Raw genomic sequence first — 40773 nt, forward strand, 5'->3', positions numbered from 1 at the left:
CACTCAACGCCTTCGACATCACCTTCGACGGCCGCCTCTCAGCAGCCCGGCAGTAACTCCAACAACCCCAGTTACACCGCTCGTTTGACAGACCCGACCCGCCTGTGCCGCTGCCGTGGACGCCAGCCGAAGCGCCGAACCGGCTGAGAGGTGAACACCGGTACGGATTCCAGGTCCCGTACCGGCCAAACAACCTAATCTCCGCCGAATAGCCAAGTGGTCGACCACCTGCGTGGCCAGCGCCCATCGAGGACCAACTGCGGGCGGAAGGCCACGTCACCCGTGAACGAGTTCATCAGCGTGCCGAGTTGGCACGTATCCGACCGAATCGCTGGGTCGGTACGCGTGCTCATACGGCAACGACACCAGCTCCGGTTGTGGCATCTCCTGTCCCGGAGCGAATCCCACCCGTTCGAGTGACAGGTGACAGGTGACAGATCGACCGCCCGCCCGGTCTCGACTTCGGTGGCGCCGATGCCCAGGGCGGAGCTCATGGCGTGGATCGCGTCGCCCATGATGGTCACGTTGGAGGGTTCCCAGGCGCCGAGGGCACGCAGCTGCGGCACTTGAGAGCCTGGACGGTGGTGGTGTCCCACAGGCGGACCGTTTCGACCAGGGCGGGGTGCCAGGTGTCGACGCGCTGCAGGGCATGCGCCTTGAGTTTGTCGGGACTGGCAGTGAACAGCTCGTCGTCGGGGAGCATTTGGTCGGCGAGGGAGTTGAAGATGCTCAGCGCCTAGTCAGCGGTGGCCTCACGCCGGAAGTCGGGCTCCTGCTCCGCGGTCAGCGGCTCTCGCCCTCCATGGGGCGGACGTCGTCTGCGATCTCGTCGATTGTCCCTGCCACGTCCATGCCGGGGATGAACGGCGGCTCCACGTTCCGGTACCAGTCCGTGAGGGAGCCGTCGCGCATCAGGTCGGCCGGGTTCACCCCGGCCGCGCGTACCCGTACGCGCACCTGGCCGGGACCGGCACGTGGTTCGGGGAGGTCTGCGACGTGGAGGATCTGGGGGCCGCCGTACGAGGACAGGTCGATGGCCCTTATGGAAAAGCTCCTGGTCGGATCGGTGAGAGGCAGAGGGGAGGAAGGGAAGGCGCACGCAGGGCATGCTTCACCTTGCGTGCGCCGTTGTGACGCTTGTTGCGCCGGTGCGCCGGTGCGCTGTTGTGCTGGTCAGCGGTCGATGCTGGCCATGTTCGCCTCGTCGTGGCGCTCGCCCGAGGCGGGGGTGAGGTTGTTGAGGCGGTCGAGTTGTGTGGCGCTGAGTTCGATGGCGTCGGCGGCGGTGTTCTCCTCGACGCGCGCGATCCGCCGGGTTCCGGGGATGGGGGCGATGTCGTCGCCGCGGGTCAGCAGCCATGCCAGCGCGGTCTGGGCCGGGGTGGCGCCGATCTCGGCGCCGATGGCCTGCACTTCGTCGACGATCGCCAGGTTGCGCTGGAAGTTCTCGCCGGTGAAGCGCGGGTTGGTCTTGCGCCAGTCGTTGTCGGTGAAGTCGTCGACGGTGCGGATCTGGCCGGTCAGCAGGCCGTGCCCGAGGGGCGAGTAGGGCACGAAGCCGATGCCGAGCTCGCGCAGCAGCGGGAGGATCTCGGCCTCGACGTCGCGGGTCCACAGCGAGTACTCCGTCTGCAGCGCGGCCACCGGGTGCACGGCGTGGGCGCGGCGGATGGTGGCGGGGCCTGCCTCGGAGAGGCCGATGTGGCGGATCTTGCCCTCGGTGACCAGCTCGGCCAGCGCGCCGACGGTGTCCTCGATGGGGGTGTTCGGGTCGACGCGGTGCTGGTAGAAGAGGTCGATGTGGTCGGTGCCGAGCCGCTTGAGGGAACCTTCGACCGCGGCCTTCACGTTGCGTGGGCTGCTGTCGATCACGCCAAGGTCGGGGCTGCCATTGGCGTAGGACACGAGACCGAACTTCGTGGCGATGACGACGTCGTCGCGGCGCCCCTTGATGGCCTTGCCGACAAGTTCCTCGCTGTGGAAGGGGCCGTAGCCCTCGGCGGTGTCGATGTGCGTGACGCCGAGGTCCAGCGCCCGGTGAATGGTGCGGATCGATTCGGCGTCGTCCAGGCCGCCGCCGGTGGTGTAGGTACCGGCCATGGTCATGGCGCCCAGGCCGATGCGCGAGACATCGAGCCCGCCCAGGGATATGTGCTTCATCGGATACTCCGTACTTCGCGGTGAGCGTCAGCCATGGCTGGCTGACGGGGTGGGAGACAGCGCCGTCAGGCGGTGGCGTCGTCGTGGCCGAGGTTGCCGCCGAGTTCGCGGGAGGCCTGGGCCTGGGCGAGGAGTTCCCTGGCCTTGGCCTCGACGCCCTCGATGGCGTCGGCGCCGGCTACGAAGCGCAGCGGCGGCTCGGTCTGGTCGGCGATGGTGAGCAGGGCGCGGGCGAGCTTGGCGGGGTCGCCGCCCTGCTGGCCGTTCATGCTCTTCCAGGCTGCGATGGTGGCGGTGGTGCGCTCGGCGTAGTCGGCGATGGTCGGCTCGGGCCAGGTGGTGGAGGCGTCCACGAGCAGCTCGGTGCGGAAGAAGCCCGGCTCCACGACGGTGGTGCGGATGTTGTAGGGCTCGACGTCGTAGCGCAGCGACTCCATCCAGCCCTCCACGCCGAACTTGGAGGCGGCGTAGGCGACGCAGAACTCCTGGCCGATCAGGCCGGCGGAGGAGGAGAGGGTGATGATGTGCCCGTCACGCTGCTCGCGGAGGATGGGCAGGATGGCGCGGGTGACGTTCATCGGGCCGAAGAGGTTGGTCTCGAACTGCTGGCGCATCTGCTCGGCAGTGATCTCTTCGAAGTAGCCGGCGTAGAAGTTGCCGGCGTTGTTGATCAGTACGTCGATGCGGCCGAAGCGGTCGACGGCGGCCTGGGCGGCGGCCTCGGCGTCCTGAGGGCTGGTGATGTCCAGCTTGGTGGTCAGGAGGTTTTCCTGCGGTCCACCCAGGGTCTTCTCGACCTCCTCGGGGCGCCGTCCGGTGGCGATGACCTGGTGGCCGGCGGCGAGGGCTTCGCGGGCGATGTCGGTGCCCAGGCCACGGCCGGCGCCGGTGACGAAGATGACCTTGCTCATGGGGAGGACTCGTTTCTGTCGGGTGCCGTGGGCGGCGCCTGCGGGGTGGGTGTGGTGCGGGCGAGTGGTGAGGTCAGGCCTGATCGGTGGGCATGATCCACAGTTCGCCGATGGAGGCGTGGCGGGGGCGGGTGACCATGTAGGCGACGCCGTCGGCAATGTCCTCGGGCTGCAGGACCTCGGTCTGCTCGTAGAACGTGGCGGTCGCTTCACGGATGTCGGGCTTGTGGTCGTTGTGCGAGGCGAGCTCGGTGGCCACGCCGCCGGGCTCCAGGACGCCGACGCGTACGTGGCGCTGGGTGATCTCCTTGCGCAGGGACTCGGTGAAGCCGTTCACGCCGAACTTGGTGAGGTTGTAGACGCCGTAGCCGTTCCAGGCCTCGCGGCCGGCGATCGAGCTGATGTTGACGATGTCGGCGACCTGGCGCGGGGCGTCCTCGGCGGCCTTGAGCAGGTGCGGGAGGGCGGCGTGGGTGGTGTGCAGGAGTCCCTGGACGTTGACGGCGATCATGCGCTCCCACTCCGTGGGGTCCGCGCCGACGACGGGGCCGAGCAGCATCAGGCCAGCGTTGTTGACCAGGATGTCCAGGCGTCCGAAGTGCTCGACGGTCTGCTGCACGGCCGCCCCGGCCTTCGCGGCGTCGGTGATGTCCGCCTCCACCGCCAGGGCGGTACCGCCGGCGGCGGTGATCTGTGCGGCGAGGTCGTCGAGGCGGTCCTTGCGGCGGGCCACCAGGGCCACCGAGGCGCCCTGCTCGGCGAGCTGTCGGGCGGTGGCGGTGCCGATACCGCTGCTCGCGCCGGTGACCAGTGCGACGGTGCCGGTGAGCTTAGAAGTCATGGGGAGGATCCGTTCTGCTGGCGCGCCGCACATCCATCGATGCGGGCACTCTGCTTATTTCTCGCTAAAGAGGTGAAAGCTTCCCTACATCCAGGCAATCACCCGGGGGGCCCGCGTGGGGCGCTGTAAGGAGCACCCCTCTTCCGGGGGTCTGCCAGTTCCCCTGCGGGGAGCACGGCGGGACCGGGGCTCCGTGCAGTCGTGTTGACTGTCAGCCGACGATGACGACCGGCTTGACGACGCTCTGGTCGCGGCTGCGCATCAGTTCCAGGCTGGCTGCGAGGCTGTCCCAGCCGTGCAGCACGTGGGTGGCCAGCGGCTGGGTGTCGAGCTTGCCGTTCGCGATCAGCAGCAGGAGCCGTTCCATGTAGTCGCGGCCCTGGTTGGCCTGGGCCGCGGTGAGGAACTTCTCCATCACGCCGTAGTTCCAGACGTCCATCGGGAGCGTCACGGTCTCGTCGTCGAAGAAGCCCGAGACCACCGACACGTGGCCGCCGAACTTGGTGATCTTCATGGCCGTGCCGATCTGGTCGCTCGCGCTGCCGCCGCTGGCGACCAGCGCGCTGTCGACCTGTACGCCACCGGTCAGCGCCATGATTTGCCCGTAGACGTCGCCCTGCTTGTAGTCGACGAGGTCGGTCGCCCCGTACTGGCTCGCGAGAGCCATGGTGTTCGGGCGCGAGCCGACAGCGATGATGCGGCCCGCTCCGCGCAGTGCTGCCGCGGCCACCCCCATCAGTCCCACCGGGCCGACCCCCAGGATCACCACGACCTCACCGAACTGGATCTCCATCCGCTCCACACCGGTGAAGCCGGTGGCGGCCATGTCGTCGACGGACACCGCCTGCACGTCGGTGACCTGGTCGGGGATGCGCGCCAGGTTGGAGTCGGCGTCGAAGCACTTGACCAGTTCGGAGAACCAGCCGCCGTTGGTCGGGTCCTCGGAGAAGTACGGGCTCTTGCTCTGGTGGAACTTGCCCTCACCGCGCTGGGCCCTGGGGTGGCGCCAGTCGGCAAGGCCTGCGGGAAGGACGACACGGTCCCCGGGAGTGAAGTCGGCGACCTGGTCACCGACCTGCTCGACGACTCCGACTGCCTCGTGACCGATCACCTTGCCGAGCGCGTTGGGCAGCGACAGCGAGTCGATGAGATGTACGTCGGTCGTGCAGGTCGCCACCGCGGTCGGGCGGACCAGGGCGTCGTACGGTCCGATCTCCGGGACCGGGACCTCCTGCCAGTCGGCACGGCCCTTCTCCTGGATGACGTAACCCTTCATGGTCTTCATGCGGGGGTATTTCCTCTCGCGCCGCCTCGTCGACGGCCAGGGGTGGTGCCCTGCGTCCGCCGGTGGGTACGGGTGTCAATGCGTGTGTGCGGGCTGCTGGGTTTCAGCGGGGCGAAATGCGGACGGTTGCCGCCTTCGGCCCGCTGCCCTGCATGATCGGGACGGCGTCGCTGCCCGGGTACTTCGCCTCGTAGGCGGCGTCGATCGCGGCGTCGAGGTCGCCGCCGCCGGCGGGCTCGAAGACGACGTCGTGGAACTCTCCGGCGACCCGCACGCGGCCGACCCGCTGGCTGACGGCCGCCCGGTGCCAGCTCGAGGACTGCCCGTTGGCGGCGCGCACGTAGACGTCGCCGTCCACGACGAGCGCCCAGGTCTGGGTCGGGGTGCCGTAGGTGGTGCCGTCCGCACGGAAGGGGGCGACGAACAGGTCGGTGTTCTCGGCGATCGTGCGGAGGTCTGCGGGGCTCCAGGAAGTCATGACGGTCCTTCTCTCGGACGCGGTGCGGGGTGGTGGGGTGAGACCGGCTGAAGGCCGTGCGTGCGGCGCTGCTCGCGCAGACGCCGGTGCGACGTCGGTGGCCGGGGTGCTCAGCCGTGGCACGCTCACGACGTGGGGTGCTGAGGGATCCTGTTCCGGCCCCTGCAGCATTTCCGCCGCTGTTGGGAGTCTGATCGGGATGCCGGTTTCTGTCTGTTCTCCAGGCAACCACCCGTGGGGCCTGCGTGGGGCGCCGTACGGGGCACCCCTCTTCCGGGGGTCTGCCAGTACCCCTTTACGCACGGTCGGCCCGCGGCGCCCGCCGTACCGTGGACTCATGGACCACAGCACCGAGATCCGCGAGTTCCTGCGCACTCGCCGGGCCCGGATCACCCCGGAGGAGGCGGGCCTGACCCCGCATCCCGGCGCCCGCCGGGTACCGGGGCTACGGCGCGAGGAAGTCGCCCAGCTCGCCGGGGTAAGCGTCGACTACTACGTGAGACTGGAGCGCGGCCGCACCCAGGGCGTCTCCCGCACGGTCCTAAACGCCGTCGCCCGCGCCCTGCGCCTGGACGACGCCGAATGCTCCCACCTCTTCGACCTCGCCCAGCCCACCGACGCCCGCCCCCGCCGCAAGCGGCCCCTCGCCCCCCAGCGCGTCCACCCCGCCCTGTACCAGGCCCTGGACGCCATCAGCACTCCGGCGATGGTCCTGGGGCGCCGCATGGACGTCCTGGCCACCAACCACCTCGCCACCGCCCTGTACACCGACTTTCAGGCCCGCCCGCACGCCGAGCGCAACTTCCTGCGCTACCTCTTCCTCGACGAGGCCGCCCGCACCCTGTACGGCGACCACTGGGACAAGGCCGCCGCCGAAACCGTCGCCACGCTGCACCTATACGCAGGAAGCCACCCCGACGACCCCCAACTCACGGATCTCATCGGCGAGTTGTCCCTGCACGATAGGGACTTCCGCAGCATGTGGGCCGACCACGACGTCCGCGCCCACGCCACCGGCACCAAACACCTCCACCACCCACTCGTCGGCGACCTCACCCTCGACTACGTCACCCTGGACGTCGTCGGCGCCCCCGACCAGTCCCTCATCATCCTCACCCCCGAACCCGCCTCCCCCTCCGCCGAAGCCCTCTCCATACTCGCCAGCTGGACTGGTACCGCCACTGCCGCTTCCGCGCCGGACCCCGCTGAAGACACACGAGACCGGACCGGCTGACGTCCGCGACGGCGCGATGCATGGAAGCGGCATGCCAGGACAACCCTCCCTGACACCTTGCGCCGATCGCCGTCATCCGGGCGTACGCGACCTCAGGACGCCAACGGACCCATCCCGCACAAAGCGGCCAACGACGTCCTCGCCCCCAGGTCCCCGGAGCCCGGAGTGCCAAGTCACGACCGACGAGCCGCTGCCCGTACCCACGCAAGGAGTCCTGTGAACACCCCATCCTCCAGCCCCGCCAAACCCGTGGTGGTCCTGCGCCCCGCCCCGCAGCGCACGGACCGCATCTTCACCCCCGCCGCCCTGGACTCGCTCCGTGACCGCTTCACCGTGGTGGACCTGGAGAAGGACCCCGCCGAAGAAGCCCTGGAGGAGGTACTGCCCGACGCCTTCGCGATCGTCGGACAGCCCGACCTGCCGGCCGAACGGCTCGCCGCCGCAGGCAAGTTGCGGGCTCTGCTGAACGTCGAGGGAAACTTCTTCCCCAACGTCGACTACGCGACCTGCTTCGAGCGCGGCATCCACATCTTGGGCTGCGGGCCCGCCTACGCCCAGGCGGTCGCCGAGTACTCCCTCGCACTCGCCCTCGACCTGGCCCGCGGCATCAGCCGTGAGGACCGCGCCTTCCGAGCCGGACAGGAACGGTACGTATCCGACGGCAACGCCGACGCCGTCCTGCTGCACGGCTCCGACGTGGGCCTGGTCGGCTTCGGCAACCTCGGCCGCAGCCTGAACCGGCTCCTCGCCCCCTTCAGGCCCACCCTGCGCGTCTACGATCCCTGGCTGCCGCCCGGCGTCCTGCGCGAACACGGCGTGCTCCCCGCCTCGTTGGACGAGACCCTGACCCGCAGCCGCTTCGTGTTCGTCCTGGCCACCGCCACGGACGACAGCCGCCACCTGATCGGGGAACGCGAACTCGCCCTGCTGCCGGACGGTGCCCGCCTCGTCCTGGTCAGCCGCGCCCCGGTCGTCGACTACCCAGCCCTGCTCGACCATGTCGCACGCGGACGCCTCCTCGCAGGCATCGACGTATGGCCGAACGAACCGGTTGCCGCCGACGACCCGGCCCGCGACCTCGACGGCCTCGTACTCTCCGCACACCGCGCGGGCGGCATCCCACAAGCCTTCCAGGCCATCGGCGACATGGTCCTCGACGACCTGACCCTCCTCGCCCAGGGACTCCCGCCCGTGCGTATGCAGAGTGCCGCCCGCGAACTGGTCGGCCGCTACCGCAACCGTCCCGTGAGCTGAAGAGGCCCCGATGACCGCACAGCAGCCCCACCCGTCCCACCCGCCGACAGCCCTCGACATCCCCTGCCAGGGCCTGCTCTTCGACAACGACGGCGTCCTGGTCGACTCCGACCACGGCGTCGACCAGGCATGGAGCCAGTGGGCCCGCGACCGCGACCTGCCCCCGGAACAGGTAACCGCCATGGTGCACGGCCGCCGTTCGGCCGACACCGTCGCCCTCCTGGTGACCGACCCGAAGGAGCGAGAAGCCGCGCTCGCCGCAATCGACCGCCTGGAGGTCGAGGCCGCAACCACTACCACCGCGCTTCCTGGCGCCCGCGACTTCCTCACAAGCCTGCCCTACGACCGGTGGGCGGTGGTGACCTCGGGAGTCACCGCCCTGGCCCGGGCCCGCCTCGCCGCAGCGGGACTGCCCACACCACCCGTGCTCATCACCGCGGACGACGTCAGCCATGGCAAACCGGCGCCCGACGGCTACCACACGGCAGCCGACAGCCTGGGCTTCGCCCCGGCGCGGACCGTTGTCTTCGAGGACAGCACCGCGGGGGCGAAGGCCGGAGCCGCGGCGGGCGCCACCGTCATCGGAGTCGGACAGCGCGGACTGGCCACCGACGCCACCTTCGTCGTCCGCGACCTACGCGGCCTAACCTGGCACGACGGCGTCCTCAGCCTCGCCGCCGCGGACCTGCTGCGGTTCTGACCACGCCTTACGCGGCACGCCCGAGACCCAGTCCTCCGGCCGCTACCCAAAGGCACACAGCGGGTCTCAGCTGCCCCGCCCCGCTCCGTTGCCACCGGGACTGGTGTGACCGGGATCGTCACCGCTACCGGAATCCCGGGCGGCAGCAACGGCCAGCTCATGCAGCTGTGTTGGTCCTTGGCGTATCGGTTCAAGAGCCGGAGCGGGAAGCCAGGGGCGCTGCGCCCATTCGACTCGCCCGAGGCCCTGAGCCGACCCCACCCTCCACGAAGGCCCCGGCCGAGCGTTTCACCGGCGCCGTCTACCTCAACATGATCGAGGCCCCCACCGAGCCCGCCCGCCCTGGTGCGATTCACCCCCGGCGCCCGCACCAAACTTCCGCGAGACGTGAGTCAAGTTGCCCACAGAACTCCGAGACTGCCCACTCTTCGCTGAGACGGGACGGCCGGAGTCGACCCTCACTCTCGGTAGCGGCCGGGATGCATAGCAGCTCGCTCGCAAAGAACGGTGGCCATTCGCAAACTGTGCTGGCCAGTCACAGTTCCACAGCCTGCTTCGCCATCCCGCATGCTCGAATCCCAGTTCGACAATATGAGCAGAGGAGGCGGTGCGCTTCGAACCGGTGATGGACTTCGGTAGCGACGCCGAGGCGGCCCGGGCGGCCGCGTTCAGCGAGCCGTGACCCTGCACGATCCGCGCGGGCGCGTTCCGGATCCCACTGCACCGGCCCATGCTGTCGATCCCGGGAACGAACACGCAGCTCACCGTGCCACCGGTGGCTGTCGGCCATGGCGTGGCGGCCGACCGCGGTCTGCCGCGGTTCGACCTCACCGAATCCGAGCCGATGGAGCTCGGCCGTGGCCTCTACGGGCCGCTCGAACGTTTCGAAGGCTACGTTGCCGACAGCGCGTGGTTGACGGTGCGCCGGGTTGGTGACAGGTCGCAACCGAGTGGGCGTCTGACCGGTGTGGTGACCCACGGGGCCGGCGCCGATACAGGCACGGTCGGCAAGGACCGGGACGCCTTGGCGTTCGCAGAACCGGATGATCCGGTGGGTACGGGCCGCGGTCAGGTCACAGGTCCGGCATTGCAGGTGGAAACGGACACCCCTTGTCGACGGGTCTGGACACCACTTGTCGATCACAGGGCCGCGAAATGTCGATGAGAACTGACACCGCTTCGGCAGGGACAGCCGCCGTTCGCAGGCGTTGACGATGGGTGCCGCCGCCCGTTTCAGGACCTGTCCGGGCGATCACGCAGGTCTTGTGACGCCGATGGTGAGCCCTTCGCTGTCCGCTGGCCGTCGCTGAATTGCAGAAGCCCGAGAGCCGGTCCGGGCCCGTTCAGCCGGCGTCGGGTCCCTGCTCCGCCGCGGTGTCGTAGGCGGCGCGGGCCTCGGCGACCGCGGACCGATGCCGCTCGGCCCAGCCCACCAGCCCGGTCAGTGAGGTGTGGAGTTCCCAGGCCATGGGGGTGAGGCTGTACTCCACCTTGGGCGGCACGGTCGGATACACGGTGCGAACGAGTAGTCCGTCCCGCTCGAGCCTGCGCAGGTTGAGGGTGAGCATCCGTCGGCTGATGCCGTTGATGGCGCGTTCCAGTTCGGTGAAGCGGACCGGGCCGTGGGCGGCGGCGATCAGGATCCCGATGCTCCACTTGCCCGCCACGCGGTCGAGTACCTCGGTGACCGGGCAGGCTTCGTCCCTCAGCGCCTCGGCAACACGCGTGTGACTGCGTGACATAAATGTGCCTCCTTCCGCTGGCGAGCAAGGTTACCGACGATAGCTGCTGTAACACGTCGTGAACCGAAGGAAGAAGACATGTCCGTGCGTGCTCTCGTCGTCGATCCGTCCGCGCCCGCCGCTGTCCGCCTCGCCGAGGTTCCCGATCCCGTGCCCGGCCCGGGCCAGGTCCTGGTGGACGTCTCTCACGCCTCGTTGAACTATGGCGACCTCAACGACGCCCGCTCCGGTCGCGTCCCCGTGGGTGCAGTGCTTGGTTCGGACGCTGCCGGAACGGTGGTTCAAGCCGCAGCCGACGGAACCGGCCCGGCGGTGGGGACCCAGGTGGTGGCCCTGACCTCGGGGGCGTTCGCCGAGCGCGTCGCGATCGACGCGGGTGCGCTTGCCGAGATACCGAAAAGCCTGGAACCGGCGCGGGCGGTCGCCCTGCCGGTCGCCGGAGTGGCCGCACTGCGCTCGCTGCGGGCCGCCGGGCTCGGACCGGGCAAGAGGGTGCTGATCACCGGCGCCTCCGGCGGAGTCGGCCGGTTCGCCGTCCAGTTGGCGGCGCGGGCCGGTGCGCATGTGATCGCGTCCGTGGGCTCGGCCCCCCGCAGGGAGGGGCTGGCCGAGGTCGGTGCCGACGAGGTGCTGATCGGACTGGAAGGACTCCGGCGACCGGTCGACGTGGTCATCGACAGTGTCGGCGGCCCCCAACTGGTGGCGGTGTGGAACCTGCTCGCTCCCGGAGGCAGCGTGCAGAGCGTCGGCTGGACGTCCGGGGAGCCGGCGGTCTTTGCGCCGTATGCGACCGTCGGCCCGGCCAAATCGCTGACCTCATTCGTCATCGAGGGCGACACCGGCGCGGACCTGGCCGTTCTCACCGAGCTGGCCGCCGAGGGGGCCGTCACCGTCGAGATCGGCTGGCAAGGATCCTGGGACCGCTTCCACGAGGCAGCCGAGGCGCTTCGCGGGCGCCGGATCCCCGGAAAAGCGGTCCTGGAGGTGGCACGCGGTGAGCTGCACGCCCCGATGCCTTCTCCGCAGGACCAGGTCTGGCCGGACGAGGGCCGAACGGGCTCACGCGGGGCACACGCGGCGAGATGACGCCGTAGCGGAGGAGGCCCACTCGGTCCGCGTCCGGATCACGACCCCTGCGGCGTCGACGGCAGCCACGCGGCATAGACGCCGGCGAGTTCATCCCGCATCCCGACGCTCTCCGCGAAGACGTCCACGCCGCCGTCATAGGGGTGGACAGCCCAAGAGCAGGCGGGTTCGGTCAGGATGACGCCGTCCGTCATGTCGTCGGCCACGCAGAGCAGGAGCCGATCCAGCGCGGAATCGCGCAGGTCCGTCGCGGAGACGTAGAAGTGCCACCACGAGTGGAAACCCGGCTCGGTGGCCAGGTCATCGCTTCGCCAGTGCGCGGCCCCGGGCGTGGTGGCAGCAACCGTACTGTCCCGTGGGGTCGGAGCACCGGTCGCGGACCAGGAACAGGTGATCGCCACCAGTCCTCCGCCGCCGGCTGGGGCGACGTCGAGGAGATCCCCCAGAAGCGCGTGGTGACGATCCAAAATCTCGGCATGCTCCGCGTCTGAGGTCGCATACCTCTTGCCCTCAGGGAGGGCGTGGAAGCGGACCCAGCGCTCCGGGAACCGGTGACGCAAACGGCCGGCTTCCGGCGGGCACTCAGGCCACGACCTGTCCCAGGCACCATCGAGTCCAGCAATGTCCACCGACTGGTCTCCGCCCCTCATGGCGCCGCAACATAGTCGATCTTGTTGTTGGTGGACAGCGAAATACAATCCACCCGACGAGGGCACTCGAGAACCACCCCATCCGGCGACGCCAGAAGCTCGTGAGGCATCGTCACGGACCTGCAGTCTCTGGATTGTCGCAGTTCAGAGCCATCATCCGAGCTCCTGCGGTCGGCAAGGCAACGTGGCGGAACCGGCCCCACGACGGGCTGCGCCACCCTGCCCTGCCGAAATGCGCCCTCACACCGAACCGGACATGGGCCGCGCCGATCATCCTCAGCGGACACGTCCCTGTGCCGCCGGCGGGGGCCGACTACCTCGAACTACTGCCCGTGCGCTGGCAGCCCGTCACCGACCGCGGTCTCCGTCCAAACCACCGCACCTACGACGACGTGCCGGACCCCACCCCGGCTGGCACTCCCCCACGCCGGCAAGGACCGCAAGTGGGAAATCCACCACAACCCACGACGTCCGCCGGATCTGGATCCGCGTCCTTGAAAGCGATGCACCGCTCCTCGCTGAACAAGAACGCGTCAACCGCGAAACCATCCCGGTCGGTGCAAGGAACACGAGTGACCGCGCACTGGCGGCGCTGCAGGCCGGGTACGGAAAGCAACCGTCGATCGTCGGAGCGCCCGGCCATCCCCACGGGCGCGGGAAGCAGACGACGTCGCTGGCCGCCAACGATCCGAGCGACGTGCTGTGGCCCGTGCGCGGCTGCGCGCTCCCCCGATGCCGACGGGTCCTCGCCAACTGCCTGGTGTACCGCCGGGAGCGTCTCGCCAGGTCGCGCACGCGCTCGACCAGCCCGGCATCGAGCCGGCGACGCTTCCCGTCGACGTCGCCGAACATCCGGATCTGCGGTGCCAGGTGATCGGGATCGTTCCCGGCGACGTCGACGGGAAGCTGCGGGGCACCGCTGAGTGCCCGGTCCGCGCTCAGTTCGTCGGCCCGGCCGGGGCGTTGTGAAGCGGGAACGGTTGCCGGATCTTGTCGCTTGCGCGATAGCTGTCGGGTACACCCTCGACCAGTGCGACCCTTGAGGTCGCGTGCTCCGTGCGGAGCGGCAGGATCGCCTGGTAGCCCGGCGACTCGTACCGCTCCTGCGCGCGGGCCGGATCGGAGAACTCGAGTGTCACGATGCCGCCGTTCCAGGTTCCCTCGTGCACGACGAGCCGTCCGCCGTGCACGAGGAAGCGTCCGCCGTACGGTGCCATCGTGGTCTCGATCCGCTCGAGGTACTCCACGGTCTCCGGGCAGATGTCGACGTTGTCCAGGTAACCGATCACGTACCCGCGCGGCGCCGTCAGGCCGGCACCTTGTCCAGGAAACCGTGTACGTCCTGGATCCGGCCCGACTCGTCCAGCACCAGGACGTCGAACCCGATCACCAGCGGCTCGGCTCCCTCCGGACCCAGGCCCCAGCGGAATCGCACCTGACGATGGTGAGCGTCGGCCTCACCGACCTCGGTGAAAACAAACCCCGGAAACTGCGCCTGGACGCCGTCGACGACCGCAGCGATCCCCTCATGGCCGCAGACCTCGGCCAGCGGATCGGTGTAGGTCGCCTCGGGCGACCAGTACTCGGAGATCAACGCCGCCCGCTCCTCACCGGTCGCGTTCCAGGTGGCCAGGTACTGCTGGACGATGTCCTTCATGTTCATTTCTCCCGCTCGTCTCGATCGGCTGATGTCCCAGATCCTGGCCCGGGCCGGTCATCCGATCCATGACCTCACAGGTCATGGCACCCCGGACACGGCGACCTAGACTCGCAGGCATGAGCATTGCAGCCGAAGTCCCGCCGGTCGGTGCGCTGCTGCGGACCTGGCGTGAACGACGCCGGTTCAGCCAGCAGGAGCTGTCCAACCGCTCGCGGGTCTCCACCCGGCACCTCAGCCGGGTGGAGACCGGTAAGGCACACCCGACACCGGAGATGCTCATGCACCTCTCCGACAACCTGGATGTGCCACTGCGTGATCGCAACCAGCTCCTGCTGGCCGCCGGATACGCACCGCGCTATCAGGATCACCAACTGGACGACACGTCGATCGCAGTAGTGATGGACGGCCTGCGCCGACTCCTCGACGCCCACCTGCCGTACCCCGCGCTGCTGTTGGACGATCACTGGGACATCGTCGACGCCAACGCTGCCGTTGATCAGCTCCTGGCCGGTTGCGCGCCGGAACTGCTGGAGCCGCCGATCAATGTGGTCCGGGTCTGTCTGCATCCGGACGGGCTGGCCGGCCGGATCCGCAATCGTACGGAGTGGGGCAGCCATCTGCTACAGCAGGTGAGCCACCGTGCCGAGCGCACCCATGACCAGCGCCACCACGAGCTAGCCGCAGAGATCGCCAAGTACCTCGACAAAACCGATGCCGCCACCCCCCTCACGGGACCAGTGATCACCCTCGAAATCGATGTGGCCGGCACCCCGCTCCGGTTCTTCAGCACCTCCGCCACCCTCAGCACCGCTACCGATGCCGCCTTGGAAGGGCTGCATCTGGAGACGTTCCTGCCGGCCGACGACGAGACCCGACGCCGGTTCGATCAGCGGTAGACCACACCAGAAACCTCCCGCCGCACGCCCGGCTCACGACCCCGGGGCACCCGGGCCGGCGTCCGCGATGTACTCACGCAGGCTTGTTTCACAGGCGGTCGCTCGTGAAACATCCGCCCCGCCCTCCCCTGGCCGTCCCCGTCGGCGGGGACGGCCGTACCGCTGTTCCAGGCGCTCGCCCGGGTCGAGGAAGCCCCCGAGGGGCCGCGGGACGGCTACAGCCGCGCCCAGTTCAAACACTGGAACAAGGGCCTCGAACCCACCGACGATTGCGACACCCGCAAGGAAGTCATCCTCACCGAAGCCCTCGAAGCCCCCACGGTCGGACCGAAGTGCGCGCTGACGGGCGGCCGGTGGTGGTCGCAGTACGACCAGACGTGGATCACCTCAGCGTCCTCCCTCGACGTCGACCACATGGTCCCCTTCGCCGAAGCCTGGGACTCCGGAGCAGCCACCTGGACCGCGACGCGGCGTGAGGCGTACGCCAACGACCAGGGAGCACCGAACAGCCTGATCGCGGTGTCCGGCCGTTCCAACCGCTCCAAGACCGACAAGGACCCAGCGGACTGGCTGCCCGTACCGGCAGACCGCTGCAAGTACGCCGCGGACTGGGTGGCGACACACCCCACTGGCACCCGACCGTCGGCGAACGCGACGCGCTGACCCGCCTCGCCGAAACCTGCCCAGCCGTCACCGTCACCTACGAACAGGTCCCGTAACCGGGCTTCCGGATTCGAGGCCGTCGTCAGTGACCCGGTGCGGAAGTGCCGGGTTCGCGGCGTCGGCCTGAGACCTGGGATGCGCCCACAGTCACCGGGATCGCTCCCGGGCTGTCCTGTGCCACTGAGGATTGAGCGTGTGTCATCGAAATCTGAGTAGCCTGTGTCCCTTGTGGTCTCCGAGGGGCGGTCACGAGTACCCCAGGCCGACGACCAGATCGCATCGGGAAGCGGCGACGCTCTGTCGCATCGCCAGATGGCCGGAGGAGCAATGCTCAAGACCTGTGGATCGACACCGGGAGGAACGCAGCAGGCGTACCTTCCCGAATGATCCTTTGATGGTCACCGAGTAGGCCCGCGTTCGCAGCGCGGGTCGGGAAGGCACGCCCGTGCTCAGCGTAGTGAATGCCGACGGTTCCACCGAGTCCGGCTCCCTGATCGACGAGATCGTCCGGGAGGGCGCCCGACGCATGCTGGCCGCCGCGTTGGAGGCGGAAGTCAACCAGTACATAGCCGAGTTGACTTCCGAGACCGACGAGCACGGGCATCGCCTGGTGGTTCGCAACGGCCACCACCGGCCCCGCACCGTGGTCACCGCTGCCGGCCCGGTCGCGGTAAGAGCCCCGCGGGTGAACGACCGGCAAGTCGACGACGCCACGGGCGAGCGCAAGCGGTTCTCCTCGAAGATCCTCGCGCCGTGGTGCCGCAAGTCCCCGAAGATCTCCGAGGTGCTGCCGCTGCTCTACCTGCACGGACTGTCGTCCGGGGACTTCGTCCCCGCCCTGGAGCAGTTCCTCGGCGGCACCGCTGGCCTGTCCCCAGCGACCGTCACCCGGCTGACCAAGCAGTGGAGCGACGACCACGCCGCCTTCCAGACCCGGGACCTTTCCGACCGCGACTACGTCTACGTCTGGGCCGACGGCGTGCACCCGAAGATCCGCCTCGGCCAGGCCCACTCATGCGTCCTGGTCCTGCTCGGGGTCCGACTGGACGGCACCAAAGAGCTCATCGCCCTGACCGAGGGACTGCGGGAGTCCACCGAGTCGTGGGCCGACATGCTGCGCGACTGCCGCCGGCGCGGCATGCGCGACCCTGAACTGGTCATCGGGGACGGCGCCATGGGCCTGTGGCGGGCGCTCGCCGAGGTGTTCCCGGCTGCCAGGCCGCAGAGGTGCTGGGTTCACAAATCCCGCAACGTCACCAACTGCCTGCCGAAGTCCGCGCAGCCTGGCGCGACGAAGGCGATGCAGGAGATCTACAACGCGGAGGATCGTGGCCATGCCGAGAAGGCGATCGAGGCGTTCGCGAAGACCTACGGCGCCAAGTTCCCCAAGGCCGTCGCGAAGATCATCGACGACCGGGACGAACTGCTCGCGTTCTACGACTTCCCGGCCGAGCACTGGATCCACTTGAAGACCACGAACCCGATCGAGTCGACCTTCTCGACTGTCAAGCTCCGCACCAAGGTCACCCGCGCTGCTGGCAGCCCGGCCGCGGCCTTGGCCATGGTGTTCAAGCTCGTCGAGTCCGCCCAGGCCCGCTGGCGCGCGATCACCGGCGCCCACCTGGTGCCCCTGGTCCGCGCCGGAGCACGGTTCGAGAACGGCGCGTTGGTTGAACGTCTCGGTGGCAGCACAGCTGCCTGACTGGTCAGGTCCTAATAAGCTGAGGGGATGATCAAGCCCATTGAACTCGTCATATTCGACTGCGACGGCGTGCTGGTCGACAGCGAGCGCATCGCCGCGCGCGTGCAGGTGGCCCTCGGAGCTGAGTTGGGCTGGCCACTGACCGAGGACGAGGTCGTGGACCGGTTCATCGGGCGCTCACACGCGGCCATCCGCGAACAGGTCGCGACTCAGCTCGGCGAGGACACAGCCGCGACCTGGTCGGAGAGGTTCGAGCAGCTCCACCGCGAGGCCCTGGACGCCGAGATCGCCCCGGTCGAGGGCCTGCCGGAAGCCCTCGACGCGCTCATCCTGCCGACCTGCGTCGCCTCCAGCGGCTCCCACGACAAGATGCGGCACACCCTCGGCCACACCGGACTCTACGAACGCTTCGCGGGCCGCATCTTCAGCGCCACCGAGGTCGCCCACGGCAAGCCCGCCCCGGACCTGTTCCTGCACGCCGCCCGACAGATGGGTGTCGATCCCGCAGCCTGCGTGGTGGTCGAGGACAGCCAGCCCGGCGTCCGCGCTGCCCGCGCCGCCGGCATGCGGTCTTTCGGCTATGCCGGCGGGCTCACCCCGGCTGAACGACTTGAAGGCCCCGACACCACTGTCTTCTACGACATGCGCGAACTGCCGAAACTCATCGCAGAGCGGTAGTTACCCTGCACGGTCCCATCCACAAGAATCGACAATTGCTCATGCCGGAGTGCCGAGGGCTCATTCGGCCTACGTCCCGAGCCGCTCGGCCAGGAAGGCGATGATCTCGTCCCGGGCCTGCATGGTGGGGTGACCGTCCTGGCCGACGAGGTGTGCCGTGACGACGCTGTGGGCGCAACCGACGACGTCACGGAAGAAGGGCGGAGGGTTCGTGTTCGCCGTCTCGGCTTTGAGTACGCGGCCGTCGAATGCGTCCCCGAGCAGCGCTCGGTAAGCCGCGAACCGCTGACCAGTGCACCACCTGTCGTTGTCGAAGCGGTAGGCGAGAACCTTCAATCCCTCTCGCGCTACGCGTTCAGCCACGGCAGCGGCGTCTTCGTCGCTGATCTCCAGTCCGCCGGGATCGTCCAGCGGAAGCGACGGATGGTTGACCACTGGTGCGATGACAGCCGGTTCGAGCGCCATGGTCAAGGCGAAGTTGCCGGTGAAACACAGGCCGACGGCGCCGACGCCAGGCCCGCCGCGCTCGGCGTGCGCCAGGCGGGCGAGGCCGCGCAGCCATGTGACGACGGGGCTGGTGCCGCCACCGGCGAAGGCTCGGAACTCGGCGCTGACGCAGGCGCGTCGAACGACGGTCCCGCCCGCCTCGGCGAGCGGATAGGCACCGTCGACGCCGAAAAGAGAGGGCAGGTACACGGAGAAGCCGGCATCGCGCACCCACCGCGCGAACCGCGCGACGTCGGGGCTGATACCCGGCATCTCGGGCATGAGGATGACTGCCGGCCCTGACCCGGCAACGTACACGGTCTTGCCGACGTCATCGACGCTGACGGCTCTCCGTGAGAAGTCGTCCAAGGGGTCGCTCTGTCCTCGCATGATTGTCATGACCGAGATGATGACGAGCGGCCGCCCTTCCGAGAAGCGGCGGCATCGCCACGTATCACGGTAATATCGCCACCCGTTCGAAGGTGCCGGAGGGGCCGCATGAGTCCGCTGCGCGTTGGTGTGCTGGGCTACCCCGGCTGCTTCGCGTCGGAGGTATTCGGCGTCCCTGACCTCCTGGCCATGGCGACTCACGTCGCCGCGGCGCAAGGGTCGGTTCAGCCGGCCTACGAGACGTCGGTCATCTCGCCCCGGCGCCGTGTGATCGCGGCCGGCGGCTCGGTCCTCGATGTCTCGGCGGTTCGCCCGGTGGACGTCCTGATCGTGCCGGGATTCGAGCTTTCGCCCACGCTCGATCTCGACGCGACACTCGCCAACCTAGGACCGGAAACAGCGTCGATACGATCGCAGGCGGCCTCGGGGACCGCTGTCGTATCGATCTGCGTGGGCGCCTTCCTGGTCGCTGAAGCCGGGCTGCTCGACGGGCGCCGAGCGACCACGTCCTGGTTGTTCGCGGATCGGTTCGCCCGCCGGTACGCCGACGTGCGCCTCCACCCGGAGAGCTTGGTCGTGACCGACCGGGGGGTGACGACCACAGCGGCCTTCAGTGCCATGTACGACTTCGCCCTGCAGCTCATCCGCGAGCACGACGGCCCCCGCGTCGCCCGTAGCACCGCGCGTATCGCGCTTGTCGATGACGCCCGTTCCACGCAGGCTCCCTATGTCGACCCGGGGCTCATACCCACTGTGGGCAGGGAGTTCTCGCTCAGCGTCAAGCGATGGCTCGACCAGAACCTCAGTGCTCGCTATGACCTGCTCACCCTCGCCCAGGAGTTCCACGTGAGCACGAGAACCATGCTCCGCCGCTTCGGCGACGAAGCCGGCGAGACGCCACTCGCGTACCTGCACACGGCCCGGGTGCGTCGAGCCAGACACCTACTGGAGACGACCGACAGGACCGTCGCGAGCATCGCCGCCGAGGTCGGGTACGGCGACCCTGGGGCGTTCAGCGACGTCTTCGCCAGACACACTGGCCAGCGACCGAGGGAGTACCGCGCGATATTCCATCGTCGCTCCGACCACCACGGGCCAACCCGACGAACGGAGACTTGAGACCCGCCCACGACGGCAACAGGCCCCCTCAAGGCCGGGCCGAAGCGCAAGCCCTTCATCGCAGACACCGCGCACCGGCTGCTGGACCGGATCGAGCGGCACACCCATGTGGATGTGATCGCGGCATTCGCTGCACCGCTGCCCCCCTCGGGTGGAGCAGACAGAGCCGGTCGCTCAGGCAGCCAGAGCCATACGCCGGGACGAACCTCTTGCAGCCGTCAGCAAATTCGATGCCAGCACGGTTCTCCAACGCCCGCCAGTCATGCTCCACGCCACCGTTCACCGAGGGCTCGCCAAGAAGCCCACAAAACCGGGAGGGTTCCACCGCGAGACCCTTCCGTCCAGGAGCAGCCGACGAACGCCCGATTGCAGACCGTGCCGCTCAAGCGGCATCCGCCGTCTCCGACCGCGTACAAATCGCGAGGCGAAGCCGACAGCTGAAGCGCCCGTCCTTTCCGCCTTCGCCTTCACCTTCACCTTCACCTTCACCTTCGCCTTCACCTTCGCCTTCACCTTCGCCTTCGCCTTCGCCTTCGCCTTCGCCTTCGCCTGCATGAGGGCCGACCCGGCCTCCCCCACCTCCTACGACTGCCAACGCACCCGCGGCACAACCGGACGAGCGGTGGACGGTGCTGAAGCCACTGCTGCCGAGGGGCGGGAAGCCCGACCAGCCGCCGGAGCGGCTACATTCAGCGTCGACATCCACGACTTCTCCGGGGGACGACATGACGGACGACACGCAACAACACGCCGAGGGGCCCCTGTTGAACCTGGGCTGCCTGATGCTGCTGGCGGTGTGCGGCGGGCTGGCAACGACGCTGTACGGCCTGGGAGTGCTGATCTTCGGCGACACCCCGGCCCTGTCCGCCGCCACCGTCATCCTCGCGGGGCTGACCGTCACGGCCCTGGGCGTTGCCGTCATCAAGCGGTTCCCCCAGGCCACGCAGATGAAGGGGTACGCCCCGTCCGCCCGCGTCACCCGCCTTGCGGCTGAGCGCTCCCTGGGCGATCACGTCTTCACCCGCAGGAACACCAGCCCGCTGGAGATCGTGGCCGCCATGGCGGCCATCGGCGCTTTGATCGTGGGAGCGCTGTGGGGCGTGAACTGGGTCCTGAGCAAGACCGGGACCGACATCCCGGGCCTTGAGAAGATAGTGACCACCCTGGTGCTCTACCTGCTCGCGGCGCTCCTCCTGGTGATCATCGCGCTTCCGGTCATGCTGTGGAGAATGCCCAAGGGGTTCGTCCGCACACACCTGTACGCCGGCGGCCTCGTCTACACCTCCTACGGACGCCCTCTCGTCGTGACCTGGGACGGCATCGACCGTCTCGTCCTCTCACGGCAGACCCACGCAAGCAAACTCTTCGCCGGCAAGGTGCTCGCCTACCACGTGATCTCCCACGGCGGACGCCGCCTGCGGATCGACGCCCATCCCCACCTCGACTCCGATCCCATGGGCGAACACATACTCAACGCCCTACGACTGCGCCAACGCCCGGTACTCGAGGGCGGCCCAGCGGCAGGCGACCCCGGCCACCGACGCATCTGACTCGTATCAACGTCTCCTCGATGCCTTCAGCCGATCACTGCGGCGGCTTCGATGCCGACCAGTCGAGCGGGCACATCCGGTAACGGAACCCTCACCTTCGCAACCGCAGTCCGACACCCACAATGCCGGGCCGACGTCACTGCGGCCCTGTACCGCTCCACACGCCCCGCCCGCCTCACCACACAGGACACCCACTCAGCGCTCTCCGTCCGGAACATTCGGGCGGGCGCGCAAGTGTCCTTGCACAAGTCCCGGGTCCTCACCCGGTGCCGACCCGGTGCCGACCCGGTGGTCAACGAACAGCTGCCTGGGCGCAGTCCGCCTGCTCTAACGAACCGGCCCGCGCTCATCGACGATCACGGTCGGCTCCGACAGGAAGACGTCCCGGTCGACGGGGCCATAAGCGATGTTGAACGTGTCGAGCCAGTACGACCAACCGCGGATTCCCAGGGCGCTGCTGAACCGGTAGTTCAACTGCCAGCGGACCCACTGCCCGGGAAGCAGCCGAACTGCCGGCGGCCTGCGCGGCCGAGGCGGCAACCCGAAGAGCGGCTCCACACGAGCGAGCACACGGAGCCGATCACCTTCGTCCCGCAGACTGACACCGATCTCGCGAAGGCTTTTCCGGCTCGAACCCGGCTCGAAGTCGTCACGCTCGGACATCTGGACGAAGTGAGCAGACCCAGAAGGCACCTCAGGCAACGAGAAGCCGACCGGCGCCGCGTTCCTGCGGGCAGCGGTCTCCCCACCCCGAGACTGCTTCGTCCAGGACGTCTTGATCCACTGCACCGTGATGTCCACCGCACCTGCCCTTTCACCGAGAGCCTACGGTCAACATTTGTTTGACGTCACGCAGGTTCCGACGCAACTGCCTGCTGCCGGCTCTCGGCAACATTCCACAGGGGTGGAGACCCAGACCTCGCTCCGGAACCGTCTGCGCGCGCTCTTTGATCTCACCTGCGCAGCCGACCCGACCTCGTGTCAGACCTTGCTGTTACGTTGACGCGAAATCTTGCTTCAGCCTCTGGAGAGGGCGTATGTACGACGAACGGCTCGCCGAGTTCTCCCGCGAGCGGCTGGACGGCCGTCCGGTACCCGGCGATCTGCGCGTGCTGCTGGAGGCGCAGTGGGACGGCCGCACCGACTTCACCCGCCTTCTCGACCTCGAGTTCTTCGAGGCGGGAGAGGTCCACCCGCTCCTGGACACCAGCTATCAGAGCGAAAAGGAACTCGCGGACCCGGAGATGCAGGCCGTCAACGCCGGAGCCGCCGAGATGGCCAAGTACGTCAAGCTCGTGGCGAAGAGAGGAAACGGATGGATCGGCTACTGGATCCACCCCGACGAACCCGCGGACCGTGCCTGGTATCTCGTAGAGCTGGATACCGAGTTCACCTTCCGGCGCCTGGCCGGCCTCACCCTGACCGAGAGCTCCGCCGCCGAGCAGGCAAGCTACCAGGACGAGCCCGACGAGCGAATCGCGTTCACACAACTGGCCGCCGAACTCGCCGGGCTTGGCCTGCCGCTCAGCACCCAGGAATACAACGCCCTCGACGACGCCGAGTGCACGGTGGACCCGGAAGCACTCATGGCGGAGCTGATCGAAGCCGAACGCGAAAAGCGCGGGCTTCGCTGAACGACAAGACGCCACCACCTCAGCTGTCAACAGGAGGTGGTCGCCGCATGGGCCGCCGCCGGTCATGCGGCATCTCGTTCGTCGGTCGAGCGGGTGACGCGAAGACGCGGTCTGCTACAGCCCCTCACCCATCAGGCCTGTTCACAGCCATCATCACGTGGCTCGATGAAGGCTGCGCAACCAGATGACCGCGCCGCGCAACCCGAACGGCGCGGTCGTCGGGATGGTGTGGGGCGGCGCGGTGGCGCTGACGTCTCGGCGGATGCCGAGGCCACAGCGGCTGTCCGCGCGGCGGAGCCGGCCCTGCGACGGCCGATGGCGACGCCGTCGGTGCAAAGAGGAGGCGGCGAGGGAGGTTGAGTGGGCGTCAGGTCCGGGTGTGGTGCTCGATGTCCTCGTGGAAGTCGTCCAGGGCCTGCTCGGTGAGGGTGGGACGGGTGTCGGCGATCGCTGCGAGGAAGTCGTCGGTGGCGGCCGGGGTCCCGGTTCGGTGGCTGATCTCGTGTTCGAAGGCCTGTTGGGCGCCCTTGCGCGCGGCGTATTCGATGTCGGCGGGAGTGAACATCTCGCTGGCGGTGACCAACCGGTCGATCTCGATCACCGGGGCGGTGGGGCCGAGGTAGCGGCGCCAGATCGCCTCGCGGGCGGCGGCATCGGGCGGGCCGACCGGGATGATGTAGTCGAACCTGCCGGGGCGCAGGAATGCCGGGTCCAGGGTGCGCAGGGAGTTGGTGGCGCAGACGAGCAGTCGGTCGTCGTGGTCGCGGAACGCGGGGATGAGTTTGAGGAGCTCGTTGGTGACGCCGTGACCGGGGTCGACGGCGTGGCCGGAGCGGGCGGCCGCGATCTCCTCGACCTCGTCGATGAACAACAGGACGTTGTCCAGCTCGGCCAGGTCCGCGAACGCGTCGCGCAGCGAGGCGGCCAGTGCTCCGTCGGAGTCGGCGGCCAGACGTGAGGGGAAGAGTTCCACGAACGGCCAGCCGAGGCGGGAGGCGATCGCCTTGGCGAAGGTGGTCTTGCCGGTGCCGGGCGGCCCGAACAAGATGACGGCTTTCGGGGGACGGACCCCGTAACGCTCGGCGACCTCCGGCTCGGCGAGCGGCAGAACGATGCGCTTGTCGATGGTGTCCTTGGCCTCGAACATGCCCGCCAGCTGCTCCCACAGGCCGCGTGGCAGGACCCGGCCGCCGAGCTGGGCCAGCAGTCCCGCATCCTGCGCCCCGGCGTGCTCCAGCTTCTCGTAGTAGACCAGACCGTCCAGGCGGCGGTAGCCGGAGTTCTCCAATGCTGTGGTCCCGGTCGCACCGGGGGTGAGGATCGCGCTGATCCGGCGCACTCCGCGCTCGCGCAGCCGCTGCTCGACCTGGGCGATCAGCGCACTGCCCAGTCCGCGGTTTCGCCACGCACCGGACAGGGCCGTGATCAAGATCCAGCCGCGCTCGCCCTCGGCGCGGGCCACGGCCATCCCGATCAGTTCTTTCTCCACGACCGCGACCACGGCGGGCTGGTCCGCACGGGCGGCTGCCACGACCTCGGAGACCGGGAACACGGCAAGGGACGGGTCGGCCTGCCGGCCCTGGTCCCACAGCCGGATCGCCTGGTCCAGGTCGTCATCATGGAAATCCCGCAAGCGCCACACCGGCATGACCGCCTCCTCGTCCTGCAACCATGGTGTGCCTGCCACCGGCCGGAACGCCTCATCCCGGACTCTACGAGCGGCACCAACCACTCATTCGACGGCGCGCTGCGGAGCGATGCCCGATCCAGGACAAAATGCCCCACGACTCGGAAGTGAGGCTCTCCTCGATGGGCGGCAGCGGCCTGCTCGCTCCTGCCGGGAGAGGGTGCGCAGCCGCAGTGCGCGGCCTGCCGTCAGCGGCCCGCGGACGCGGACGCGGCAGGCCGAGGGGTGCCGGTCGTCGTCTCCATCGCGCGGGTGGGCGGTGACCGGTGCGGGATCTGGAGCACGTCCACGTTCCACGCCTTGGCGATCTCGGCCACGCGCATTCTGTCCTGTGAGCGTGCGCTGGATGCGCCGGCCCCCGAGCCGGTGGTCACCGTGGGCACGGCGGCGAGGGTGCGCGGCTCAGGGGATGGGGAGTGGCGATGGCGGTTTGGTGACGGCGAAGGCGAATGTCGTCTTGATCGAGGACAGTGACGGGAGGGTCCGCAGCTCTCGCCGTACGAGGTCTTCGTACGCGGCGAAGGAGTCGACGACGATCTTGACGAGGTAGTCGTCGTCACCGGCCAGCAGGTATGCCTCGACCACCTCGGGGATCGAGCGGAGCTTGTCCTCGACGGCGTCGACGACCTGCGAGGTATGGGCGAGGAGCGTCATCCGCACGAAGGCGGTGATCGACAGCCCGAGCGCGTCCTGGGAGAGCATCGCCGCGTAGCCACTGATCACGCCGCTCTCCTGCAAGAGCCGCACACGCCGCAGGCACGGTGACGGCGAGAGACCCACGCGATCCGCCAGCTCCTGATTGGTGAGCCTGCCGTCTCGCTGAAGTTCGAGCAGGATGTGCCGGTCGATGTCATCCAAGGTCACCATGTAGCAGATTCTGCCACTGAAAGCCTCCTGGACGGCATGATTCGCAATCGCCTGCTACGTCAGTCTTTCTAAGATTGCTCGCTGTCGAGCCGGGATGGAAGGAGTTGGCCATGGCCAATCAGATGCGCGCAAGGCTGACGGGAGTGGCCGCTCTCGCGGCCGCGGTTGTTCTGTGGTCCTCCTTCGCCCTGACGGTCAGGGCGGTCAGCTCGTCCAGCCTCACCCCGATCGACGTGGCGTTTCTCCGCTTCGCGACACCCGCCGTCATCCTGGCGCCGTGGCTGCCGCGTACCGTCCGCGCGCTGCGTGGCGAACGGATCGGTGTCCTGCTCATGCTCGGCATCGGCGGACTGCCGCATTTCCTCCTCTCCGAACTCGGCGGACACCTGACCTCCGCCGCGCTCATCGGTCTCCTCATCCCCGGCACGGTCCCGCTGTTCGTCACCGCGATCCTGTATCTCCGATGGCGGGAACGGATCTCCTCCAGGCGCCTGATCGCCCTGGCCGCGATCACCACGGGTATCGCAGCGACTGCGATGCAGACGACGTCCACCGCGACCACCGCGGGCATCGGCATTCTCCTCACCGCCGGGTGCGCCTGGGCCGTCTACACGATCGGCCTGCGCCGGACGGGACTCGGTCCTACCGGCGTCGTGCTCGCCGTGTGCACACCCGCCGCGATCACAGCCGCCCTGCTTGCCGCCTCCGCCGCCATGCCCTCGCATCTCATGACCGGCACCGCCGGCATCTCCGACGTTGTGCTCTTCACCAGCCTCCAGGGCATCGGAACAGGACTGCTCTCGGCCCTGTGCTACGCCTACGCGGTACGGGCCCTCGGCAGCACCCTTGCTGCAACAGCCGGCGCGATCAGCCCCGTTCTGACAGCTCTCCTCGCCATCCCCCTCTTCGGCGAGCCCATCACCCCCGGCGTCAGCGCCGCCCTCGTACTCATCGTCACCGGCGTGACCGTGTTCAACATCGCGCCACGCCGTCGTGACAACAGACCCAAGCGTCCACTGCCCACGGGGAGGGCACGTGACCGAGCCCTCGGCACGACGGATGGGACACCGCAGACCAGCGCGGCATCAACGAGCCAAGTGGCCTGACAGCCAGGGACATCGGATCACCGACCAGATGCTCGATGAGCGCGTCGACGAACAGGCCGGTGCGCATCGTCCACCGGATCCGGTCGAGCCGGATCCGCCACCGCGCTTCTCAGGGACAGCGCCCCCGACGGGCTTCCCGAGGTCTTGTCCGGTCTCACCATCAACCCCGGTCCCAGCCGGCTCATACCGCTCTTCCCCGGGCCGCATGAGCCGGCTGACGGCACCGAGAACGAGGCACGGTTCCCGGACCGCTCGCGGACGCGGTCGTGGACGGCCGAAGGAGGCCTCAGCCGACCCGAAGACCGACCGCCAGCGTCAGCTGAAGGACCCGGTGCGGCGATGCGAGATCCGGAAACAGCTCCCGCAGCTGCGACATCCGGTACCGGACCGTCTGGGGATGGACGAACAACGCCGCCGCCACCTCGTCCCGCCTGCCCTGGTGCAGCAGCCACTCCCGCAACGTCTCCTCCAGTCGCCGCGCGGTCGCGACAGGCAAGGCCCGCAACGGTGCGAGGGCCCGGGCACGCAGGTCCGCGAACGCGTCCACGTCGGCGCTCAGCACCAGCTCGGGCAGGTGGTCCTCCGTGTCGCGGATATCCGCGGAGAGGGAGCGCGCGCGGACGGCTCGTGCGTACGAGGCGGACGCACGCGTCCACGGCCGGGCCGGACCGACCACGGCGGTGCGGTCGGTCAGCTGCCGCAGGAGATGCGACCGGTCGGCATCGGGGACGAGCAGCACACCGGTGGCGTCCGGCAGATCGTCGAGGACGAGGGTGCTCGGGTCGAACACGCGGTAGGCGGGCCGGGCCTGGGCGGCGGGCAGCAGGACCGCGGTCAGCGAAACCGGAGGCTGCCACCCGGCCCGTTGAGCAGAGACCAGCAGCACGTCCGGGCTCGCGCCGGCGAGGAGGTCGCGGGCCAGGTGCTCCAGGTGACGCTCGTGATCCCTGCCCCGGGCGGCCAGTTCGTCGGCGTGGCCCGCGGCGCTCGCGGCGGAGAGCTCGTCGATGTAGGCGAAGGTCAGCTCGGCGAACTTGGCGACCTCGGCGGCGGGCAGACCGGCGGGTACGGCACCTGCGGCCAGGCACCGCCAGGCCACGCGGGCACCGACGCGGTAGGCACTGAGCAGGGCGTCCATCGAACGGCCGTCGCGGACCTCGCCGCGGCCCAGCTCGTAGGCCGCGTCACCGCCGTCGCCGCCCGTGGCGTTCCCGCTCGCGAGGTCCAGGTAGTGCCCCAGGGCGGTGCGGACGGCTCGGCGGATGGTGGCGCCCATGTGGCCCGTAAGCGCGTTGGCGTAGGGAGGGACCTCGTCGATGATCGCCTGGACGACCTCGTCGGCGGTGGCCTTCAGGCCGGCCCGAAGTACGGTGACCGTCGTCTCATCCAGGGCCAGTTCGCTGGCCCTCCGGATCACATGGTTCACGTTCTATTCCCTGCGAACAATTCTGCCGACCAGATTTACGTCCTGCGGTCAGGACTTTACGCCCTGAGGCGCAGCAAGCTGGAGCCATGACGAGTACAGCCCTCCGCAGCAGGGCGTGGAAGATGCTCGGGATGGTCACGACGCCGCTGCTGCCGTCGGACTACCTCGACCTGGTCAGCCCGCTGCGCGCGGGCGCCGACCTGCGGGGGCGCATCGAGGCCGTGCGCCCCGAGACGGCCGACGCCGCGACCATCGTGATCAGACCGGGACGGGGCTGGCGCGGCCACACAGCCGGTCAGTACGTGCGGGTCGGGGTCGACGTCGACGGGGTGCGCCTGTGGCGTGCCTACTCCATCACCTCGCCCACGAACCGCCGGGACGGCCGCATCACGATCACCGTGAAGGCGATCCCCGACGGCAAGGTCAGCAACCACCTGGTCCGCAGGGCGACACCGGGCACGCTGATCCAGCTCGACCAGGCGACCGGTGACTTCGTGCTGCCGCAGGCCAAGCCGGCCAAGGTGCTCTACCTGACGGCCGGCAGCGGCATCACGCCGGTGATGGGCATGCTGCGCGACACCGAGTTCGACGACGTCGTCATGGTCCACTGCGCGCCGCGGCCGCACGACGTGATCTTCCGAGGCGATCTGCACGACCTGGTCGCGGACAAGAAGCTGCGGCTCACCGAGGTGCACACCGAGACGGACGGCATGCTCGACATCGCCCGTCTCGACGAACTCGTGCCCGACTGGGCCGAGCGCGAGACCTGGGCCTGTGGGCCCGCGGGCCTGCTGGACGCCGCCGAAGCGCACTGGACCGAGCACGGCGTACAGGAGCGCCTGCACACCGAACGCTTCCGCCCCGGCATCGTCGTGGCCGGCGACGGTGGCGAGGTCACGTTCAGCACCACGGGCAAGACCGTCGACGCGGACGGCGCCACGCCGTTGCTGGACGTCGGTGAAGAGGCCGGCGTGCTCATGCCCTCCGGGTGCCGCATGGGCATCTGCTTCGGCTGCGTCACGCCGCTCAAGGCGGGCGCCGTACGCGACCTGCGCACCGGCGAGATCACCGAGGCCGAACCGGGCGTCCTCATCCAGACCTGCGTGTCCGCGGCCGCGGGCCCCTGCGACATCGAACGGTAGGAACACCTTGACCGCCATCGACCCCACCGCCCACCTGACCGCGGAGCAGATCGAGGAGCTCGGCCGCGAGCTGGACGCGATCCGCGACGAGGTGATCGCCAGCCGCGGCGAGAAGGACGCCGCCTACATCCGCAAGGTCATCTCGGCGCAGCGCACGCTCGAGATGGTCAGCAGGGGCGTACTGCTGTTCTCGTTCTTCCCGCCCGCCTGGGTGCTCGGCACCGCCGGACTGTCCGTGGCGAAGATCATGGACAACATGGAGATCGGCCACAACATCCTGCACGGCCAGTGGGACTGGATGCGGGACCCGAAGATCCACTCCACGACCTGGGAGTGGGACCACGTCTCGCCGTCCGACCAGTGGAAGCACTCGCACAACGAGCTGCACCACACGTACACCAACGTGATCGGCAAGGACAACGACCTCGGCTACGGCATCATGCGCGTCGACGAGGACCAGAAGTGGCACCCGTTCCACCTCGGCCAGCCGCTGTGGAACTTCATCAACGCCTGCTTCTTCGAGTACGGCATCGCGGCGTACGACCTGGAGCTCGGCAAGAACCTGCACAAGCGGCGCCGCAAGAACCCGGAGTTCCGCGCGCGGGCGAAGGACGTGGGCCGCAAGATCCGCAAGCAGGTGCTGAAGGACTACGTGATCCACCCGCTGCTGTCGGGCCCGTCGTTCCTCACCACGCTCGGCGCCACGTTCACCGCGAACCTGGTCCGCAACATCTGGTCCCACTCGGTGATCATGTGCGGCCACTTCCCCGAGGGCGTGCAGGTCTTCGAGCGCCGGTCGATCAGGGGCGAGACCCGCGGCCAGTGGTACCTGCGCCAGATGATGGGCTCGGCGAACATCAGCGGCAGCAAGGCCATGCACTTCATGACCGGCAACCTCTCGCACCAGATCGAGCACCACCTGTTCCCCGACCTGCCGAGCAACCGCTACGCCGAGGTCGCGGTGAAGGTGCGCGCGCTGTTCGAGAAGTACGAGCTGGAGTACGTCACCGGACCGCTGCCCAAGCAGGTGTTCTCCGCGTGGCGCAAGGTCGTCCGGCTCTCGCTGCCGAACAAGAAGCCCAAGGTCCAGAAGCCCAACGTCAAGAAGGCGGACCGCGAGCAGGAACTCGTCGCGGCCTGATTCCCGGTACGGGTTCAGATCCTTTCGGCCGGACCTGGCGGCACCGCCGGGTCCGGTGAGACCCGTTGCGGAGGGTGGGCGACCGCGACATCTTTGCCGACGTGGGCCGGGCGGTGCTGCGCTCACGGCGGGGCACGAACCTGGCGACTTCGTTCCCGGAGACCGAATCCGGGAGCAGCCATTCTCTGGGGGTTGGCAACTGCTCACCGGATAGTGCACACGCGGTCGAATTAGCTCGATCGTGTGATGGTCGGCTCGCGGTCTTGTGGTCTCCTGGGGCGGCCGGGGCAGCGTGATGGCACGATCTGGGACGTCAGGTACGGCGTCGGCGTACGGGGCCCCCGCTCCACCGGAGAGATGGTTCGGGGCCTCCCCGTCGCCTCTGGCCGCACCCGTCCGGCCAGGTCGTGCAGAGAACCGGCACCGGATGCGCGCCCGTCATCGGCTCCAGGAGCCGGAGAGTGAAATGGACCGGGCCAGCGACGAGGAGGTCGTCGCGATGTTCCGGGCCTGCCGCTCGGCACGGGACCGGTTGGCGCTGCTGTTGCTCACCCGGGTGGGACTGCGGCCTGGGCAGGCCGCGGGCTTGCATCGCAGTGACTTGCACCTGATGGCGGATCGCGGTCGCTGGGGTGCGACATCGAGGGCGCTCACGTCCATGTGGTGCGGCGGCAGAACGAGAACAACGCCTGGTCGAAGTCGAAGAAGTCGTGGGCGATGCCGGTGGACTTCCTGGTGGTGCGCGCCTTCGACCTCTACGCGGTGGAATGCCATGCCCTGCTGGAGGCCGGTGGCAACGACTTCCTGCTGGTCGACCTATTCCGCCCGCCGTCGGGGGCGCCGGTGAGCGTGGAGGCGATCGGGGAGCTGTGCGAGTCGCTGTCCGCGCGGGCCGGTCTCGGGCGCCGGGTGACGCCGCGGATGTGCCGGCATGCGACGGCCAGCAACGTCGTGGACTCGGGCGGCACGTTGGATGAGGTGCAGGCCCTGCTGGGGCAGAAGCACCCGGAGTCGTCGCGGCCCTACCTGCACCCGGGACGGGAGCGTCTGCGCGACGCGGTCGAGCGTGTCCCCTCGCCCCGGCTGGGCTTCGGCGAGGAGGGTGCGCGATGAGCCTCCTGGCGGGGCCGGCTCAGGTCGAGGAAGGCGGCAGCCTGCGGTTGCGGCTGGTGCGGGAGGCCATCGAGCCGTCGTTCCTGGAGCTGATGCAGTGTGATCCGACCGTGGGCCGGCCGATCTTCCCGAAGGATCATGTCCAGCTCGGCGGGGTGGCCTGTCGGGTGGAGGGCTGCCGCAAGACGTCGTTCGAGTTCGCCATGGCCCACGGTCTGTGCGACCCCTGCGACTGCCACTGGCAAGCCTCCGGAGTGCCCGTCGAGGAGTTCCTGGCCACGGCGAGACGGACCTGGCGCTACGTCGGCAAGGACGCCTGCTGCGTTCGGGATTGCCCGCGGCCCTGCAAGAGCGCCAAGGAGCCGTTCTGCTACGCGCATCTGCATCAGCAGCGGGTCAGCGGGCTGTCCATCGAGGACTTCGTACGGCGGCCGGGCGTGGTCGCGCTGCCGTCGTTCGGGATCTGCCAGGTGCTGGCCTGCGACCGGGAGAAGGACTACGAACGCACCCCGTACTGCATGGCCCACCGCAACCCGGCTCAGTGTCGAGACGCGCGCCGGACGCGTGGCAGACGAGGAGACCTGGCGCAGGACCACGAGCCCGGTCACGATCACCGGCGAGATCAACCTGCGGGGTCTGCCGGAGCTGCTGGTCACAAAGATCATCTTCGGTCTGTAGGAGCGGACCCGGTCCGGGGCCAGGACCAAGGACCACTCGCTGCGGCCGCTGTGCGACCCGGACACGCCGGAGCTGGACGAGGACGACAACGGGGAGGAGTGAGTCCCAGCCGGGGCTGGGACCGTCTGGGGCTGTGCCGTGACAACGACTCGGTACCGGGCAGGGCGGTGTGGTGACTGCTCGCGCTGCTGCGCCGGTCAGGCCAGGGCGGTGTTCTGCCAGCCGCGTTCGAGGAGGTCGAACGCGGCGTTGAGGGCTGCGGCGCTGTCGGGGTGGTCGCGGGCGATGCGGGGTGCTTCGAGGGCGAAGCGGGCGAGGGCGGTGCTGCCGGGGTCGTCGGCGGGAAGGCCGCTCTCCTCGGCGATGACCTGGGCCAGGGGCACGGTGTTCTCCAGCCAGGTGTGGTGCTGGTAGTCGAGCAGTACCGGGGTGCTGGTCACGAGGTCGAGGAAGGCGTTGATGTCAGGGTCGTCCCCGTGGGTGAGCAGTCGGTAGTTCAGGGCGTGCTCGCGCAGGGCGGCGGGGACGGACTGCCCTTCCGGGCGGTTGCGTACGGCGTCGAGCTGGTGGGCCTTCATCTCCTCCTGCTGGTCGAAGACGAGTGCTTCCTTGCCCGAGAAGTGCTTGAAGAGCGTGGTGGTGGACACGTCCGCGGCGTCGGCGATCTCGCGGATGCCGACGTCGTCGTAGCCGCGCTCCAGGAACAGGCGCAGGGCTGCGTCGGCGATCGCCTGTCGAGTGGCGGCCTTCTTGCGGTCACGGCGGCCCATCGGTGCGGGCGCTGCTTCTCTGTCGTCGGGCATGCACCCAATCTACACCTTCGGTGGCACGGTCCAAAAAGTTGAACCGTTGCACTTGTGGATCGGGTGTGCTTCTCTGGTGTGGCGGGCTCCTGGTTCTGACCCGCCTCTCCGAGCGCCCCCTTTGCCTCCGGAAGGAGTGATCCGTCATGCCCGCATCCGCCCCAGCAACGGCCGCCGAACCGTCCGCGCCGCCCAAGAACGTGCGCTGGGTGATGCTCGGCGTCATGCTCGCGATGCTGCTGTCGATGCTCGACAACATGGTCGTCAGCACAGCCATGCCGACCGTCGTGGCCGAGCTCGGCGGCCTGGAGCACATCTCCTGGGTCGTCACCGCGTACACCCTCGTCACCGCAGTCACCACACCGATCTGGGGCAAGCTCGGCGACCTCGTCGGCCGCAAGTCCACCTACCTGACCTCGATCGCCGTCTTCATCGCCGGGTCCGCCCTGTGCGGCGCGGCCCAGTCCATGGACCAGCTGATCGCCTTCCGCGTGATCCAGGCCATCGGCGCCGGCGGCATCGGAGCCGGGGCGTTCGCCCTGATCGGCGCACTCGTCCCGCCGCGCGAGCGCGGCAAGTACCAGGGCATGACGGCCGCTGTCATGGCGATCGGCACCGTCGGCGGCCCGCTGTTCGGCGGGTTCGTCACCGGCCACTTCGACTGGCGCTGGGCCTTCTACATCAACCTGCCCATCGGCCTGCTCGCCCTGGTGTGGCTGGGCTGGAAGCTGCACGTGCCCGTCCAGCGCCGCAAGGTTGTCTTCGACCGGCCCGGCATCGCCACGCTCACCGTCTCCGTCTGCGCGCTGGTGCCGGCCGCGAGCTGGGCAGGCACCACCTACGCCTGGGCCTCCTGGCAGATCCTCGGCCTCGGCGCCGCGGCCGTGCTCGGCCTGGTGCTGTTCGTCCTAGCGGAGAAGCGGGCCGCCGAGCCGCTGGTGCCGATGACCGTGTTCACGGGCCACCGCAACTTCCCGCTGGCGATGGCCATCCTCCTCGCCGTCGGCGTGGTCACCTTCGGGGCGGGCCTGTATCTGCCGCTGTTCCAGCAGACGGTGCAGGGGGCCTCGGCGACCAACTCCGGCCTGCTGATGCTGCCCATGATGGTGCCGGTCCTGATCGTCTCGACCATCGCCGGCAAGGTCATGTCCGCCACCGGCCGCTACAAGGTCTTCCCCGTGCTCGGCACGCTCTTCATGACCGTCGGGCTGGGCCTGCCGGCCACCATGGACGCCGGCACCTCACGCCTGGTCACCAGCGCCTACATGGTCCTGGTCGGTATCGGCCTGGGCTTCGCCATGCAGATGGCAGGCACCATTGCCCAGAACAGCGTCTCCCTGCGGGACATGGGCGCCGCCAGCAGCTCCATCAACCTCTTCCGCACCCTGGGCGGCTCGCTCGGCGTCGCCGTCTTCGGCTCGCTGTTCACCCGCGCCCTCCAGGGCACCACCTCGGCTGCGGGCGACGCCTACCGCCAGGCGGTCTCCACCGGCACCGGCCACATCTTCCTGACCGCCGCGATCCTGTGCGCCCTCGCCGTCCTCGCCGCTCTCTTTGTGATCGAGGTGCCGCTGAAGAAGACCGGGCCATCGCCCTCCGCCGACACCGACGCCGGCCGGGCCGCCACCCCCGCCTGACCCCTCACACCCACGCATCGCCGTCCGGCCTGCGCCGGACCGCAGGAACGGAGCATCACCATGACCACCACACCCACCTCCCGCATCGCCATCATCGGTGCCGGCCCCGGCGGACTGACCTGCGCCCGCATCCTCCAGCGCAACGGCATCGACGCCACCGTCTACGACCTCGCCTCCGGTCCCGACGACCGCAACCAGGGCGGCACCCTGGACCTGCACGAGGAAGACGGCCAGGCCGCGCTGAAGGAAGCCGGACTGCTGGAGGAGTTCACCCGCCTCGCCCGTCCCGAGGGCCAGGAAATGCGGCAGTTCAACGCCGACGACGCAAGCCTCCGCTTCCACCACCGCCCCACTGAGGACCAGTTCTCCGCCCCCGAGATCGACCGCGGCCAGCTGCGCGATCTCCTGCTGAACTCCCTCACCCCCGGCACCGTCCACTGGGGCCGCACGCTCGAGAGCGTCGAAGGACCCGACGACGGCCCCCGCCGGCTGCACTTCGCCGACGGCAGCGTCGTCGAGGCCGACCTCGTCATCGGCGCCGACGGCGCCTGGTCCAAGGTCCGCCGCGTGCTCTCTTCCGCCACCCCCGAGCACATCGGCATCAACTACCTCGAAGCCTGGTTCAACGACGTCGAGATCCAGCACCCCTTCATCGCCGACTTCGTCGGCCAGGGCAGCGCCATGGCGGCCGACGGCGAGCGCTGCCTGTTTGCCCAGCGCAACAGCGGCGGCCACATCCGCGTCTACATTATCCAGACTGACCCCGCCGACCGGCTTGCCCAGGCCGGACCGGACGGCCAGGACACCGAGCAGATCCGCGCCCTGCTCCTGAACCGCTACCGCGACTGGGCACCCGACCTGCGGCGCCTCATCACCGACAACGAGGGCCCGTACATCAACCGCCCCCTCTACGCCCTGCCGGTCCCGCACACCTGGCAGACCAATCCCACCGTCACCCTGCTCGGCGACGCCGCCCACCTCATGCCCCCGCTCGGCGTCGGCGTCAACCTCGCCATGCTCGACGCCAGCGAACTCGCCCTCGCCATTACAAGCCACGACACCATCGCCGACGCCATTCGCGTCTACGAGAAGACCATGGTGCCCCGCTCCCACGAGATGCAGGCTGCCCTCGACGGTGCCGCCGCTGGACTGCTGTCGAACGAAACCTTCGACCCCAGCCGGCTCGACGCGGACTGAGCGCAAGCCTGCGGTGAACAACCCCGGTGGCGCGGTCCTGCAACGACCGCGACACCGGGGTCGTCCACCATCTGTCGCGAGGAGAGCGCCCCGCCCTGGAACTACCGGTCACCCTCGACATGCCCGGCAAGGTCGCCGACTACCCCCGCGCCACCGAGCTGGACGAGGCCGAGCGAACCGCGCTCGACCAGGGGGTGACCGTACGGCGCGGCCAGGACTACACCCTGCGCGTCAGCGCCGTCCCCGCCGTGCACCGAGGGCTCCTCGCCCGCTGCCAGCCGCTCGACGGCGGCCAGGGCCTCCCCGCGGTCCCGGCCCAGCGCAAGGCCCGCCGCGAGTACGAGAACAGGGTCCACGCCTTCACGCCCTGCCCATGATCGTTCTCACCGATATCCGCTGTGCCGATGCTCCCCGAGGCCGGAGCAGGCCGATCGCGATCAACACCAGCGGCAGCAGAATGGGGCCCCAGCGGCTAAGAGCCTTGGCGACGACCGGACGGATGGAGCCACGGGGGCTCCACAACAACCTCGTCAACGAGACAGCCGCACAACAGCCTCTTCAGGGGACAGCACCACACCTGTCGCGATGGCTAGTGCTCCGACCGCATAGGTTGGCCGGTTTGGTGATCGCGGCGGTTGGATGGGTGGTGACGTCCGATCCGAATGCTGGAGGTGCGGTGGCCGAGCCTGTCCGTGTGCGCAGACTGACCGACCAGGAGGGGCAGAAACTGCGGCAGATCGTGCGCCGGGGCAGCGCCAACTCGGTGCGCTACCGGCGCGCGATGATGCTGCTGGCCTCGGCCGGTGGGAACCGGGTGCCCGTTACCGCCCAGCTGGTGCAGGCTGACGAGGACACTGTCCGAGACGTTGTCCATCGGTTCAACGAAATCGGCCTGGCCTTGTCTGGACCCTCGATGGGCGGGAGGTCGTCCCCGCCTGCTCGACCATGACGACGAGGACTTCGTCGTGGCGACGGCCACCACCCGCCCCAGCAAGCTCGGCCAGCCCTTCACTCGCTGGTCACTGCGCAAACTCGTCGCCTACCTGCGCAAAGTCCACGGCCGGATCATCCGCATCAGCCGTGAGACGTTACGCGGCCTGCTCGCCCGCCGCGGTGTCACCTTCCAGCGCACCAAGACCTGGAAGGAATCTCCCGACTCTGAGCGCGACACCAAACTGGACCGCATCGAGCACGTCCTGGACCGCTTCCCGGACCGCGTCTTCGCCTTCGACGAGTTCGGCCCGCTGGGAATACGGCCCACCGGCAGCAGTTGCTGGGCGGAGCAGGCCAAGCCCGACCGAGTGCCAGCGACCTACCACCGCACCCACGGCGTTCGATATCTTCACGGCTGCTACTCGATCGGCGACGACCGGCCATGGGGCGTCAACCACCACAGAAAGGGCGCCGCGAACACGCTGGCCGCCCTGAAATCCATCCGCGCCGCACGGCCCGACGGTGCACCGATCTACGTGATCCTGGACAACTTGTCCGCCCACAAGGGCGCCGGCATCCGGCGTTGGGCAAGGAAGAACAAGGTCGAGCTGTGCTTCACTCCGACCTACGCCTCGTGGGCGAACCCGATCGAGGCACACTTCGGACCGTTGCGGCAGTTCACCATCGCCAATTCGAACTACCCCAACCACACCGTGCAGACCCGGGCTCTGCATGCCTATCTGCGCTGGCGCAACGCCAACGCCAGCCACCGCGACGTCTTGGCCGCCGAACGCAAGGAACGCGCCCGCATCCGAAGTGAAAAGGGCATCCGCTGGGGTGGACGCCCCCTCGTCATCGCAGCGTGAACAGCCCGCCCTGGTGTTCTACGTGGGCACTACATGCCGTAGCCCAGTTCCTCGGCCCCGATGTGCCAGAAGGAGTTCTCATCGGCAACCGCCTTGGCGTCAAGCACCCCGAATCGTTCCAGCAACGCTTCAGTGAGCGCGTCGCCGGCCTGCTCGACCAGGGCTACGGTCTCGTCCTCGCTCAGGCCGTCGCCGGGCCACTCGTACGCGTCGGCCTCAGCAGTGGCCTCCTCGTAAGCGCGGTTGAAGGCGACGAACGCCTCCACGCTGGAGTTCACCAGCCGGGGAACATCACCCTCCGGCAGAAACCACAGCGAGCCGTTGTCACGCTGCAGGACGAGCGCGCTCAACCCTGGGTCGACCGCGACCAGGGCATACCGCACACCGCCGACCAGGCGTTCCGCAAAAGGGGAGGCCTGCCACACCCCGTGGTACGGGCAGCAAACGCATCCGGCCAAGAGCGAGGCAACTTCAGCATCGTTCACACCGAGAACATAGCCCGCCCCGCCGACACTTCACCAAGCCGGTGAACCTATGCGGTCACAGCACTAGACTCCCGATCAACGGCGCTGAGCTGCACCAACACGAACCACTCACCAAGGCCACAGCCCAGAACCCCAGAGAAGGGGCGGTTGCCGGACGCAACGGCACTGGACGGCGAGCTCATCGTCCGGGACGTCGCGGGCCGCCTCGCGTTCGAGCGACTGCAGCACCGGCTCGCCCGGGGCGCGCAGGAGAGGCCGGCGCACGTCGTGGCGTTCGGTCTGCCGCGGCTGTCGGGCACCGACACCACCGATCGGCCCTGCTGCCGGCGCCGAGCTGCGCCGGAGTCCGTGTTCACGGCACGTCGGCCGTCGGCGCCACGGGCGCTGCGTCCGTCGACCACCGACCCCGATGCCGCACGCGAGTGGCTGATGTGAGCGGCGGTCGGGATGAAGGGCCTGTGCCAACGCTCTCTGAAATTCGACTCTTTGTGTGGTTGTCAGTGAGCGAGCGCCTTGGTTGTACCGCAGGGCTGTCAGTGGTGGGTGCCAGAATCGTCTGCATGCCGGAGTGCGATTACTTCTCTGCCGCTGATGATCAGGCTGCTGTCGCCGTCCTGGAGACGCCGGGAGGGCCGGGTCAGGCGGACCTCGACGTGGTCTTCCTCAAGAACATCGACCCGGTCGTCGCGATGGCCGAGCTCGAAGCCATCATGACGAGCTGCAGTTATGAGGAAGCGAGCGGACGTCCGCGGTCCGGGCAGCTGTTGTCCGACCCGGAGGGCGACGGGGCGTTCGTGGTCAGCCTGACGGACACCTTGACGGCTGCCCTCGCATCGGCCGCGCAGGACGACCTCGTCCGCTTTGCCGAGCCGTGGTCGAAGACAGACGAGCTCCGGCGATGGGAGATCAGCGTCGAGGCCACGGCCGGCATCCTGGAAGCCCTGACCGGTCTGGCCCAGCGTGCTCAGGCTTCCGGCCGGCGGCTGTACTGCTGGTGGTCGCTGTGACTCACCGGCGTCCGGCGCCGTTGTCCATATTCAGCGGAACCTACGGTTTGTGGGTTACCCAGAGCAGTTCCGCCGGCCAGCGGTGCGCCCAGTCGGGCGGGTCGGTTTCGTTGTAGCCGTTGGGTGTTCCGAGTCCGGGCCGCGGCTCGATGAGGTCGTCGATGATGAGACCCGCGCCGCGAAGGACCTTGACCCAGCCGCCGTAGGTGAGCTGATAGCTGGTCGCGCCGTCGTCTTCGGCGATGGTGTTCAGCCCGAAGTAGTCCTGCTGCAGCGTCGTGGTCACGCGGCCGGCGGCTTCGTCGTAGCAAGCTTCGAACCACGGGCTGGCAACGTTGAACACCAGGCGCCCGCCCCGGCCCAGGACGCGTGCGGCCTGCGGGACGGCCAGGTGCGGGGGCGCCCAGCTGAGCCCACCGAAGTCGCAGAACACCAGGTCGAAGCTGCCGTCGGCGAAGGGTAGTTGTTCGGCCGCGCCTTGCACCAGCGGGTAGCGGGCCGCTCCCATCGCCCGGGCCGCTGCGGTGAGTTGGGCCTCGGACAGGTCGAGCCCGACCACGGTGGCGCCCTCCGCGGCGAGCGCCCTGGACCACTGGCCTGCGCCGCAGCCGAGTTCGAGGACGCGCTTGCCGGTGACGTCACCCAGGGCGTGCAGGTGCGCGTCGGGGACGGAGTACATGCCCCACAGCCGGGGTGCGGCGCCGATCTGGGGGTCGTGCTCGTGCTGATAGGTGCTGCTGATCCGGTTCCAGAGCCGCCGGTTGGCGGGGATGCTGTCCACGTGCCGACTCCAGCACCGTCTGCCGGGGGCGGTCAACACAATTCGGGCGGGAGGCCGGCCCTCGCACCGGTCCGGCCCTGGCCTGGCCCACAATCCGCCCAACGATCCCCAGGCGGGAAAGGCATCCGTGGACCGGCCGGTCATTCACCGTCGGCTGGGACAGCAGAACGACTCGTCGTGGCACTGGTGGAACGGGACTGGTGGCGGAGGTCGGGCAACGCTGAGCCACGCCCGCAGTCTGCTGTCGCGCACGGTGCAGGGTGCAGGGTGCAGGGTGCAGGGTGCAGGGTGCAGGGAAGGCTCATCCGGCAAGGACGACGGGCACATGAGGACGCCGGTGATGCCGGTCGACGAGACCGAGCGGACAGACCGTCTCGGCCGGGTCGCGCAGTTCCGCGAGGCCCGGATTGCCGGAGCAGAGCCGCCCGCCCTCCCTCGGGCGGCCGGCTCACGCCGTGTGTGTGCAGAGATCAGGGTCGGCGGCGGAGACGTAGGTGTCCTGGGCCGCTGGACGACACCGGCCGGGGCCGGCGGCGGGATTCGAACCCGCGTCACCCGCTTTACAGGCGGAAGTATCCGCTGCCTGCGCACCTGCACGTCGAGGACGCTAGCGGACCGGGCTGGTGTCAGGCATCCGGGTTTCCCCGGTGCCGAGGGCCCCGGGGTGGAATTCCCGACCGTGGGCGACCGAAGCCGGTGTCGCCAAGGTCGAACGCGCCTCCGTGCCTGGGCGACCTGCCGGCCTGAGCGACGTGCCGACCTCAGCTAGGACGGCAGCGCGCTCA

The 40773-nt window shown here is 68.9% G+C and carries 41 protein-coding genes, 1 tRNA gene and 2 pseudogenes; 22 read left to right on the top strand and 22 right to left on the bottom strand.

Annotation, left to right across the window (positions count from 1 at the left end; all coding sequences use genetic code 11):
* Nucleotides 1–783 precede the first annotated feature (783 nt).
* From ACWC24_RS19035 to ACWC24_RS19060, 6 genes are all read right to left on the bottom strand, one after another.
* On the bottom strand, nt 784–957 hold the full coding sequence (locus tag ACWC24_RS19035; protein ID WP_450663988.1) for an alcohol dehydrogenase catalytic domain-containing protein: 174 nt from the start codon (nt 955–957) through the stop codon (nt 784–786).
* A 216-nt stretch (nt 958–1173) separates the two neighbouring features.
* On the bottom strand, nt 1174–2160 hold the full coding sequence (locus ACWC24_RS19040) for an aldo/keto reductase (RefSeq protein WP_450663989.1): 987 nt from the start codon (nt 2158–2160) through the stop codon (nt 1174–1176).
* A gap of 65 nt (nt 2161–2225) precedes the next feature.
* Complete coding sequence (locus ACWC24_RS19045; RefSeq protein ID WP_450663990.1) at nt 2226–3071, bottom strand: SDR family oxidoreductase; 846 nt, start codon at nt 3069–3071, stop codon at nt 2226–2228.
* Between the two features lie 73 nt (nt 3072–3144).
* Nucleotides 3145–3912: an SDR family NAD(P)-dependent oxidoreductase gene (locus ACWC24_RS19050; RefSeq protein ID WP_450663991.1), complete on the bottom strand. Its 768-nt coding sequence runs from the start codon at nt 3910–3912 to the stop codon at nt 3145–3147.
* Nucleotides 3913–4123: 211 nt separating this feature from the next.
* Nucleotides 4124–5197 carry a zinc-binding dehydrogenase gene (locus ACWC24_RS19055; RefSeq protein ID WP_450663992.1) on the bottom strand — a complete coding sequence of 358 codons (1074 nt, stop codon included), beginning with the start codon at nt 5195–5197 and terminating at the stop codon, nt 4124–4126.
* Between the two features lie 103 nt (nt 5198–5300).
* Nucleotides 5301–5675, bottom strand: coding sequence for a DUF2255 family protein (locus ACWC24_RS19060; protein ID WP_450663993.1), 375 nt, complete (start codon nt 5673–5675; stop codon nt 5301–5303).
* Between the two features lie 337 nt (nt 5676–6012).
* Between ACWC24_RS19060 and ACWC24_RS19065 the strand changes: the two genes are divergently transcribed.
* From ACWC24_RS19065 to ACWC24_RS19075, 3 genes are all read left to right on the top strand, one after another.
* On the top strand, nt 6013–6909 hold the full coding sequence (locus ACWC24_RS19065) for a helix-turn-helix domain-containing protein (protein ID WP_450663994.1): 897 nt from the start codon (nt 6013–6015) through the stop codon (nt 6907–6909).
* Between the two features lie 216 nt (nt 6910–7125).
* The gene (locus ACWC24_RS19070) at nt 7126–8163 is read left to right on the top strand and encodes a hydroxyacid dehydrogenase (protein ID WP_450663995.1); all 1038 of its coding nucleotides are present in this window, start codon (nt 7126–7128) and stop codon (nt 8161–8163) included.
* 10 nt (nt 8164–8173) lie between these two features.
* A complete protein-coding gene (locus ACWC24_RS19075) occupies nt 8174–8863 on the top strand; it encodes an HAD-IA family hydrolase (RefSeq protein WP_450663996.1) in 690 nt (229 codons plus the stop codon).
* A gap of 897 nt (nt 8864–9760) precedes the next feature.
* Here the strand turns inward: ACWC24_RS19075 and ACWC24_RS19080 are convergent.
* A pseudogene (locus tag ACWC24_RS19080) lies at nt 9761–9947 on the bottom strand (IS5/IS1182 family transposase); the annotation flags it as partial.
* A gap of 259 nt (nt 9948–10206) precedes the next feature.
* Nucleotides 10207–10605 carry a winged helix-turn-helix transcriptional regulator gene (locus tag ACWC24_RS19085; protein ID WP_450663997.1) on the bottom strand — a complete coding sequence of 133 codons (399 nt, stop codon included), beginning with the start codon at nt 10603–10605 and terminating at the stop codon, nt 10207–10209.
* A gap of 78 nt (nt 10606–10683) precedes the next feature.
* Here ACWC24_RS19085 and ACWC24_RS19090 point away from each other — a divergent pair, with 78 nt between their 5' ends.
* A complete protein-coding gene (locus ACWC24_RS19090) occupies nt 10684–11691 on the top strand; it encodes a zinc-binding dehydrogenase (protein ID WP_450663998.1) in 1008 nt (335 codons plus the stop codon).
* A 38-nt stretch (nt 11692–11729) separates the two neighbouring features.
* Here ACWC24_RS19090 and ACWC24_RS19095 read toward each other — a convergent pair whose 3' ends face one another.
* The 3 genes from ACWC24_RS19095 to ACWC24_RS19105 all read right to left on the bottom strand — a co-directional run bounded on the left by ACWC24_RS19095 (nt 11730) and on the right by ACWC24_RS19105 (nt 13998).
* Nucleotides 11730–12341, bottom strand: a complete 612-nt coding sequence (locus ACWC24_RS19095; protein WP_450663999.1) for a DUF3885 domain-containing protein — start codon at nt 12339–12341, stop codon at nt 11730–11732.
* 938 nt (nt 12342–13279) lie between these two features.
* A complete protein-coding gene (locus ACWC24_RS19100) occupies nt 13280–13630 on the bottom strand; it encodes a DUF1330 domain-containing protein (RefSeq protein ID WP_450664000.1) in 351 nt (116 codons plus the stop codon).
* A gap of 17 nt (nt 13631–13647) precedes the next feature.
* Nucleotides 13648–13998 (bottom strand): nuclear transport factor 2 family protein, encoded by a 351-nt coding sequence (locus tag ACWC24_RS19105; RefSeq protein WP_450664001.1) that lies wholly within the window; start codon nt 13996–13998, stop codon nt 13648–13650.
* Nucleotides 13999–14117: 119 nt separating this feature from the next.
* Between ACWC24_RS19105 and ACWC24_RS19110 the strand changes: the two genes are divergently transcribed.
* The 4 genes from ACWC24_RS19110 to ACWC24_RS19125 all read left to right on the top strand — a co-directional run bounded on the left by ACWC24_RS19110 (nt 14118) and on the right by ACWC24_RS19125 (nt 17940).
* Nucleotides 14118–14897, top strand: a complete 780-nt coding sequence (locus ACWC24_RS19110) for a helix-turn-helix domain-containing protein (protein WP_450664002.1) — start codon at nt 14118–14120, stop codon at nt 14895–14897.
* 414 nt (nt 14898–15311) lie between these two features.
* Nucleotides 15312–15560, top strand: coding sequence for a hypothetical protein (locus ACWC24_RS19115; protein WP_450664003.1), 249 nt, complete (start codon nt 15312–15314; stop codon nt 15558–15560).
* A 445-nt stretch (nt 15561–16005) separates the two neighbouring features.
* A complete protein-coding gene (locus ACWC24_RS19120) occupies nt 16006–17262 on the top strand; it encodes an IS256 family transposase (RefSeq protein ID WP_450664004.1) in 1257 nt (418 codons plus the stop codon).
* Nucleotides 17263–17289: 27 nt separating this feature from the next.
* Entirely contained in the window at nt 17290–17940 is a 651-nt protein-coding gene (locus tag ACWC24_RS19125) for an HAD family hydrolase (protein ID WP_450664005.1), read from the top strand.
* 69 nt (nt 17941–18009) lie between these two features.
* Here ACWC24_RS19125 and ACWC24_RS19130 read toward each other — a convergent pair whose 3' ends face one another.
* Nucleotides 18010–18795, bottom strand: coding sequence for a dienelactone hydrolase family protein (locus ACWC24_RS19130; protein ID WP_450664006.1), 786 nt, complete (start codon nt 18793–18795; stop codon nt 18010–18012).
* 129 nt (nt 18796–18924) lie between these two features.
* Here ACWC24_RS19130 and ACWC24_RS19135 point away from each other — a divergent pair, with 129 nt between their 5' ends.
* The gene (locus tag ACWC24_RS19135) at nt 18925–19935 is read left to right on the top strand and encodes a GlxA family transcriptional regulator (protein WP_450664007.1); all 1011 of its coding nucleotides are present in this window, start codon (nt 18925–18927) and stop codon (nt 19933–19935) included.
* A gap of 279 nt (nt 19936–20214) precedes the next feature.
* Here ACWC24_RS19135 and ACWC24_RS19140 read toward each other — a convergent pair whose 3' ends face one another.
* Nucleotides 20215–20490 carry a hypothetical protein gene (locus tag ACWC24_RS19140; protein WP_450664008.1) on the bottom strand — a complete coding sequence of 92 codons (276 nt, stop codon included), beginning with the start codon at nt 20488–20490 and terminating at the stop codon, nt 20215–20217.
* A 170-nt stretch (nt 20491–20660) separates the two neighbouring features.
* On the opposite strand from ACWC24_RS19140, the gene ACWC24_RS19145 reads away from it, so the two are divergent.
* Nucleotides 20661–21485, top strand: a complete 825-nt coding sequence (locus ACWC24_RS19145) for a hypothetical protein (RefSeq protein ID WP_450664009.1) — start codon at nt 20661–20663, stop codon at nt 21483–21485.
* Between the two features lie 327 nt (nt 21486–21812).
* Here the strand turns inward: ACWC24_RS19145 and ACWC24_RS19150 are convergent, their stop codons facing one another.
* Nucleotides 21813–22286 carry a hypothetical protein gene (locus ACWC24_RS19150; RefSeq protein WP_450664010.1) on the bottom strand — a complete coding sequence of 158 codons (474 nt, stop codon included), beginning with the start codon at nt 22284–22286 and terminating at the stop codon, nt 21813–21815.
* 236 nt (nt 22287–22522) lie between these two features.
* Between ACWC24_RS19150 and ACWC24_RS19155 the strand changes: the two genes are divergently transcribed.
* Nucleotides 22523–23119 carry a hypothetical protein gene (locus ACWC24_RS19155; RefSeq protein WP_450664011.1) on the top strand — a complete coding sequence of 199 codons (597 nt, stop codon included), beginning with the start codon at nt 22523–22525 and terminating at the stop codon, nt 23117–23119.
* Between the two features lie 367 nt (nt 23120–23486).
* Here ACWC24_RS19155 and ACWC24_RS19160 read toward each other — a convergent pair whose 3' ends face one another.
* From ACWC24_RS19160 to ACWC24_RS19170, 3 genes are all read right to left on the bottom strand, one after another.
* Entirely contained in the window at nt 23487–24767 is a 1281-nt protein-coding gene (locus tag ACWC24_RS19160) for an ATP-binding protein (protein WP_450664112.1), read from the bottom strand.
* A 227-nt stretch (nt 24768–24994) separates the two neighbouring features.
* A complete protein-coding gene (locus ACWC24_RS19165) occupies nt 24995–25189 on the bottom strand; it encodes a hypothetical protein (RefSeq protein WP_450664012.1) in 195 nt (64 codons plus the stop codon).
* Nucleotides 25190–25208: 19 nt separating this feature from the next.
* Nucleotides 25209–25673, bottom strand: coding sequence for an Lrp/AsnC family transcriptional regulator (locus ACWC24_RS19170; protein ID WP_450664013.1), 465 nt, complete (start codon nt 25671–25673; stop codon nt 25209–25211).
* Between the two features lie 110 nt (nt 25674–25783).
* Here ACWC24_RS19170 and ACWC24_RS19175 point away from each other — a divergent pair, with 110 nt between their 5' ends.
* Nucleotides 25784–26779, top strand: a complete 996-nt coding sequence (locus ACWC24_RS19175; RefSeq protein ID WP_450664014.1) for a DMT family transporter — start codon at nt 25784–25786, stop codon at nt 26777–26779.
* A 286-nt stretch (nt 26780–27065) separates the two neighbouring features.
* On the opposite strand, the gene ACWC24_RS19180 is transcribed toward ACWC24_RS19175, so the two are convergent.
* The gene (locus ACWC24_RS19180; protein ID WP_450664015.1) at nt 27066–28205 is read right to left on the bottom strand and encodes a PucR family transcriptional regulator; all 1140 of its coding nucleotides are present in this window, start codon (nt 28203–28205) and stop codon (nt 27066–27068) included.
* Nucleotides 28206–28291: 86 nt separating this feature from the next.
* Between ACWC24_RS19180 and ACWC24_RS19185 the strand changes: the two genes are divergently transcribed.
* The 4 genes from ACWC24_RS19185 (at nt 28292) to ACWC24_RS19200 (ending at nt 32455) form a co-directional block, all read left to right on the top strand.
* Nucleotides 28292–29347 carry a ferredoxin reductase gene (locus tag ACWC24_RS19185; protein ID WP_450664016.1) on the top strand — a complete coding sequence of 352 codons (1056 nt, stop codon included), beginning with the start codon at nt 28292–28294 and terminating at the stop codon, nt 29345–29347.
* 7 nt (nt 29348–29354) lie between these two features.
* Nucleotides 29355–30488, top strand: a complete 1134-nt coding sequence (locus tag ACWC24_RS19190) for a fatty acid desaturase family protein (protein ID WP_450664017.1) — start codon at nt 29355–29357, stop codon at nt 30486–30488.
* A gap of 663 nt (nt 30489–31151) precedes the next feature.
* Complete coding sequence (locus ACWC24_RS19195) at nt 31152–31601, top strand: tyrosine-type recombinase/integrase (protein ID WP_450664018.1); 450 nt, start codon at nt 31152–31154, stop codon at nt 31599–31601.
* A complete protein-coding gene (locus tag ACWC24_RS19200; RefSeq protein ID WP_450664019.1) occupies nt 31598–32455 on the top strand; it encodes a hypothetical protein in 858 nt (285 codons plus the stop codon). The genes ACWC24_RS19195 and ACWC24_RS19200 overlap by 4 nt, the downstream gene beginning before the upstream one ends.
* Before the next feature lie 21 nt (nt 32456–32476).
* On the opposite strand, the gene ACWC24_RS19205 is transcribed toward ACWC24_RS19200, so the two are convergent.
* Entirely contained in the window at nt 32477–33082 is a 606-nt protein-coding gene (locus tag ACWC24_RS19205) for a TetR/AcrR family transcriptional regulator (RefSeq protein WP_450664020.1), read from the bottom strand.
* Nucleotides 33083–33228: 146 nt separating this feature from the next.
* Between ACWC24_RS19205 and ACWC24_RS19210 the strand changes: the two genes are divergently transcribed.
* The 4 genes and pseudogenes from ACWC24_RS19210 to ACWC24_RS19225 all read left to right on the top strand — a co-directional run bounded on the left by ACWC24_RS19210 (nt 33229) and on the right by ACWC24_RS19225 (nt 37715).
* On the top strand, nt 33229–34719 hold the full coding sequence (locus tag ACWC24_RS19210; protein WP_450664021.1) for an MDR family MFS transporter: 1491 nt from the start codon (nt 33229–33231) through the stop codon (nt 34717–34719).
* A 60-nt stretch (nt 34720–34779) separates the two neighbouring features.
* Nucleotides 34780–35916 carry an FAD-dependent oxidoreductase gene (locus ACWC24_RS19215; protein ID WP_450664022.1) on the top strand — a complete coding sequence of 379 codons (1137 nt, stop codon included), beginning with the start codon at nt 34780–34782 and terminating at the stop codon, nt 35914–35916.
* A 26-nt stretch (nt 35917–35942) separates the two neighbouring features.
* A complete protein-coding gene (locus ACWC24_RS19220) occupies nt 35943–36293 on the top strand; it encodes a resolvase (RefSeq protein WP_450664023.1) in 351 nt (116 codons plus the stop codon).
* A 299-nt stretch (nt 36294–36592) separates the two neighbouring features.
* Nucleotides 36593–37715: pseudogene (locus ACWC24_RS19225) on the top strand (IS630 family transposase).
* Between the two features lie 29 nt (nt 37716–37744).
* Here ACWC24_RS19225 and ACWC24_RS19230 read toward each other — a convergent pair.
* Nucleotides 37745–38200, bottom strand: a complete 456-nt coding sequence (locus tag ACWC24_RS19230; RefSeq protein ID WP_450664024.1) for an SUKH-4 family immunity protein — start codon at nt 38198–38200, stop codon at nt 37745–37747.
* A gap of 147 nt (nt 38201–38347) precedes the next feature.
* On the opposite strand from ACWC24_RS19230, the gene ACWC24_RS19235 reads away from it, so the two are divergent.
* Nucleotides 38348–38635, top strand: a complete 288-nt coding sequence (locus ACWC24_RS19235) for a hypothetical protein (protein WP_450664025.1) — start codon at nt 38348–38350, stop codon at nt 38633–38635.
* Between the two features lie 104 nt (nt 38636–38739).
* Nucleotides 38740–39207, top strand: coding sequence for a hypothetical protein (locus tag ACWC24_RS19240; RefSeq protein ID WP_450664026.1), 468 nt, complete (start codon nt 38740–38742; stop codon nt 39205–39207).
* A gap of 40 nt (nt 39208–39247) precedes the next feature.
* On the opposite strand, the gene ACWC24_RS19245 is transcribed toward ACWC24_RS19240, so the two are convergent.
* Both ACWC24_RS19245 and ACWC24_RS19250 read right to left on the bottom strand, forming a co-directional pair.
* Nucleotides 39248–39988 (bottom strand): class I SAM-dependent methyltransferase, encoded by a 741-nt coding sequence (locus ACWC24_RS19245; RefSeq protein WP_450664027.1) that lies wholly within the window; start codon nt 39986–39988, stop codon nt 39248–39250.
* A gap of 525 nt (nt 39989–40513) precedes the next feature.
* Nucleotides 40514–40583: transfer RNA gene (locus tag ACWC24_RS19250), tRNA-Tyr, on the bottom strand.
* Nucleotides 40584–40773 lie beyond the last annotated feature (190 nt).

The organism is Streptomyces sp. NPDC001443, assembly GCF_053597355.1.

What these genes read in the sequence shown, in the direction of transcription:
- ACWC24_RS19060 (WP_450663993.1), bottom strand. Translation starts at nt 5,675, where the DNA reads ATGACTTCCTGGAGCCCCGCAGACCTCCGCACGATCGCCGAGAACACC.
- ACWC24_RS19045 (WP_450663990.1), bottom strand. Translation starts at nt 3,071, where the DNA reads ATGAGCAAGGTCATCTTCGTCACCGGCGCCGGCCGTGGCCTGGGCACC.
- ACWC24_RS19160 (WP_450664112.1), bottom strand. Translation starts at nt 24,767, where the DNA reads ATGCCGGTGTGGCGCTTGCGGGATTTCCATGATGACGACCTGGACCAG.
- ACWC24_RS19210 (WP_450664021.1), top strand. Translation starts at nt 33,229, where the DNA reads ATGCCCGCATCCGCCCCAGCAACGGCCGCCGAACCGTCCGCGCCGCCC.
- ACWC24_RS19135 (WP_450664007.1), top strand. Translation starts at nt 18,925, where the DNA reads ATGAGTCCGCTGCGCGTTGGTGTGCTGGGCTACCCCGGCTGCTTCGCG.
- ACWC24_RS19170 (WP_450664013.1), bottom strand. Translation starts at nt 25,673, where the DNA reads ATGGTGACCTTGGATGACATCGACCGGCACATCCTGCTCGAACTTCAG.
- ACWC24_RS19115 (WP_450664003.1), top strand. Translation starts at nt 15,312, where the DNA reads ATGGTCCCCTTCGCCGAAGCCTGGGACTCCGGAGCAGCCACCTGGACC.
- ACWC24_RS19095 (WP_450663999.1), bottom strand. Translation starts at nt 12,341, where the DNA reads ATGAGGGGCGGAGACCAGTCGGTGGACATTGCTGGACTCGATGGTGCC.
- ACWC24_RS19175 (WP_450664014.1), top strand. Translation starts at nt 25,784, where the DNA reads ATGGCCAATCAGATGCGCGCAAGGCTGACGGGAGTGGCCGCTCTCGCG.
- ACWC24_RS19105 (WP_450664001.1), bottom strand. Translation starts at nt 13,998, where the DNA reads ATGAAGGACATCGTCCAGCAGTACCTGGCCACCTGGAACGCGACCGGT.
- ACWC24_RS19055 (WP_450663992.1), bottom strand. Translation starts at nt 5,197, where the DNA reads ATGAAGACCATGAAGGGTTACGTCATCCAGGAGAAGGGCCGTGCCGAC.
- ACWC24_RS19075 (WP_450663996.1), top strand. Translation starts at nt 8,174, where the DNA reads ATGACCGCACAGCAGCCCCACCCGTCCCACCCGCCGACAGCCCTCGAC.
- ACWC24_RS19200 (WP_450664019.1), top strand. Translation starts at nt 31,598, where the DNA reads ATGAGCCTCCTGGCGGGGCCGGCTCAGGTCGAGGAAGGCGGCAGCCTG.
- ACWC24_RS19155 (WP_450664011.1), top strand. Translation starts at nt 22,523, where the DNA reads ATGTACGACGAACGGCTCGCCGAGTTCTCCCGCGAGCGGCTGGACGGC.
- ACWC24_RS19090 (WP_450663998.1), top strand. Translation starts at nt 10,684, where the DNA reads ATGTCCGTGCGTGCTCTCGTCGTCGATCCGTCCGCGCCCGCCGCTGTC.
- ACWC24_RS19040 (WP_450663989.1), bottom strand. Translation starts at nt 2,160, where the DNA reads ATGAAGCACATATCCCTGGGCGGGCTCGATGTCTCGCGCATCGGCCTG.
- ACWC24_RS19185 (WP_450664016.1), top strand. Translation starts at nt 28,292, where the DNA reads ATGACGAGTACAGCCCTCCGCAGCAGGGCGTGGAAGATGCTCGGGATG.
- ACWC24_RS19065 (WP_450663994.1), top strand. Translation starts at nt 6,013, where the DNA reads ATGGACCACAGCACCGAGATCCGCGAGTTCCTGCGCACTCGCCGGGCC.
- ACWC24_RS19085 (WP_450663997.1), bottom strand. Translation starts at nt 10,605, where the DNA reads ATGTCACGCAGTCACACGCGTGTTGCCGAGGCGCTGAGGGACGAAGCC.
- ACWC24_RS19110 (WP_450664002.1), top strand. Translation starts at nt 14,118, where the DNA reads ATGAGCATTGCAGCCGAAGTCCCGCCGGTCGGTGCGCTGCTGCGGACC.
- ACWC24_RS19215 (WP_450664022.1), top strand. Translation starts at nt 34,780, where the DNA reads ATGACCACCACACCCACCTCCCGCATCGCCATCATCGGTGCCGGCCCC.
- ACWC24_RS19050 (WP_450663991.1), bottom strand. Translation starts at nt 3,912, where the DNA reads ATGACTTCTAAGCTCACCGGCACCGTCGCACTGGTCACCGGCGCGAGC.
- ACWC24_RS19145 (WP_450664009.1), top strand. Translation starts at nt 20,661, where the DNA reads ATGACGGACGACACGCAACAACACGCCGAGGGGCCCCTGTTGAACCTG.
- ACWC24_RS19140 (WP_450664008.1), bottom strand. Translation starts at nt 20,490, where the DNA reads ATGCAGGCGAAGGCGAAGGCGAAGGCGAAGGCGAAGGCGAAGGTGAAG.
- ACWC24_RS19205 (WP_450664020.1), bottom strand. Translation starts at nt 33,082, where the DNA reads ATGCCCGACGACAGAGAAGCAGCGCCCGCACCGATGGGCCGCCGTGAC.
- ACWC24_RS19125 (WP_450664005.1), top strand. Translation starts at nt 17,290, where the DNA reads ATGATCAAGCCCATTGAACTCGTCATATTCGACTGCGACGGCGTGCTG.